This window comes from Lachnotalea sp. AF33-28 (assembly GCF_003477885.1).
Taxonomy (GTDB): Bacteria; Bacillota; Clostridia; order Lachnospirales; family Lachnospiraceae; genus AF33-28.
In genome coordinates, this window is record NZ_QUEE01000009.1 from 1 (window position 1) to 57,671 (window position 57,671).

Here is a 57,671-nt window from a genome sequence, read left to right on the forward strand (position 1 = left end):
TCAGTTCATTATAAAAAGCTTAGATTTTTGTCTTGACAACTGAACCACTATAAACCGCTTACCATTAGATGATGCAAATGTATAATTTCCAATGTATAACCTCTCGTTGTTATACTTTTCAAAAATATGTAAACTAGCGACCAGTTGCTGATACCAATTCAATTGGGTAATATCATAGCCCAACTCATCTTTTATACTTTCCACTTTTAATTTTTCAATAATGCAGTTTAAAAATTCAATATCAACGATCTCTTCTTTATTATCAGCAAAATGCGATTCTATCATTTCTCCAACATACTTTTCAAAAAAATAGCAAGTTTCTAAAAGAATAAATTGATAACATGCATAGATTATGTATCGCGTTTCCCTATAATTAATATTTCTCTCTAACTTAATAAGTTCTTTCAATTGTTCATCATCCCACATATTAAACGCGCTTGAAAAAACTTTTATTCCTACGTTAAATGACCCGTATATATCAGATAACTCATGCCTTAATTTAGATGGTATATATCGCATTGACATTACAAGTAAACGGATTTGATAAAGAGCCACTCTTTCAATAATATTTTCTTCCATCCTTTTTTCATATGATTTAATAAGAACTAACGTTTTGTTTTCATCTAATTCAGCTCCATATGATATTTCTGGATTTAAAGACAATTGTACTATTTTTTTTGCAAAATTATATTCAATTATATTGTCGCTTTTATTCTTATTAAATAATGCTAATCCATAAAAATCTCTCCATTCAAAATTATTAGCAATAAATATACAAGATAAATCGAACTCACTGTCATGAGATGAGTGATTGTTATAACGTGTATTAATAAGCTTAACAGCCAATTTCTTATCGCCAATAAACTTTAATTTCCTGTTTAGGTAATAATACACTGTTATAGATCCATCAGCTTCCTCAAATATCTTTATATACTCTTTCTCCCTACCAGCATAATGTATATGACTACTTTCTTCAGCTAGCATACTTAATACTGTTGATTTACCTGCTCCATTTTCTCCAACAATAGCAATAACATCATTAATGTTTTTTCCATAAAAACACTCTATTTCTGAATCCCTTTTTTGTATATATATCTGTCCTTTTTCAAATAGAAATTCTACTATATAACAAGATAATAATGTAAAACCATCATTAAATTCAAAATCATTTCGGCTTCTGCCATATATATTCGCTTTATGACAGTCTTTAGACCAGAAATAGATTAACTTCATTGTATTTTCTCCTCTCTTATTAGAAATGAGAGACCAATAAAAGAATAAATTATAAAAATAACAATCCGTGTTAATATAGATTATATCATCTTCAGCTAAATCTGTCATTCTGCTTAGCTGAATTATTTCCGCATTAATTAAAATAAAAAAAAGCTATTGCCACAGCACAATAGCCTTCTTTTTATCTATACCACATGAAATTAAGCAGGTTTAAAGACTTAAATACCTATAATTTTTATTCACCCTGATCACGCTGTCGCCTTTGATCAGTGTGAATCCACCGCCAGCTAGTTCTCGCATATATCCAGCTCCAGATACCCTCTGTGGCGTTGAAATATTCACCGGAGCTGGGACTTATAAACAGCAGGGCAAAGTCCGCTTCCGTCGGTGCTTAATAAAGAATCCCGCCTTCATTTTCCTTGGCAGCGGCATTAACACCCTGTCACCGATTTCTGCTGTTCGCGGAAACGCTTCCACGGACCTGCAGCCCTTACGCACAGCAGCGTTCCGACCAGCGCCGCACCGCACCAGAACAGTATGACGGCGGGCCATCCGGCAGTTTGAGCGATCAGCGCGCTCCCGCTTCCTGACAGAGCGCTTCCCACATAGGTACAGGAGTTAAACAGGCCGGAAATAAAGCTCACGCGCCCGTTTTTTCCGAAGTAACGCGGAAGCATGCTCGCCAGAATCACATTGACACCGTACATACATCCCGTGATGACCGCCGATAAAAATACCGACAGCACCGGGTTGGCTGAAAACATCAGCAAAAGCAGCAGAGCGCTCAGACAGGAAGGCAAAAACAGACTTCCTGCACATAGCAGCTCATTTTTTATGAGCCTGCGGTTGAGCTGCAGGGTCAACTGCAGACAGCAGATACCGAATATAGGCAGTATAATGCCGGATAATACCGATACGGCACTGCCCAGATGGAAGGTATCCGACAGATAAGAAGGCATCCAGGTGGTGACACCGTCCCGGAGGATCCCCTGCATGACGATGGCAACCATAATCATGCCTATGAGAAGGAAGGGCGTATGGCTTCGGGCCCCCTCTTTGTTTTGAAGGTTCCCCTCCCCAGCGGGCAGCCCGCTGGTATGATTCGCAACAAACTTGCGCAGACGTTTTTCCGCCGCTCCGACTCCCATAAACCAGATGACCGAAAACACCAAGGCTGTGGCAGCGCACAGGAAAAACAGGCTTCTCCAGCTTCCGCGTGATATACAAAGCGGCGCCAGAAGATAAACGGCAATGGTGCCGACAGAAGAACCGCAGGTCACCTGTACACAGCTCTTCTTATACTGATCTTCGTCCAGATAGGTGGACATCAGCCTGACTAACGGCGGCCAGATCAGGGCCTGTGCGAACCCGTTTACGCACCAGAAGCACAGGACAAACCCCGGATATGTAAAAAGCGGTACGGCCAGATTCATCGCTGCCGAAAGCAGCAGTCCCATAAGCACCATCAGCTTCGGACTGATCCGATCTCCCATCCAGCCGCTGATCAACTGCCCGCCCCCATAGGTGATACAGCTGCCGGTCAGTGCGAGGGCTGCGGATACCTTGTCAAACCCTGCCTCCTTTTCAATCTCCAGCAGGACCGAATTGTAATTGACACGGGTGATGTAGCTTACAAAGTAGCTGATTACACACAGCCAGACAAGCATCATGCGAAATTTTTCTTCATTCTTGCTCATTCTCTTTATCTCTCTTTTTATTTCCTTCTAAGAATTTAAAAAACACTCCATCCAATCCCGCCTGAATGGAGTGTCTTTATGTTACATGCCGCAGGTGATATGGCTGCTGCCGTGGTTATAACCGGTTCCCATAAAATGCTGCATCTTCCAGTGATAGCTGTGGGCGAATCTCTTCTTGCAGTATTCGCTCTCAACCGCGTTTACATCTCCCCAGATGCGGACTTTCCCCTCATCCTGGTAGTATACCATCAGCATCTCTCCCGGCCGATTCATAATCTTGCCGCTTCTTACCACTCCAGTGCCGCCGGCAAAACCGTGTATCCTGCCTTCCCGGTCCACAACATATCCTCTCTTATCTCCGCCGGTTACATAGAACTCATGGTAACCGTCCCCGTCAAAGTCGATGGGCATGGCCTCATGTCCCTTAAATGGGATGGGGGCTTTCAGAGGTTCGCCTGTCACGGCATCAAAATAAAAATCCTCCGGCTCCGTATCCACAATAGCATTATTGATCACGCGGCGGGTGATGCGCATCGCCATCGCCACCTTCCGGTAATCCGGTTCAATATTGGCCATCCAGCCGTTGTGCATGTGGCCCACGCTCTCCACCGCAGTCCATGCTCTTTCGCCCTTTTCGTCATAGGTAACGACTCTGGGTTCGCCCTCCTGCTCGTAATCCTCACGGCAGGTATAGATATATTTCTTTCCGGTCTTATCATCCACAAAAGGAACCACGATATCGGAATGGCCGATATACTTTCCCTTATCCCCGCAGAACACCTCGTGGCCGTCCTCGAGGCTGATCAGGCGCTCTCCCCAGAACAGCTCATCCACTCCGTCATCGTTGAAATCCAGCACCGGACACAGATGGCTGGAACGCGCTCCGCCGTCATCATAAGGGATCTTGATGTCCCAAAGCTTCTCCATACCGGCCCCATAGCCTTGCAGATACATGTCTCTGTAAGTTCCCTGGGCGGTCACCAAAACCGGCTTGCCGTGCACATATCCGCCCGTAATAAAGAAACGGTAAGAATGTGACATGGTATCGTCAATCGTATTGTCCGGCCATTTCCACTGCCCGGTGGTCTCTCCGGTCAGAGGATTGATGCGTTCCAATACGCGCGCGTTGAGGCTGAACGGAATATTGGGATTTAAGTTGTTCAAAAACCAGATCTCATCCACTCCGTCCTGATCCAGATCAAAGGATATGAACGGGGCATACCATACGCCCGGAATCACGCCATTTCCCAGATCGCGCTTCCACATAACAATCCCATCCATGGTATAGAGCGCCATTTTCAGGGTATCCTTCGGATAGTTAAAAAGTTCCGGCCACGGATCCAGATTTTCCTGTCTCGAATATACAAATAACACTGCCTCCGGCCGGTCCTTCCCCAAAGAAACCGGAACCGAACGCACCTGGCCCAGCGACATACCCAGATCAAATTCCTGCAAACATTTAATTTCCACCTTATTTTCCTCCATTTAACTCAAGTTTACCTGCCACGCTCTGCGGATAATCATGCACTTTCTTTCCGTTCACATACAGTACATTCTTTTCTGTCTCATAGCGGTCGCCGTTCCCCGTTACGACAACCGTTTTCCCGTCCCCCATGACGATTTCCATTTGCTCCATGTCCCTTAAGAGCTCATCCGCATCCCGGTATTCTCCGAAGGTCCCCACCTTCAGCACCCAGACATTGTTACGCCCGGGGCTTATGAATTCCCGTCTGCGGCAGGCCCCCTCCGTCTGCATCTTAAGGCCGTTTAAGGCTCTGATGCCGATAAAGCCTCCGTTCTTCTCAAACGCGGCCGCACTGCTGCCGATTTTATAGCTGTCAAATTCCGAAAGAGGCGCATATGCATGCGTATAATCCAGCAGATTCTCCGCACCGATACGGTATTCCAGGATGCTTATATTCCTGTACTGGGCCGCAAACGGAAGACATCCGTTGCCTGCCCAAAAGCCGGGACGCCCGTTTCCGTATATCTCCGCCTCGCCCGGATGATTTACAAATACCTGGGCGGTGCCGTCAAGCGTCGCCTGGACAATGCTCTCCTGATAGCCAGGTCCGAAAGGCCGGAAGCCAACGGCCGTGGACAAAAGCGCTCTGGAATTCTTATACAGATACAGGTTTACATACCGGTCAATGCCCTGAGTATTCTGGTGGATCAGCTCTTCGTCCCCCTTCAGGCCCACATACCGCGCATATTCCGCCGGCGGTTCGTAGTCTTCCACCACGATGGGAACCAATGCCCGGAAATGATCGTTCATATATCCCGCATTGTAAAACAGGTACAAAAGGGATGGCATTCCGGTGCTGTAGCTCCCCTTCAGCTCTCTTTCATATGTCCTTCCAAAGCTGGTCATGATATTGCCCCTATGCTCGTTGACCGCCAGAGAAAACGCCAGCATATCCAGCGCCTTCTTCGATTTCTCATGGAGAGGTGAACCCTTGGGCGTCAAATCATAGAGATAACCCAGCCCCATCACATCAATGGGCAGATAAGTGCTGGAATTCCACCCGGTGGCAAAATCCGTAAAAAAGCTTTCAAACCAGGCGTTAAGCAGTCTCTCCGCCTTTTTGCAGGCTTCCCGCCCTGTCAGGCCGCTGCAGGTAAAGATCCGCTCCGGCATCGACTGTCCCGCGAAATACTGGCTGATATGAAACATCAGGGCGTGGTTTTCGCTGAAAAACCACATCACATCGTCCCCCGGCTCATCACACCAGTAGCGGTATCCCGCCATCGCATCTTCCACATCCCGCTTCAGCTTATCTGAGAAAAGATGGGAAAAACGGACATACATATATACCATGATGATCAGCCGGAAATCCGAACAGTCCCGCCTCTCATTCACCCAGGCCATATGATTGGAGAGTATTTTCTCCAGATTGTCCGGCACCTCGCCGTCATGCAAGCGGATCACCGCCCGGTAATCGCTCCCCTCGTCCGTATCCCGTATGATGGCGCGGATTCTCTGCTTGCGTTCCTCATAGGTGTCCTCATGGTAGGCCATGAACTGCGTATTAAAGGAATAGGTCCCGATCACCTTCCCGATGACCAGCCCTGACACCGCAACCTCCACCCGGAAGAAATAAAAGCTGGAGGGCACATCATCCGCATGGAACAGATACATCTGCTTCTGCCCGGGCAGGATCTGATAATGCTTCGGCCCGGTAAACCGGTCCGGAGTGAGCACCATCTGCACCGGCTCCTCTGCAAAGGATTCCAGATTCAGGCAGACAGGCTCGCTTAGATATGCCTCTTTTTCAAAGTACATGGCGGACAGCGCATGCTCCGCAGCTTTTACGGCATCTGTGTCCACATCCTCCCTGACCGGAATCCGTATCCGCAGTTCCTGCTTTCCCAGATAACGGAGTCGGTAATGGTAATCCGTATCCCGTTCCGCCAGATCCTCCAGACAGACCGTCAGCTCATTGATCCCTTTCTTAAGGTGCATGGACACTCTGGTATGCTTCTCTTCATTTCTTGTAAACGGCGTAAAATCCGTCACAAGTTCACCGTTTAACCAGACGGTCACGGCGCCGCAGGTGGAAACCTCTGCTTCCGCCGTTTCTTCCTGCGGCACATCCAGAAGAGTATAGCCATAGCTTCTTAAATATTTGGGATTCTCATAAAAACCGGAATCGGCTATTCCCGCGTTTCCGAACGGGAAGTATACCTTCAGCTTCTTTTCCTGTCCGAAGGATTCCACCTCATCCCCGTCAAGCAGGCCGCCAAACTCCATAAAAGGCGGGATATTTCCCATGCGCCCCTGAATGACTTTTGCTCTGTATGGATTGTCATGAATGGAACTGCCCTTGATCAGCCACTCATTGACCCTCCCCTCAAACGCCGTTTTCTGAAACGGGCTGTCCTTCAAAAATACACCTGCCGTCAGGAAACGGTTGACAAACCCGCCTGAAAATAATCCGTATTCCAAGTAATTCATAAAATCCCCCGATCAGTCAAAAAAGATTGGATTGGAATATGCAGAACGGCCAGCCGCGTCCATACACTCCGCACGAATCAATTTCTCATCGCCTTTCAGCTTCGTCACAAACTCAGTGACATGTCTTCCCAGCTTGCGCTGATACTGTCTTCTCTCACCGTTGATATAGATGCGCACACAGGGAGAGCATACAACATGAACATAGTCATCCTCTACGTAAAATTCATAGATGGAAGGGCCTGTGGAGGTATAAAAACTTCCCGCCTTCATCGCTTCTATAATCGCCTGGGGCGAACGGTCAGCCGCCTTTACCACGGTAAAGCCTCCAAAGGAATCGCAGTAGAGCGAATCCACATCGCCGTCAGCGGGGCTGTGCCCGTTGTGGTTATCATCGCTGCCGCCGTTCCAGAGCTTGCAGCCCCTAAGCAGCATCTCAGTCCAGAAAACACTGCCGTCGCCCATGTTTTCCAGCCACTCTGTGGCATAGTTGATGATTTCCACCGCATGATACGGGTTCTCATCTTCCACCTCTGGGCTAGTGAGCAGAGACCAGTGCGGGTGGTTCAGCATGACATAGCAGCCTTTTTCACGCAGCCTGTAGCACAGGTCCAGTGATACCTTGCCGGTTCTTTCAGGCAGAGTCATCTTCTGTCCCGGCTCAATCCCGTCTATTTTGTCCGCCCACAGGAAATTCACATGAATATCCTTGTCATTGCCCGCATTTCCCCAAAGCTCAAAGCCCTGAATCATGGTAAATGTATCGTCCGTCAGCATACGGGTATCCGTATAGGTATCATGATCGGTAACCGCCAGGAAATCGTAGCCGTGCCTTTTGTACGCTTCTTTCATTTCCTCAGGCGTCCAGTGCCCATCTGAAAATACAGTATGGCTGTGAATATTTCCTTTTAACCAGACCGCATTTTCATCCTCCAAGAAAATTGACTTTTTCATAATTTGGCATCCTCCATGCTCTTCGCCTTAATGCATATCTAAACGTTTCCAGCCTACAGGAAAATAGGATTGGAATACGCAATGCGTCCATACTTATCCACACACTGGACGCGCACATACTCTTCGTTTCCCTTTAAGGGAATCTGGCCTTCCATCAGATCCACGCCCAGAGCGCGCATCACTTTTCCATGGTTTCCGCTAAGGCAGATGCGCTCACAGGGGGAACATTTCACCGAGGCCACGCCGTCTTCCACGTAAAAGTCATGGATTTCGGGACCCATGCTGGCATAGAAGCTTCCGGTCTCGATGGCTTCAATAATGGATTCCTGGGTGAAGGCCTTTGCCTTTACCACTATGAATCCGCCAAAGGAATCGTTTTCGATCAGGTGGAACGGCCATCCGTCGCGGTGGACATAACCGTTGTGGCTGTCATCCGTAGCCAATCCCCAGAATCTTTTGCCCTTTTTTAAAAGAGCGTCCCACTCTCTGGCATCGTCTCCCAGCAGATCCAGCCACTCGCTGGCATGATTGTATACCTCCATACAGGTAATGCCCGGAAGGTCAATGATCTCATCCCATTCCAGCGCAGACCAGTAAGGGTGGTTCAGCACCAGTATATTGTTGTCGGCGTGTCTGCGCAGAAACTCAAGACTCTCTTCCGCTGTTTTGATATCGAACATCTCATCCTGTTCAAAATCATACTGATCGTTTTTACAGAGCACGTTTACATGCATCACCTTTTCCGGCGATTTGGGATTGCGAAGGCTGGCCTCAAAACCGGGCATCATCAGAAACTTATCCTTCTCGTTCAGCTCCGGATAAGCGGTAAATATGTTGTGATCGGAAAAGCAGAGGAACTGGTATCCTCTCTCCTTATACGCCTGGGCTACCCGCTCCGGCGGCAGTTCGCCGTCGGAGTTGGTAGTATGCGTATGAAGGTTACCTTTCAGCCATATGCCATCCTCAATAAAATTGGTAAACTTCATAACAGTCTCCCCTATGAATTATTTCATATTTGCGTCGTACCATGCCGCACGCTCATCCAGCACATCCTGTAAATGATTCTCCACCAGGATCTGGTACTCTTTGTCATATACTTCATCAAACTTGCCTTCCGGCGCTGCCATTACCTTCAGCACGAATTCACAGATCAGAGACTGCAGATTCGGCACATACTGATCCGTTTCCAGCGCTGCCGGAATCAGGCACTTGTCATAATAGTTGCTGTACTGGATCCTGATCAGGTCTTCCGCCACATCTTCCGGCACATCCGGCTTGCCGGCTTTGTAATTACGAACCAATAAGTCTTTTTCAAATGCAAAGTTTGCCCTTAACAGGTTTGAATCATTGGAGCTGTATGTCATGCCCATATCAATCAGTTCCTGTTTCTGTTTCATTACAGGCGCACCGTCCACCATATCGCTGCCCACACCGATCACAGCATATTTTACGTTCATTGCATTTTCTTCATTGGACAGCCATGCCAGATACTTCACGACCGCATCGATTCTGTCCTCCGCTGTCTTCGGCACATATACATAGTGGGACAGGGGATCCTGTGAGGGCACTTCATAAGATCCGTCCGCATTCGGCAGCGTCTCCACCTCAACCATGCGGTAATCGGGATCCTCCACTGTGGAATATGCGTCCATACCGCCGGCGTTGCTGATCACAAAACCGATTTTGCCGTTAGCCAGATCCTGGTTTAATTTCGTATTGTCAGTATCCACCGCGTAATCCGGGGAAATAATTCCGTCCAGCACGAACTGGTTCAGCTGCTTTAATCCCTCTTTATGACCCGGTTTCAATACAGTCGTAAAGGTGGGCTCATAAATATAGTTATCTCTCTCATTCGCGCGGCTCACATAGGAAAGCAGGAAGTTGGTATACATACCGTCTGTGATCTTTCCTGAGAATCCCATAGGAGTGATATCCGGATAATTCTCTTTCATCGCATACAGCACTTCGATCAGCTCTTCCCTGGTCGTAGGCATTTTCATTCCCATCTTTTCAATCAGATCCTGACGTATATAGGCGTCATGACCTTTGCCGTGGTAAGCATATACGCCAGGCAGTGCATACTGTTTTCCGTCAAACTGCGTGAAACCGATGGCATCCTGGTTCTCAGACAAATATGCGGGGTCCAGCTGATCCATATAAGGCGTCAGATCCACAAGACCGCCCTGGCTTCCGTAGGTAGCAACCCTCTGCCTGTCATAGGTTCTGATGATATCAGGCGCGGTTCCGGCTGCCAGCATCAGGTTTACCTGGTTATCCGCCCCTGAACGGGGTACGGGAACAAAATTCACATGAACACCCTGGGGCTCCATCTGTTCGTTGATCCAGCGGGTCAGCTCATTATCCGTAAGGGAATTGCCTGCCGAATACTCATCACCGCGGTCATAAACCATAACATTGATATCCACAATCTTCTCCGGCTTTGCCGCCGCACTTGTATCTGCCTGTGCGGTTGTTGTTTCTGTTCCGGCCGCTGCGCTTGTTGTAGCCGCCGCAGTAGTAGTTTCCTTTTGATCCGTTTTGCTGCTGCAGCCTGTTAACAACAATACTGCCGCCATTGCCAGCGCACACATTCTGCTGAAATGTTTTTTCATATTCCTACCTCCAATTAGTCATTATCCAATTTCTATTTTATAGAACCATTCCGTTTAATAACGGTCTTGCGTACGCCCTTACGTTTTCTCATGGAAGCGTACCGCAGTTTATCATCTGTCCTCCTTTCCGCCATCCGTTTCCGCCGTGCATTACCCACAGCGGAAAGGACCTGATTTATTGTATAACCCGCCAAACTTTACTGTCTATCTTTCGTCCGCAGGTCATATATAAGATTATATGGCGGCTATTCTTTTACTCCGCCGATCGTAACGCCCTTGGTGAAATACTTCTGCACAAAAGGATATATGAGCAGCATGGGCACCATTGCGAAAACAATGGTGGATGACTTCACATTCTCCGGCGTGATCTGCATGGTCGCCATCTCCTCCGGCTTATACGGTATGGTCAGGCTGTCCAGCATAAGCTTGAGCTGGTACTGCAGTGTATACAGATCCGGTTTATTCACATAATACAGCACATCGGTAACGCCGTTCCATCTGGAAATGGCATAAAACAGCATAATGGTGAAAATCGACGGCAGGGACAACGGAATCGTAATCCGAAACAGGCATCCCCATTCCCCGCACCCGTCCATATAGGCCGCTTCATACAGCGCTTTATTGATTCCGGCAAAAAACGTGCGCAGGATAATCAGGTTGAACGGGCTGATCATGCCCGGGATCACCAGCGCCCATACCGTGTTCATCAGGCCAAGATTCTTGATGAGCAGATAGGCCGGCACGGTTCCGGCGCTCACATACATGGTGACTGTAATGATGGTCTGGAACACATGACGCCCTTTCAAATCGGTCTTTGACAGAGGATAAGCCGCCAGAATCGTCATAAAGGTAGCTAACAGCGCATAGCCGACCGTAAGGAATATTGAGTAAAACAGTGAACGCACAATACCGCTGTTCTTAAACACCATCTCATACGCTTCCGTGGTGAACTCCACGGGAAATATCCCCACGATACCCTTTGCAATGGCGTTCTTTCCGCTGAAGGAAGTTGCCACAATATTCAATATGGGTATCAGCGTAATAACAATCGCCAGACAGCAGACAATGATCATTACAACCTGGTATATGCTCCATTTTTTATCATAAACGGAATTCATTACATGATCCCCTCCTCTCCAAGCTTCCTGGCAGTCCAGTTAGCCGCCAGCACCATAATCAGCGCAACCACGGACTGGAACAACCCGATCGCTGTGGCAAAATCATATCTTCCCGCCTGCAGACCCACGGAATATACATAGGTACTGATAACAGAAGACACATCCTGGACAAGCACGTTGCCCATCAGATACGGGCGTTCAAATCCGATCGACAGGATCTTACCCACATTCATGATGGTCATGGTAACGATCGTCGGCCTGATCTGCGGAAGGGTGACATGCCAGATGCGTTTCCACCGTCCGGCTCCGTCTATGTAAGCCGCATCATAGAGTTCGACGTTGATTCCCGCCATGGCCGCCAGATACACGATCATACCGTATCCGGCCCCCATCCAGATGCCGGTCCCCCAGTAGATAGCGCGCCATTTTTTCGGATCTCCGACAAAATTGACCGGCCCTATATCAAATGCGCCCAGCACATTATTTACAATGCCGCTGCTGCCAAACACCTGATACACGATACCTGCAACGACTACCATGGACAGAAAGTGCGGAAGGTACAAGATTGTCTGCGTGGTCTTTTTCATCCGCTCATGGGTCATCTCATTCAGAAAGATAGCCAGCACAATCGGGAAGGGAAAGTTGATAAACAGCTCGCCCAGATTTAATATAATAGTGTTTTTAATCGCCGTCTGGAACTCCTTGGCGGCAAACGCTTCCTTAAAATGCTTCAGGCCAACCCAGGGACTGTCCCAGATTCCTCCGAATATATTGTAATCCTTAAAGGCTACAACAATGCCGCCCATGGGCAGATATGCAAAGACAATAAAATACAGCATGGGCAGTACCAGCATGAGGTAAAGACTCGCTCTTCTTTTCACATTTACGCCTCCTGTTCTCTATACCACTCCAGCCCTTCAATCAGGGCAAGCAGCGCAAGCGCCTGTCCGTAATGCATTTTGGACATGGGAATCTGTCGGTAATGTTCCAGCGTCCTACCCACATTGGTTCCGTAAGAGACTCCCATCAGTTCTCCCTCCGGACTGATCTTTGCCAGCACCGCTTCTATGGCTTTTTTACCGCACTCTTCATATCCCGGGTCCAGATAACCTTTGCGGATGCCTTTGAGTATACCGTAACAAAATCCGGCGGTGCACGATGATTCCAGATAAGAGCTTTCATCGTCAATCAGTGTATGCCACATTCCGGAAGGCGACTGATACCGCGCCAGAGCCTTCGCCTGTTCCTGCAGCGCGTACACCGCATATTTTCTGATATAGGACGGCAGTTCGAACATTTCCAAGAACTCCGGGATGAAAATGGTGACCCAGCAGTTCCCCCGCCCCCACAGGGCATTGGCGAAATTGTTTCTCTCTGCAAACGTCCAGCCATGATACCAAAGCCCGGTTTTTGTATCCGTCAGATACTTGACATGAATCATGAACTGATAAATCGCTTCGTCCGTATAATCCTGTCTGTCAAAGACTTTTCCGGCTTTAGCGAGAAACAGAACCGTCATTAACAGGGTATCATCCCAGAGTTCCTGGTCGTTTTCCAGTTCCGCGTGGCTGTGCTGGAGGCCTTCCTCTGCAGTTCTCTTCATGTCATGCATAATCCATTCCGCCCACTCCCGCATAACAGCCTCATACTCTTTGCTTGGACGGATCTCATGCACACAGGCCATAACCAGCAGCGGAGCAACTGTGTTCACATTTTTCTCAGGCAGGCCGATTTCCATCCTATTCTTCAGCCATGCCTCTATGTAATCCAGATACCGCTCGTCCTTTGTGAACTGATACAGCTTATAGATTCCATACAGTCCGACTCCGTGTGTCCAATCCCAGCATGCGAAGCGTTTTGCCTGCAAGGGGGTCCATCCCAGCGATTCCGTCAGATGACTGCGGTAACGTTCATCTGAGGAATACAGAAAATCATTCAGATTTTCTCCTACTTTTTCAATGATTTGAAAGTATTGTTTCTGTGTCATGTTGTCCTCCGCATTTACACGTGTTAAATGATGAAGCAAAAAAAAATTTAAATTTCATTGTCAACTTTGCTTACAATCAGAATAGCATACACGTGTTAAATTGTCAATATTTTATTTTATGTTTTTTCTATAATTTATTTCATTAACATATATGTGCAAAACAATTTTGAAGTTCTGTGCTTTAACATGTACAATCTACATATGACTGGGAAGCATGCCCGATCCGGAAAACAGGTACAAACCATCACAAAATAGCGCGCTTACAGGTTGACAACTGTTTACCTTGGTGCTATACTAGATCAAGGTAAACAGTTGCCAACCTTTTTTTGTTGTTCCTAATATGAAAAGGGCAGCACACTGACGTGTGCACAGGTCATCAGCCTGCGGCTGGTGACAGGAGATAAGAAAGGAGGAGGATCCATGAAAACACTTCTGACAGATGCTGAATGGAAAATCATCTCACTGCTGTGGGAGCAGTCACCCCAGACGATCACACAGCTCACCGCGTCCTTAAAGGCCGGTACGGGCTGGACCAAACACACCGTTATTTCGCTGCTTGGGCGCATGGAGGCCAAAGGCGCCGTGCATTATACGGAAGGCGGGCGCGCAAAACAGTACTATCCCGATTTAAACCGCGAGGAGGCGATGCTTCAGGAAACGGAAAGCTTTCTGGATAAAGTATTTCAGGGGCGCATGGGTGTCATGTTAAATACTATGGTAAATCAGAGGGCGCTGTCCAGAGAAGAGATCGATGAGATGTACGAAATATTAAAAAAAGCGGAGGAAACGGAGGGAGCGGGCCATGACTGAACGCATCATCGGATCGTCGATCCTCATACTCTGCATACTTGTGATCCGCCGGCTGTCAAGGGGCAGGATACGCCCCGCCGTGCTGTATTCCCTCTGGTCTCTGGTGATCCTTAGGCTGGTGCTTCCGTTTGAAAATATCCCCAGCGTATTCAGCGTTATGAATCCGGTGAGAAACGCAGCCGTCCAGGCTCCGGACAGCTTAAAACCCCTGATCCATAATCTCGCCACAGGCATTACCTACCGAACATCCGATCCGAACCCTTCCCTGGCGGTAAAGGCCGCTGCCTATGACTGGCAGCTGGTGATTCTGATACTGTGGGTCGCGGGCAGCCTGCTGACAGCCGCGTGGATGATCTACACCAACCGCAGATTTGCGCAGAGGCTCCTGGCCGAACGGCGCCGCTATGTGGGATGCCCTTGCAAGCTGCACATATACCTGGCCGATTCGCTGCCATCGCCCTGTCTTTTCTCCTGGAAAGGCGAGACCGCCATCTATCTGACGGAGGAAATGGCTGCCGATCCCCGCATGCTGCGGCATATCCTGGCCCATGAGCTGTGCCACTACCGCCATCTGGACCATGTCTGGGCCGTGGTGCGCAACGGGCTGCTGGCATTCTACTGGTTCCATCCTCTGCTCTGGGTTGCAGCCTCCGCCTCCAAACAGGACGCTGAGATGGCCTGCGACGAGGCCGCCATACGCATGCTGGGTGAGGAGAACCGCACGGACTACGGAAGGACGCTGATCAGCCTTGTCTCACCGCGCCCAACACCTCTGACCCTGACCAGCATCTCCACCACCATGGCTTCCGGCCGCCACACAATACGGGAGCGCATCCGTCTGATCGCCAAAAAGCCGAGGACCCTGCTGCCGGCAGCACTTCTTATGTTCCTCCTTGTCACTGCGGCGGTGGGGTGCACCTTCACTTCCGCATCCGATAATTCAAAGCCTTCCGCAGCGGACTCTGTGACGGAAGGCCAGACGGAACAGCTGCAGACCGAGACGTCTTCACAAGCCGGCAGGCCGCTTCTGCTTGAGGATGTCCTAGAGCTCTCCAAGCGCGGGGATTCTCTGACTTTTGCCGATTTTGAAGGCTATGACGGCGGGGAGGATATCGGCAGCGGCCTTTATATCCGGGTTTATCCTGTGGAATACGGAAGATACACCCTGGCGGTGGGCGGGGGTGATTTAAAAGAAAAACCCATGTATATACGGCTGCAGGCCGCTGATGCGGACAGCTATACGGATATCCGCGACGCAGATCTGTCCGAATATATTGTAAAATATCCTCCGGACGGTTCCGGAAACGATCGCGATTCAGAGCTGCGCCGCAAGGAGGAAGAGGACGCGTTAATTGCCAGCCAGCAGGTCACCTTCTCTGAGGAAGAGATCGAAGATGCCAGGAAGGCGGCTCTGCGCTATTTCGAAGAAGAGGCTCCCGAACGGGAATTAGAGGAGCTATGGTATGACAATGACTCCTGCATCCGTCAGCGCGTTTCCTATCTTCTGTACGGAAGAGGAGCGGTAAACGGCGTTTCTCCGGATGACGTGATCATCTTTCTGTGCGATTTTACTATACCTAAGGAAAATATCATGGAGGGAGAATATACGGATTTCAACCTGATCCTCATCCGGGACGGCAAGGACGGTGAATGGCGGCTGGACGACCAAGGATACTAAAAGGATGGTGTTTTTCCTGCTGACATGATATAATATCGGCAGATATTGAACACTTACGGAGGTATCCCATGGAGAAAATCACAAGCTTTACCATAAACCATCTGGACCTGCTGCCCGGCATCTACGTATCCCGCAAGGACCATGCAGGCAGCGAAGTCATCACAACCTTTGACATCCGCATGACAGCGCCCAACCGGGAGCCCGTCATGAATACAGCCGAGGTGCACACGCTGGAACATCTCACAGCCACCTTTTTAAGAAATCATCCGGTCTTCGGGGATAAAGTGATCTACATGGGGCCCATGGGCTGCCGCACCGGATTTTACCTGCTCTTAGCCGGCGATTACAGATCCGCGGATATCGTGGCGCTGGTCACGGAAATGTTTGAATTTATCCGGGATTTCGAAGGGGAAGTGCCCGGAGCATCCCCCAGGGACTGCGGCAACTATCTGGATATGAATCTTCCGATTGCAAAACTTATAGCCGGACGGTTCCTGGATCACTGCCTGTATGTGATTGAAGAAAAAAATCTGGTGTACCCGGAATAACGTGGCTGGATCGTATCAGCACTCCACGGTGTCTCCTTTCCGTAATACCTTTGTTTCCGGATACTCCGTCACTGTCTTGTACTTTCCGAGAGCTTTCAGTTTCAGGCAGCCGGAGAGCACCTCCAGGCTCATAACGTCATCCCAAAACGAGACGCATTCTTCCTCGGCCCATGGGTTCCGCTTTGACCGTCATACCTCGCCCTTACCGCTGAAACGATCTCCAGCGCCTCCTCTTCCATCCCGGTCTGAAGCATCAGGCAGGCGGCCGCGTATTCGAAGCCGGTCATCGTTTCTTCCGCGTAAGGGACCGGAATGACCGGCTTTTCCGCTTCTTTTTCCCAGCTGCAAATCATAAGGCCCTTTTCATCGTCCACGCTGAAGACACAGCAGGGGTTACAGATATCCCTCATACACCGGAAATTAAGAAGGTAAAATCCAGTTGATTGATGCTGCTGCTATGAAATCTCCACTGACCTTTATTACAGAGAAGGATTCCACGGCAAAAGCGGTTGAAGGCGAAACCGATGTTGACCTGCGTGATGCAGAGAATATTCCATTTACATATGATGGCGGCATTGATTCCTTTATTCAAAACGAGGTGCTGACTTATGCTCCGGATGCCTATGTAGATGAGAAGAAAACACAGGTTGGTTATGAAATCAGCTTTACAAAATATTTCTACAAGCCTATAGAACTTCGTGAAATGAAGGACATTATTGAAAGCTTGAATGCCTTGGAAAAAGAAGCTGATGGTATGATGGCGGAAATTATGGACACGCCGATATTGAGCATACAACTGGTAACAAGGCAAGAAATGCTGATGGATATAAAGTCGTAGCAGAAAATGACATTATCGTGAATATTTTATTGTGCTGGATGGGTGCAATCGGGCGTTCCGACTATAATGGTGTTACCAGCCCGGCCTACGACATATACACCCCTAAAGCCGGAGTAAATTCAAAATACTATCATTATTTGTTTAGAACTCCGCTGTTTTCACAGCAGTGCTATAAGGTTGGCAAAGGGATTATGTCTATGCGGTGGAGAACATACTCTCCGCAGTTCCGCAATATTGTAGTTCCTGTTCCTCCGCTTGAAGAGCGATTCCATCTGAAGAAGAGCAATACGAAATTGTGAATCACTTGGATAATCTTTGTGCGAAAATAGATATTTTAATTGAAAAAGAAAAATCATCAATTGACAAATTGCACGATATGAAAGAGACTCTCATATCCAATGTCGTTAAAGGCAAATTTGATGTGCGAGGTTTCGATATCCCCGACTACGAATACATCAAAGAAGAAACTGATATGGAGGATGATTCCGAAAGCGAAGACGAAATCACCGAGGAGGAATAACAGATGGCTAATAAAAACGAACCGGGAACACCGGAAAACCAGGGCGAAATCGTCATCTATCAGACTGACGATGGCGATACCAAAATCGATGTGCGATTTGTGGATGAATCCGTCTGGCTGACACAGCAGCAAATGGCAGAGCTTTTCCAATCCTCAAGAACCAATATCGTGGAGCATATTCAGCACATCTATGAAGAAGGCGAACTGGACGAGGCATCAACCTGTCGGAAATTCCGACAAGTTCGAACTGAGGGTAACAGGCAGGTTTCAAGAGAAATTCCTCACTACAACCTTGATATGATTATCTCCCTCGGATATCGTGTAAAATCCATCGTCGCCACCAACTTCCGCAGATGGGCTACTGAGCGATTGAAGGAATACATGATCAAAGGCTTCACGATGGATGACGAGCGGCTGAAGAACCTCGGCGGCGGCAACTACTGGAAAGAACTATTAGACCGCATCCGTGATATCCGTTCCTCCGAAAAGGTTATGTACAGGCAGGTTCTTGACCTCTATGCCACAAGCGTTGACTATAACCCGAACAGTGGTAACCTATGAAATGCCGGAGCCAGAAATGCTTATGGTTGCGGAAGAAGGAAACTACAACACCAAAAAATAAGGATTAACAGGAGGTCATCATGGCTGAAGATATTTCAGGAACACTCAAGAAAAATCGCTGGATGGGATATTCAACGAAGTGCCCCACACTGAGACACTTGGAATAAGCAACAATGAAGAATTGCGGCTATTCTATCTGAAAGTGCGAGAAAAAAATTCTATACTGCTGACCTCCAAACCGCCTTATACCGAAACATCGGAAAATATGTATTCTCACGAGCTGCATTAGAGGATTTCCACATCAATGACGATGATGACAGCGTTATCTCTCAGGCACTAAAGGTCATGCGTGAAAACGGAGCTGCCGACACGAAAGGAACTGGCAATGAACTGGGCGAAATGCTTGTCTATACTCTGTTGGAAGAAAAATTGGATGCACCTAAAATTCTGAGCCGAGGCCTGTCACGCGCTGCCAAGCCGTGGCTGAGCATGGCAGCCACGGATCACATGAACATGCGGATCAGTCCAAATAAAAGCAGATGCACCGGGTAAACCACATAAAACAGATACCGGTTCATCCCTGTACCTTTCTTCCCATTATACAAAAACGCGATCAGCAGAAAGGAGAACGCCCCCACATATTCCATGCTGCCCTCCGATATGCCCATGAGAATGAGCAGGACGGAGGCCGCCGTGAAACGCACGGCCTTATAATTCTGCAGCAGATACAAAAGCAGGATCAGCAGCACGCCGTCCACGCTGTAGTCGCACTGCAGGAAATACGCTCCCACAAGAGGCGCTAAAATCCCCATGACCGCCAGAAAAATGCGGTTATTCTTAGTCGCGTAATCATAAACCGTTATTCCCAGAAGGCCCAAAAGCAATGTAAAAAACACATTCTGATAATAAGGATAATAAACCGTGCCAAAAATAGCAAAATCAAAGGGCACCTCTGAAATCAGCGCGAATACGGCAAGCCTCGCCAGATACCTGTAAACGTTCTTCGTATATTTGAACCCTTCCACCAGAAGGAAACAGTAAATCGGAAAGGCCAGACGTCCTACGGTCCTGCATACCATATATTCCGGCGTGCCGTAGTCCAGAAATACAGCCCCGAAATGATCCACCACCATGGTGATCACCGCCAGCAGCTTGAGATGAAAACCTGTAAGAGGCGCATTATCCTCTGAAACCGCAGTTATTCCCATCTGTTCTTCATCCTTTCCGGTCATCATTCTTGCCGATCAGCACGGTAACGGATCTGGGATCCGCCATGTATGCCTTCTGATCTTTCAGCAGGGGCTCTTTGCCCGGCTCACAGTATCCGTTACTCTCCTGCAGCGCGGTGCAGAGGGCCAGATGCCACCGGGTCCCCTTATAGGGCTGCGGCAGAGAAAACTCATGGGGCTCCCAGTGCATGTTGTAGATCACATAGAAGCAGCTGTCCCCGGGTTCACCGGCCTCTCCCGCGTAGATTCCCTGATAGAGCATGCCGAGCTGCCTGCGGTAATTCTCCGTCTGAGGATACCAGGGTTTCACCCCATGATAGGACAGATCCGGATAGCCGCAGCCCCTGTAATCCATCACCTTCAGTTCCCCCGGCATATGGAATATGGGATGCGCCTTACGGAAAGCGATCAGAAATTTGACATACGAAAACAGATCGCTGTGGGTTTTAAGCCCATTCCAGTTGATCCAGGACATCTCATTGTCCTGGCAGTATGCGTTATTATTGCCATTCTGGGTGTTGCCCATCTCATCGCCAGCCATAAGCATCGGCACGCCCTGGCTTAGAAGCAGGACGGTCAGCGCATTGTAGAGCTGCTTTTTCCGCAGGGCCAGTATCTTTTTGCGCCTGGTTGGGCCTTCCACCCCGCAGTTCCAGGAATAATTATAGCAGTAGCCGTCCCGGTTCTCCTCGCCGTTGTCCTCATTGTGCTTGCGGTCATAGCTCACCATATCCATAAGTGTGAACCCATTGGTATGGGCCATATAATTCACCACGCCCATGTCCTCCGGATTCCTCCTCGTGCGGAACATGAGCTGGTTTAAACAGTCCTCATCCCCTTTGATCAGACAGCGCATATCCGTCAGAAAGCCGTCGTTGTACTCCAGCAGATGCTTGCGCCTTCCCCTGTCCGCGCCATTCCAGTTCCCGGCAAACAGCTTGGTGTCCGCCAGCATCGGATCCGAAGCGATCCGGTTTAGCGGGACATCCCCGATTATGTGAAACCCGTCCACATGATAGGCCAGGACCCAATAGCGCAGCACATCCGTGACCATATATTCCGGAACCTGCGGTGTAAAAAAGATCTCCACGATGACTTCAATTCCGTTTTTGTGCAGATCTTTTACCATACGGAAAAACTCAAGATACGGCAGGTTCCTGTCCGGATCGGAGGTATAAGCGGCCTTTGGCGCAAAATAATTGCAGTCGCCGTACCCCCAGTAATTGATCTTATCCGGCGCATCCGGCATCCGGTACGGACTTGCATCACGCGGTTTTTTTAGGGGTATCTCGTCAAAATCAGCCGGCGGCATGAGTTCCAGGGCGGTGATGCCCAGCTCCTTCAGATAAGGGATTTTTTCCGCGATCCCCTTAAAGGTACCCTTTGCTTTTACGCCGGAGGACCTGTGTTTCGTAAATCCTCTGGGATGTATGCGGTACAGGATCATATCCTGAATGGGTGTCTTTAAAGGCCTGTCTCCTTCCCAGTCAAACTCCTCCGTTACAAACCCGCACAGCGGCGGCCTGTCCTTACGTTTTTCATCCCCCCAGATCTCCCTGCCATAGAGCACCTGTGCGTACGGATCGGGGACGGGTACGCCGTCTATTTCATAGGCATACCGGCAGGTAACAGGATCCAGCCCTTCAACAAACAGATAGCCCACATCTCCGATACGGTTTTCTTCCGGAAAATCGTAAGCGGCGTACGGTGTCTCCTCTCCCGCCCTGTATATCAGCAGCCGAAAGGAGGTCTTACAGTTTATAACAGCACAAAATCCGATTCCTTTATCCGTAACCGTGGCTCCAAGTATCATAGTAAGCTCCTATCTTCGTTCATGCTCACTGCCCGCTCTGGGCAGCGATTCTCTCCGCCAGATCATTCAAATACATCCATCTTTCCATCTTCTCTTCCAGCTCGCCCTCGGCCTGTTCCTTATCGGCCATCAGAACGTTTAATTTCCCGTAATCATGGGCGCTCGCCTCTATCTCCTGCTGCAGCCCGCTAATGCGCTCTTCGATGGAGGCGATCACTTCCTCAATGGTATCGTAATCCCTCTGTTCCTGATAGGTGAATTTCAGTTTCTTCGGGCGCTCTGTCCTGTCCTGTTTGGGCTTTGGCCTTAATGCCGCGTCCTTATCCTCCTGCGGTTTTTCACTCTGACGGATCTGCGCCTCCTGCCGGTAATCCGTATAGCCGCCCTCATATCTTGTGATCTTTCCGCCGCCTTCGAAGGCAAAGATCCTTCTTGCCACCCGATCCAGGAAATAGCGGTCATGGCTCACGGCGATCACAATGCCGTCAAAGCCGTCCAGATAATCCTCCAGGATGGTAAGCGTCTCTATATCCAGATCGTTGGTGGGCTCGTCCAGTATCAGCACGTTAGGCGCCTCCATCAATACACGCAGCAGATACAGCCGGCGCTTCTCTCCGCCGGACAGCCTTCCGATCACCGTATAATGCATGTTGGACGGAAACAGAAAGCGTTCCAGCATCTGTGAGGCGGTCACTGTCCCGGAAGGCGTGCGGATAATCTCCGCTCCCTCACGCACATAGTCGATCACCTTAAGGCTTTCGTCCATATATTCGTTTTCCTGTGAAAAATAACCGGTCTTTATGGTCTGTCCGATCACGACCTCGCCGCTGTCGGGCTTGGCTGCCCCCACGATCATCTTCATCAGCGTGGACTTCCCGCAGCCGTTGGGGCCGATGATGCCGATCCTGTCGTTTTTCAGGAAGATATAGCTGAAATCCTCCACCAGCTTTTTCTCTCCGTAGGACTTGCACAATCCCTCAAGCTCCACTGTCGTCCTGCCCATCCTGGATGAGACGGATTCCATCTCCACGCGGCCGTCCTGCACGGGTGCCTGCCTTTCCTTAAGATCCTCCACACGCTGTATATGCGCCTTCTGTTTGGTGGATCTGGCCCTCGCCCCCCTCTGCATCCATGCGATCTCCGTGCGAAGCAGGCTCTGGCGCTTGCGCTCGCTGGCCTGCTCTATGGCCTCCCGCTCCGCCTTAAGCTCCAGAAATCCCAGATAATTGGTCTGATAACTGTATATCCTGCCTTTGTCAATCTCCACGATCCGGTTTGTCACGCTGTCCAGGAAATACCGGTCATGGGTCACCATCAGAAGCGCTCCTTTAAACCGGTTCAGATAGTCCTCCAGCCACTCCGCCATGCTGCTGTCCAGGTGGTTGGTGGGCTCATCCAGTATCAGTATATCCGCTTCGGACAGGAGCACAGAGGCCAGCGCCACCCTCTTTTTCTGGCCGCCGGACAGCTTCTCTATCTCCGTGCCGAACTCATAGATGCCAAGCCTGGTAAGCATGGCTTTGGCCTCGCTCTCCAGCGTCCATTTATTGTGAGGCGTGCTGTTTCCCTTCATCACACAGGAAAGGACCGTGCTCCCCTCCTCAAAATAAGGGTTCTGGGCCAGATACCTAACCGCCAGCCCGTTTCCCATGGTCACCGTCCCTTCATCCGGCTCCTCAAGACCGGCAGCGATCCGAAGCAGCGTGGTCTTTCCGGTACCGTTGATTCCGATCACCCCGATCTTCTCGCCCTCGTTGATGCTAAAACCTGCATCTTGAAACAGCATCCGTTCCGTATAAAATTTTGTCAGATGTTCCATTGTCAGTAAGTTCATAGATCGATACAAACCTCCACGGGGCAGTGATCGGATCCCATCACCTCAGTATGAATGTCCGCGCTTATAAGCTTCCCCTTCAGACCTTCGGAAACGCAGAAATAATCGATGCGCCATCCCGCATTTTTCTCCCTGGCTTTAAACATATAGGACCACCAGGAATAGACGCCTTCCTTATCCGGATTAAAATACCGGTATGTGTCCACAAAGCCGCTGTCTAACAGCCTCGTAAATTTTTCTCTCTCTTTATCGGTAAAGCCGGCATTGTTGCGGTTGGTTTTCGGATTCTTCAGGTCAATCTCCTTATGGGCCACATTCAGATCCCCGCAGAATATCACGGGCTTTTTCTCTTCAAGCTTTTTCAGATATGAGAAAAACGCGTCCTCCCATTCCATCCGGTAATCAAGCCTGGTAAGTTCCCTCTGGGAATTGGGCGTATAGCAGGTTACGACATAATACTCTGGATACTCCAGCGCAATCACGCGCCCTTCCTCATCATGCTCCTCAATCCCCATGCCATAGGACACGCTGACCGGCTCCTCCTTCACAAACACAGCGGTGCCCGAATATCCCTTTTTCTTCGCATAATTCCAGTACTGGTAATATCCCGGCAGATCGAGCGCAAGCTGTCCCTCCTGCATCTTGCTTTCCTGTATACAGAAAACATCTGCGTCCGCCAGAGTAAAAAAGTCCATAAACCCTTTACCCATACACGCACGCAGACCGTTTACATTCCATGATATCATTTTTTTCATATAATTAAAGTCTCCTTTGTCCATTCATCCCTGTCATACACTGCTTGATCGGCGGCCGTGAACAGCAGCCGGACCGGCACACCTTATTATACCAATATCTGAATGCCTTTGCAACCGCGGGCCGGTAAAATCGTTATTCCCCTTATAATTGAGGGCAAAAAGCCTTGCAAAATATAATATTTCCTGTAAAATATACAATTGGGACGGCGGCCGGCAGGGCCGCTGTAAAATAACGAACATTATGCAGTCATCCGTTGTATTCGGATCGCTGCCGATTAGAGAAAGGTTGTTTAAAATGATTGGTACCAGCAATGTCACATTGAGAATCGGTAAAAAAGCATTGTTTGAAGATGTAAACATTAAATTCACAGAGGGGAACTGCTATGGGCTGATCGGCGCGAACGGAGCAGGTAAATCCACCTTCTTAAAAATTCTGTCCGGCCAGTTAGAGCCTACCAGCGGGGACGTTATTATCACTCCCGGACAGCGCCTGTCTTTCCTGCAGCAGGATCATTTTAAATACGACGAGTATCCGGTGCTGGATACCGTCATTATGGGAAATGCACGGCTGTATGAAATCATGAAGGAGAAGGAAGCCATCTATATGAAGGAGGATTTCTCCGATGAAGACGGCATACGCGCCGCCGAACTGGAGGGCGAGTTCGCCGCAATGAACGGCTGGGAAGCGGAGTCCGATGCCGCCACGATGTTAAACGGCCTCGGAATCGACACCGGCCTGCATTATACGCTGATGAAGGATCTGGGCGGCAACGACAAGGTGAAGGTGCTGTTAGCACAGGCTCTGTTTGGCAATCCGGACATCCTGCTTTTGGATGAGCCCACCAACCATCTGGACCTTGACGCGATCGCCTGGCTGGAGGAATTCCTGATCAACTTTGACAATACTGTCATCGTGGTTTCTCATGACCGTTACTTTCTGAATAAAGTATGCACACAGATCGCGGATATCGATTATGCCAAGATCCAGCTCTATGCCGGCAACTATGATTTCTGGTATGAATCCAGCCAGCTGATGATCAAGCAGATGAAAGAAGCCAACAAGAAAAAGGAAGAAAAGATCAAGGAGCTGCAGGACTTCATCCAGCGCTTCAGCGCCAACGCTTCCAAATCGAAACAGGCGACCTCCAGAAAGCGCGCGCTGGAAAAAATCCAGCTGGATGAGATCCGCCCTTCCAGCAGGAAATACCCCTATATTGATTTCCGTCCGGAGCGCGAGATCGGCAATGAGATCCTGGTGGTGGAAAACCTCTCCAAAACAATTGACGGCGTAAAGGTGCTGGATAACATTTCCTTTATCCTCAATCATGGGGACAAGGTCGCTTTTGTGGGCGCGGGTGAGCTGGCTAAAACCACGCTGTTTCAGATTCTCGCAGGTGAGCTGGAACCCGACGAAGGAAGCTATAAATGGGGCATCACGACTTCCCAGGCCTATTTTGCCAAGGACAACACGGATATCTTTGATTCGGATCTGACCATTGTGGACTGGCTGACGCAGTATTCCCCGGTGAAGGATGCCACCTATGTGCGCGGATTCTTGGGCAGAATGCTGTTTCCGGCGGACGACGGTTTAAAGAAGCTGAAGGTTCTTTCCGGCGGTGAGAAGGTGCGCTGCCAGCTCTCCATGATGATGATCCAGGCCACCAATGTGCTGATCTTTGACGAGCCCACCAACCATCTGGATATGGAATCCATCACCGCGCTGAACAACGCGCTGATCAAGTTCCCCGGCGTCATCCTGTTTTCCTGCCATGACCACCAGTTTGTGCAGACCACGGCCAACCGTATCATGGAACTGACTGCCGACGGCCTGATCGACAAGATCACCACCTATGATGAGTATCTGGAAAGCGATATTTCCGTCAGAAAGAGACAGATCAATCAGGTGAGTGAAGACGATGAGGACTGATCTCTGGCAACGAACCGCATTTTGTAATCCAGGGGACAGCCCCCCGCGAGAGCCCCTGCCAAAAGGCTCCGCGGGGGCTGTCTTTTTTCATAACTAGGAGGTGTGTGTTTGAATAAGCTACATAATCGATCGATCCGGCTGCAGCTGATCCTTGTTCTTCTGCTCATCAGCCTGCTTCCGTTTGTGCTCCTCGGACTCTATACCATCCATAAAACCACCACAGTCATGCGCGATCAGGTGTTTGAGATGGAAATGGAATATCTGGACAAAAGCAGCATACAGCTGGAGTCCTATCTGCAGTATGCGGAATCTTACTTTTCTTCCACCGCCACGCAGGAAATCATGTCAAAATATTTCTACTCCGATTTGAATTACAGAGAATACTCTTCCCTGGTTTCCGTGCAGCGCTGGCTCGGTAATTTTCTCTCCCAGCAGAACATCACCCGGGCGGCCTATTTCATCAATTTCGAGAAAAACTATGTCATCGGAAATACTCTTACCGGCTTTTATGTGCAGGACGATGAGACGGAAAATATCTTGATGAGCCTGATTGAGGAATCCGAGCAGCAGAATAAAACCATATTCTGGACCAATATTCCCAACTGGGACGGTTTAAAGAGGACCGGCAAGAACGGCTATTTTGAAATTGAAGGGATCACCCTGTTCATCAAATGCCCTATGTACAGCAACAGCCGCCAGGGAGCGATTCTGGTCAGCATCGACAGCGGCCTGATGAAGGATCTGTTAAAGAGAACCGACAGCCAGAACAGCTCCATGACCATCATCGATGAGCACGGCACCGTCATTTACTGCGAGGATTCCTCCTGGATCGGTAAAAGCGCAGAGGATATACCGGTGCTGGATGAGGTTGATTTTGGCACTGACCGGAACACCTGTTATATCCAGAACAGTTCCGGCAGCTACTATGCCAGCTATTTAAAGGGCAGCAACGGGTGGGTCTATATGACTTTAAATGAAGCCGGCAGAGTGGAAAGCTCCTTAAACCATCTGCTGGGCACTTATCTGATGCTGGGCGGATGCATCGTCTGCCTGCTTCTGGCAGTGATTCTTCTGATCTGCCGCTGGCTGTATACGCCCATCCGCGGCCTTGTCATGAGAATCGGCAGCGCCGGGGAAGATAAAACCGGCAGAGTCACGGGCAATGAATTCCGCATTATTGAAGCCGGAGTGGATTCCATGATGACACAGAAGCAGCTGTTGGAAAAGCAGATCCTGCTGTTTCAGAACAGCTTAAAGGAACTGTTTCTTCTGAAACTGATTAAAAATCAGCTCAGTCCCGAACAGGCGGATAAAGAAATTGATGAGATCGGCATTGAACGCGGCAATCAGTCCATGGCCATTCTCGTCTTTCAGATGGTCAGTCAGGAAGACAGCGGCAGCGCCGGACTACTCCAATTAATGGAGCGCATATATGGCGTTCTGCCGCTGGATAAGACCATGGCCACCACCATCTTTAACGGGCTCTTTGTAGTCTGGATGGGCAGTTCACAGAATACCTCCGAATTCATGTCCGGCCTGTTTCAGATCAGTGAGACGGTTGCTGAAACATTTTCGGAAGAGGGAAATACCATATCCGTGGGGATCAGCGAAGTGTTCGGGGACTGCTCCCAGGTCCGCAGCGCTTACTATGAGGCAGCGGCTTCCCTGGCCTATCATCCGCAGACGGAAAACAATGTACTGCTAAGTGCCGCCGCAGAGCCCTCCGGCCCATATTTTCCGGACGGTCTGTGCAGCCAGCTGAATTTCTCCATCCGCAACGGAGTTATGGAAGATGTGGAAAAGGCTTTGAACCGCATCGCAAAATCCATCTACTGTATTAAGCGGGATCCGAGAATCTATGAAGTTTATGTCATCCGGCTGGCCGCTTCCGTCCTCACCATGACGGAAGAGCCGGATCTGGAACAGAAAAACCTGCAGGACGCGCTGCCGGAACATATAGCCGAAGGGCTCGCGCGCGTCTATGATGTCCGATCCATGTGTCATTTCTTTATGAAGCACTTAATCAGGCCCATGATGCAGGCCATAGGCGAAGGCAACAGCAGCGATCAGGAAGAATTAAGCCGCCGGGCGGTCACCATCATCCGCAGCGGCTTCACCTCCGACCTTACGTTAGAGAGCTGCGCAAAACAGCTGGGGTGCCATCCCATGTATCTGTGGCAGGTATTCAAAGAACAGAATCACGCCACCTTCTCACAGTATCTGGAGGATTACCGCTTCCATATGGCCCAGAAATGGCTCACGGAAACCGACCGTTCCATAGCGGTCATTGCGGAGGATCTGCGATACAGCAATTCGCAGAACTTCATACGCAGTTTCAAAAAGAAAACGGGGCTGACTCCCGGACAGTACCGTTCACAGTACAGGCCATAGGGTCTATCATACATTTATACAGCCGCAGATTTTTTGCCGGCGGCTTTCGCAGGGACTGTGAGACAGCAGCTATCTTCACAGTCCCTTCCTTTTTTGTTCCGGTCTTTCATCGCGGATTTATTTCTGCCGTAGCATTCAGCCATTTGTGCATTTCGTATGTTTTCAAGCATTTTTCTCTATTTTATGCGCAATGATCATCTGATTATATTCCCCACTGTTTAAATGATTATGCTTTTTGACCAAATGATTATTGATTATGCCGTTTTTTTAGTGCATTATGTTCGCATGAACAGGAAGCCGGTTAAAGCCAATCAGTCTTTGGCTGCCGGCTGGTAACAATAGAAAGGAGATTTGCACTTATGGCCAAACAAAAGGCACCGGGCATTCCCGCCATGAGCAATAAGCAGACATTAATGCACCGCATAAAAATGGATAAATGGCTGTATATCATCATGATACCCGGACTGATCCATTATGTACTATTCAAATACGCTCCCATGTGGGGCGTGCTGATCGCTTTTAAGGATTACAACCCTTACACCGGCTTCTTTGACAGCACATGGGTGGGTATGAAGCACTTTGTCCAGTTTTTCAGCAGCTCTAACTTCTCCAAGCTGTTCATCAACACGCTGTGGATCTCTCTGCTGAATATCGTGCTGGCTTTTCCCGCCCCGATCCTGCTCGCGCTCCTGATCAATGAGCTGCGGATGCAGCGGCTGAAAAAAGCGATCCAGACCTGTGTCTATATACCCCACTTTCTTTCCTGGGTCATCGTCGCAAGTCTGACCTATACGATCTTCTCCTCCACCGGGATCATCAACCGCATGCTGGAGTCCCTTGGATTGGAAAGCGTGAAATTTCTCACCTCCACCAACATGTTCCGCCCGATGATCATCGGGCAGTCCATATGGAAGGGAGCTGGATGGGGAACCATCGTATTCCTCGCCGCCATGTCGGGCGTGGACCTGCAGCTCTATGAAGCGGCCATTGTGGACGGGGCCGGGCGCTTCCGCCAGACCTGGCATATCACGCTGCCCGCTATCCGCAGCACCGTCATCATCATGCTGATCCTGCGGATGGGTGATGTACTGGATACGGGCTTTGAACAGATCTTCCTGATGAGCAACGCCCTGAACCGGTCCGTATCGGAGGTGTTTGATACATATGTTTACACGCTGGGCATCACACAGGGATCCTACAGCCAGGCGACGGCAGTCGGACTGTTTAAATCGCTGATCGGTATCATACTGATCTTCGGTTCCAACGCGCTGGCCAAACGGGCCGGCGAATCCGGTATATTCTGACAAGGAGGCGCGATATGAAATCAAAAGCTAAAGAGCCGGCACAGAAGCTGCACCGCAACGACACCATATATTCCCGGATATTTGACGTATTCAATGTCATTTTCCTGATTGCGGTGGCCTTTCTGACCATCTCACCGTTTTTATATGTAATCGCCTGTTCCTTCGCAACGGAGCAGGAAATACTCACAAGGGCCTTTTTTCTGATCCCGCACACCTTTCAGATAGAGTCCTATAAGTACATATTCTCCTCGGCCACGCTGCCGAGAGCCTTTTTAAACACGTTGTTTATCACGATCACAGGCACGCTGCTCGCCATGTTTTTGACGGTCACCCTGGCATACTCCCTCTCCAAGAAGAGGCTGGCCGGCCGCTCCCTGATCCTCTCGCTGATCTCCTTCACCCTGGTGTTCAGCGGCGGCATGATCCCCACTTTCCTGGTGATCAAGGGCCTGCATATGATTGATACCTTCGCCGCCCTGATCATCCCCGGCGCTTTAAGCACCTGGAACCTGATCGTGGTAAAGAATTTCTTCGAAGGGCTGCCGATGGAGCTGGAGGAGGCTGCCAAAATAGACGGGGCGTCCGATCTGACGATCCTGGGGCGCATCGCTCTGCCCCTGTCCAAACCGGTGCTGGCCACCTTTTCACTCTTCTATGCGGTGGGCTACTGGAACAGCTATACAAGCGCACTTTTGTATATCAACGATATGAAGAAATGGACGCTGCAGATCATGCTCCGTCAGATCATCATGCTGGCAAACGGCGTGATCGACGGCAGCGAATTTGACGAGCTGGCCACCCGGCCTCCGGCGGAAAGCATCCAGATGGCCGTGATCGTATTCGGCACGCTGCCCATCCTTCTGGTTTATCCGCTGCTGCAGAAGCATTTTACCAAGGGCGTGATCGTAGGCGCCGTAAAAGGCTGATCTGCCGGCATACTAACTCAAAAGTTCTAAAATTAAAACCATATAAGGAGGAACCAACATGAAAAAATCCATCAAAAGACTAACCGCCCTGGCCGCATCGGCCATGCTGCTGATCGGCAGCATGGCAGGCTGCCAGAGCAACACCGCCAATGAAGGCACCACCACATCTGCCGCCAATTCGGGACAGACGCAGACTTCTGCTGCGGACCAGACCACCAAGGGATCCGAGGAGCGCCAGAAAGTCAGCATTATGAGCCTGACCTTTAACGGAAACCCCGTTACCGAGGATAACATCCTGGTACAGAAGCTGGAGGAATACACCGGCTATGATATCGAATGGACCTGGATACTGGATGCGGACTACACCGATAAGATCAGCACCATGATCGCAGGCGGCACGCTTCCTGAAATCACCCTGCTAAAATCCATCGATTCCAACGCGGTACAGAACTGCCGTGCAGGCGCGTTCTGGGATCTGACCGATTATCTGTCCAAATACGAAAACCTGTCCCAGATCGATGACATCGTAATGCAGAATATTGCGATTGACGGCAAAGTCTTTGGCATCCCCCGTTCCCGTACGCTTATGCGCCACGGCATCGTTTACCGCCAGGACTGGCTGGATGCGCTCGGCCTCAAGCCCGCCACAACGCTGGATGAATTTGAGGAAATCTTAAGACAGTTCACCTTTAACGATCCTGACGGCAACGGCCAGAATGATACCTGGGGCCTTGTTTCCACCAAAGCGTCCACCGGTTTTGATACGGCCGGCCTCTGGTTCGGCGCTCCCAACGGATGGGGTGAAGACGCGTCCGGCAAACTGCAGCCCGCGTTTCTGTTCGATGAGTATTTCGAATCCATGAACTGGCTGAAAGGCTTATACGATGAGGGCATATTGAATGAAGATTTCGCCACTCTGGAGAACTCCGGCGTAAAAGATGCGTTCAAGGCTCAGCAGACCGGCGTATATATCAGTGACGCCGATGAAGCGAACTCTTTCTATACGCACTTTAACACGGAAAACATCGATGCCAGCCTTACGGTTACCGCATCGTTTGAGACTCCTGCCGGCAAAGTTGCTCCGTCTACCGACGGTTTCTCCGGCATCCTGGCTGTTTCAAAGGCATCTGTCAAAACAGAAGAGGATCTGGACCGCTGCCTGACCTTCCTCGATAAGCTCAACGATGAATACTGCCAGAACCTTTTCACCTACGGAATTGAAGGAACGGATTATGAAGTCAACGAAGACGGCACAGTTACCAAGCTCGGCACCGGCATCATTTCCCTGGGTGAGAGCGACGGTTTTAACCAGATCATGATGAATGTAACGGATAAGCTCTTTAAGCAGACTCCTGCCAACGAACTGGCTGCACAGGTGCTGGATGTACAGGCAGAAAACAAAAACTATATTGTCAGCAACCCCGGCAAGGCTCTGCTGCGCACCTCCGATACCTATAACTCCGTAGGCGCTCAGCTGGATCAGCTGATCTCCGACGCCAGAATCCAGTACATCGTCGGCGAACTGGATGAAGAAGGATGGAAATCCGTCATCGAAAGCTGGAGACAGCAGGGCGGCGACAAGGTCATCGAAGAAGTAAACGCAAGCTACAGCAAATAAACCAGAATTTTGCAGCTCATTGCCGGCCGCCCGCAGTTTGACCGTGGGCGGCCGGCCTTATATATGGCAGAAGCACACTGATGTGTGCGTAGGTCATCAACCTTCGGTTGGTGACAGGGAAAGAGGAAGCACACTGATGTGTGCGTAGGTCATCAACCTTCGGTTGGTGACAGGGAAAGGAGAATTGAATGTGATGTCACAGACAAAGATTGCTTTACACCGCCTTCACCGTATACCTGGAGCTTCTTATGTAACCTTCGGAGTTCCCTGGGCGAAGGGCGAGGTTAAAAGAACAGATACCTGGAATCTGGAGGATGAAACCGCCCGCACACTGCCCCTTCAATCCTCGGTACGGGCCTACTGGCCGGACGGAAGCGTCAAATGGACGCTCCATACGGCGGATCTGACCCACAGCGCTTCCGACCGGATGTTTCTGTCTCCGGATCACCGAAGCCCCTCCTTAGACAGGGATTCCGATGAAAATACTAAGATCGATGACGGGCCTGACCGCCTGTTCATCCGCCTCGGAAGCCTCCGGGTCCTGTTTACCAAAGACGGAAGCTGCGTGCCTTCCGTATCCTTTCAGGACAGGGAGTATATCCGCCGCGGCAGCCTGACAGTGCAGATCAGCCACCACAGACAGCAGGGAACACGCACGGTCAGCGATATCATGCCGTATTTCGGCACAGCGGATACCTATACTGTGGAAGAGGTAGGCCCACTGCGTGCGGTTGTCAAACTGTCCGGCATCCATGTCCCCGAAGAAACCGGCTGTCCCGATTTCCGCGGTCAGGCGCTGCCGTTTACACTACGCTATTATCTGTACCGGGACAGCGATAAACTGCGGATCATGCACACCTTCTGCTACGATATGGACCACAGAACCGATTTCATTCAGTCTGTCGGCATGCAGTTTGACGCTCCGGTGCAGGGCCCCATTTATAACAGAAAGGTCCGCATCGCCGGCGATGGCGGGCTGCAAAAGGAATCCTGCGTGCTGTTAAAGAGCTGGCATCCGGCGCTTCCGGAAGATCTGTACCGGGCACAGATAGACGGTGAAAACCTGTCCTTAGACCCTGCGCGCGACCCGGATCCCTTTAAGGCCATGGATAATATGAATTTCTGGGACGGCTATCAGCTCATCCAGGATTCCAGCGAGCATTTCCGCGTCCGCAAAACCACAGGAGCGCCTGACTGCGCGCCGGTGGATTCCCTGGAGGGGAACCGCTCCATGGGTTATCTCTACGCAGGGGATGAAAACCAGGGGCTGGGAATCGGCATGAAAGATTTCTGGCAGAAATATCCCTCCGGACTGGAGGTATCCGGCCTGCTCACCGATGAAGCGCGGTATAACGCCTGGTTCTGGACCCCCTACGGAGAAGCAATGGATCTTCGGTTCTACGACACAAAAGGCTGCAGCCAGGCCTATTACGGCGCAGGTGATATCACCCGCAGCACGCCTTACGGGATCGCCGTCACCAACGAACTCACCCTGGATTTCTATCATGGCAGCTGCCCCGCAGACCGGGAACTGCTGACGCGGGCCAAATTGGCGCAGACGCCGGAGCTATTAGTCTGCGAGCCGTCCTATTATCACGATGTGCGCGCCTTCGGCAGATGGTCCCTTCCCGATCGCTCCACGCCTTCTAAGCAGTGGCTGGAGCAGTGCCTGGATCAGGCTGTGGGTTTCTATCAGAATGAGATCGAGGCCAGGAAATGGTACGGGCTGTGGAATTACGGCGATGTCATGCATTCCTATGACAGCACCCGCCACTGCTGGCGGTACGATCTGGGCGGCTGGGCCTGGCAGAATACGGAGCTGGTTCCCACACTTTGGCTGTGGTATTCATTTCTGCGCACAGGCCGGCCGGACATCTTTCTCATGGCCGAGGCCATGTGCCGGCATACCAGGGATGTGGATGTGCTGCATATGGGAGAATTCAAGGGTCTTGGGAGCCGCCACAATGTAAAACACTGGGGAGGTTCCGCCAAAGAAGCCCGCATATCCATGTGCGGCCATCACCGCTTTTACTATTACCTGACAGGGGATGAGCGCACCGGAGATGTGCTGGACGAGGTTAAGGACGTGGATTTCACCACCATCCATGCCGATCCGCTGCGCAATCACTATGAGAAGGACCCCAACGCGCCCTATCCCACCCATGCGCGTTCCGGCCCGGACTGGTCATCCTACTGTTTTAACTGGTTCACGCGCTGGGAGCGTTTTGAGGATCAGAAATACGCGGATAAGCTGCGCACCGGGGTGCATTGCCTGTCACAGGCCCCCTACCGGCTGATCTCCGGCGTGGATTTTGGATACGATCCCGAAAGCGGCAGGCTCTATTACATCGGTGAACAGAGCACCGGCGGTTCCCATCTGGCAGCCTGCATGGGTGGGCCGCAGCTCTATGTGGAGCTGGCAGATGTTCTGGAAGACCCCGTATGGGAGGAAATGCTGGTGGAATACGGTTCCTTCTATTACCTGTCACCCGAGGAGAAAGCGGCCGCCACCAACGATGTGGTCGGTTATAAGGACTGGTCCTTCCCTTCCGCTGCCGCCACGCTGGTATCCTTCGCCGCAGAAAAGAAAAAGGATGAGGCGCTGGGCCGCAGGATCTGGGAGATCCTGACTAAGGACCGTAAGAAATATCCGTTTTCCTATGAAAATCTGGCGGATGCGCCTGCCGGCTCCGTAAAGAAAGAAATCCCCTGGATTTCCACCAATTCGGTGTCACAATGGTGTCTGAATGTCATTACCTCTCTGGATATGGCCGGGGAATATCTGCCGGAGGATCCGGACAGCATATGATCTCATAATGATTTGCCAATGAAAAGGCTGCGGCGGCTGCGTCACAGCCTTTTCACTTTAGAGCACCTGTTACAGGACGCCTGTTCCTGAAGGCACATAATATTTCTGATTCTTGCTTTTAGGAGTTTCCGGCAATGTCATCTTAAGCCTGCCCATTTCCAGCAGCGGGCGTATATATTTAGATACTACATAATAAGGGCTGTCAATGCCGATATAGTCCGCAATCTCCGTGCGGCTCCTGGGACGTTCGCAGTAAAACAGGATCTGCTGCATCGCATCCGGAAGAGCTTCCGAAACTGCGAATTCCCGTTTCCCGCCTGAAGGACGGTTATACAGGGTAACGCGGAAGATGCCTCTTTGGCTTTCAAAAACTGCCGGTGGCAGCCCTGCCCTCTCCATCTCATCCACAACGGTCGGAATGCCCGAAAATCGGTTTTCAGTTCCGAGCATTACCTCCAGACCGCCCGCAATAAAGGGGTTTCTGGTGTCCGCGGCCACTTTTCCCAACTCGTCCAACGTGATTCTGCCATACAGGCCTCCCGGATTTTCCACCTCCAGGCGGTCGCTGTACAAAATTACACGGATCGGAGAATTGTCCGTATGGATGCTGTAATCCCGGTGTATCAAAGCGTTCAATACGATCTCACGCACCGCCTTCATCGGATATTCCGTGCGGTCCGCTCTCTTGCCCTCATCATCTACAATCGTTGCGTTGCGTATATTTCGCCGTATAAAGGCAAGCGTATCTTCCAGTATCTGGGTCAGGGTTCCCTCAATGCGCTGATTATCAATAAATCTCTCGCCATTCACCCCCAAACCGCCGAATTTCGTCCCGTCCACCACCATCGCCGTGACGCTAAGCTGCGGAAAAAAAGCCTGAGGATATTCGCCCAGCATCATGATCCCCGCTACGGTCGGTATTCCCTGTTCCGTGATTCCCTGCAGCTTAAGTATCTTCTCATTGGGCTGTTTGGCCAGATTAGGTTTGGCTTTTTTTAACTTCAGAAAGTATTCCGCAAGCGCGTCCGGATCGAGTGAATCCGTCGATGCCCTCAAAACGGGCCTAAGCTCATCCTGTATTTTTCTTTTAAATGCTTCATAGCTGTATACTTCGTATTCTGTCATCGGCATATCCGCCTCCCCCACACGGATATAAGCTCCCCGCAGTCTGCCGCTGCCCTTATAGAAACACGGTTTTTCAAATATATCACATTCCGAAATTTCCGCGCTCACCACTATCTTACCTTCTATTTCAGCCACAGTAAAAACAGGGCGGACCACAGGCTGCATCTGAAGCGCCTGATTGGTCACCTGGACCTGCAGGTCCTGTGCATCATAAACTCCGACAATTTCGTAATCCGTTTTCTCATCTATGCCGAATAAAATAATACCTCCGCCTGTCTGATTGGAAAAAGCGGATAACGTGTCATACAGCCGCTCCGGCGTTCCATCATGGGCGCGTTTCAGTTCGATGTCCTGGCGTTCGCATTTCTGCCTTGTCACATTTTTGACTAAATTAATAAGTTCTATCGCTAACATGCGCCTGCCTCCCTTCTTCTTTATTTATTATAACCGCCGCGACGTATTTACACAAGTTTTTCGCAAATTTTTCACAAAAAACAAATTTTCATAAATTTATCGCAACTATAGTGTGGGGTTTTTCTGAATTCATCAGAATATAAACCATACCGTTCTCGGTATCGGGATTCATCTCCGGCACAGAAAAGGACTTCAGATCCAGGCATGAAAAAGGCGCCGCTCCATCACCCGGAAACGGCGCCTTCATTCACGGCCGGCAGTTCAAAAACTTACCGCCTTATACATTGATTATACATTGATCTCGGCTTTTAACCCGAGCAGTTCTTTATTCTCCTCAAGCAGCGGCGCGATCACATACGCAAGGAACTCTTCCACCTGCTGCGTGGCGCGGCCGGTATATCTGGAAGGGTCCATGGCCGCTTTCAGGTCATCCAGGCTTAGGCCGAAGGCCGGATCCGCCGCGATCAGCTCCAGCAGATTGTTATCCTGGCCGTTCACCTTGACATTTTTGCCCGCTTCCATGGAAAGGCTGCGGATTCTTTCATGAAGCTCCTGACGGTCGCCGCCGGCCTTCACCGCATCCATCATGATGTTCTCGGTGGCCATAAAGGGCAGCTCCGACATCAGCCGTTTCTCAATCACCTTCGGATATACAACCAGGCCGTCCACCACATTCAGATACAGATCCAGGATGCCGTCCACAGCAAGGAAACCCTCCGGGATGCTGATCCGCTTATTGGCGGAATCGTCCAGCGTTCTCTCAAACCACTGTGTGGAGGCGGTCAGCATGGGATTCATGGCATCCGCCATCACATAGTTCGCCAGGGACGCGATGCGCTCGCTCCTCATGGGATTGCGCTTATAGGCCATAGCCGAGGAACCGATCTGGCTCTTCTCAAAGGGCTCTTCGATCTCCTTTAAATGCTGCAGCAGACGGATATCATTGGAAAATTTATGGGCACTCTGGGCAATCCCCGCCAGGACATTTAACACACGGCTGTCCACCTTGCGGGAATAGGTCTGTCCGGATACGGGATAACATCCTTCAAATCCCATCTTTTCAGCGATTCTCTGATCCAACCGCCTGCACTTCTCATGATCTCCCTCAAACAGCTCCAGAAAACTCGCCTGGGTGCCCGTCGTTCCCTTGGAGCCCAGCAGCCTCATGCTGCCGATCAGATACTCCAGATCCTCCAGATCCAGTTTCAGCTCCATCATCCATAGCGTGGCGCGCTTGCCCACCGTGGTCGGCTGCGCGGGCTGAAAATGGGTGAACGCCAGCGTGGGCTGCGCCTTATACTTATCCGCAAATTTCGTCAGCTCTGCGATCACATTCACCAGTTTCTTCTTCACCAGCCGCAGAGCCTCGGTCATCACGATCAGATCCGTATTATCCCCCACATAGCAGGAGGTGGCTCCCAGATGGATAATGCCCTTGGCTTTCGGGCACTGCACGCCGTATGCGTACACGTGGGACATCACATCGTGACGAACCTCCTTCTCCCTCTGCCTGGCAACTTCGTAATTAATATCGTCCTGATGTTCCTTCAGCTCATCGATCTGCTCCTGGGTCACCGGCAGTCCCAATTCTCTCTCGGTCTCCGCCAGCGCGATCCACAGCCTCCTCCATGTGCGAAACTTCTTATCCGGTGAAAAAATATACTGCATCTCCTCGCTCGCATAACGCTCGGACAGCGGACTTAAGTATTTGTCATACATAAAAATTCTTCCTCCTTATCTTGTCACCAGCCGCAGGCTGATGACCTGCGCACACTTCAGTGTGCTTCATCTTACGGTATTTTTTTAAAGGCAGCGGGCCGGGTCTTCCCCTGTCTGCTGCCTCTTCATAATCTATGCCTTTACTCAATTATCTTTAATTCTATATTATTTATGGATGCCCAGACGCTTGAATACCTCTTCATATGCATCTTCCACATTGCCCAGATCTCTGCGGAAACGGTCCTTATCCAGCTTCTCATGGGTGTTGATGTCCCACAGTCTGCAGGTGTCCGGAGAGATTTCATCCGCCAGGATGATAGTTCCGTCCGAGGTCTTGCCGAACTCGATCTTAAAGTCCACCAGCTCAATGCCGATGCTCTTGAAATACTCAATCATCACTTCATTGACCTTCAGAGCGTATTTAGCAATGGTGTCGATCTCTTCCTGCGTTGCCAGGCCCAGTGCCAGCGCATAGTAATCATTGATGAACGGATCGCCCAGCGCGTCATCCTTATAGCTGAACTCCAGTGTGGGGCAAAGCAGCTTTCTGCCTTCTTCAATGCCCATTTTCTTGGAAAAACTTCCTGCCGCGATATTTCTTACGATTACTTCCAGCGGTACGATCTGAACTTTCTTTACTGCGGTCTCTCTGTCACTTAATTCTTCTACAAGATGGGTAGGTACGCCTTCCTTTTCCAGCAGTCTCATGATGTGATTGGACATCTTGTTGTTAATCACGCCTTTGCCTACGATGGTGCCCTTTTTCAGTCCGTTAAACGCGGTGGCATCGTCCTTATAATCTACAATCAGGACGTCCTCCACGTCAGTCTTGTAAACTTTTTTTGCTTTTCCTTCGTACAGTAAATCCAGTTTTTCCATCACTTTTCTCCTCTTTCTTTTTATCCTTGGGCCGCCTGGAGGGTAAAAACCTGAAGGGGCTGGCAAAGTCCGGCCCTTTACGGACCGCTGCCTACGCGCATATTATACTCCTACCCCTTTTGAAAAGCAAGAGAGCCTGTTTTTTTTTCACATTCTGTCAGTTTTGATATAAAAGGAGTTGATTTATTTGGCAATTAATATTATAATGATTTCAATTTGTGTTAAAAGTTCAGTTTTACTAAACTTTAGATAAAGTAATATGCGTTTTGGAGGGTTTAAAACAGTGGATGCCATTGAGAGGAAAATTCTGGACGCCATCGACGCCCGTTCCGGTGAATTGCTTGAGTTCGCCGAGGATATCTTCCGCCATCCTGAGACCGGTTTTCACGAAGTCCGCACATCAGGTAAAACCGCGGAACAGTTTCGCAGGCTGGGGCTTTCCGTGCGTGAAGGGCTGGCTGTAACCGGTGTGGAAGGAAGGCTTGCCTGCACTTTAGACAGTCCCGGGGCACATATCGCCGTGATCGGGGAGCTGGACGGCATAGTATGCCGTGACCACCCCTATGCCGATGCGGCTACCGGCTGCGCCCACGCCTGCGGCCACCACGCACAGCTTACCGCCATGCTGGGGGCTGCCATCGCGCTGTCCGATCCTGCGGTGCGCAGCGCGCTTTGCGGGGAGATCTCCTTTCTGGCTGTCCCGGCCGAGGAATACGTGCCGGACTCCACCAGGCGTGAAGTGGAATCCGCCTACGGCGTGAAATTCAGCGGTTCCGGCAAGAGCGAACTGATCCGCACTGGAGTTTTCGATACGGTGGATATTGCTATGACCTGTCATGTACATATGGCGCATTCCGATGCGGGCCTTTTATTAGGAAACGTTGCCGCCAACGGATTTCTGTCCAAAAAAATCATCATGCACGGAAAAGCCAGCCACGCCGCCATAGCCCCCTGGAACGGTATCAACGCCTTAAACGCCGCCACATCCGGCATGAATATGCTGGGGCTTTTGCGTGAAACCTTTCCCGATGACGAACACATCCGCGTGCACGGCATATTACTAAAGGGAGGGGACGCCGTCAATGTGGTTCCTGAAGAGGTTGTCCTGGAAGAGATGATCCGGGCCGGATCGCTTAACGCGATCAAAAGGGTCTGCGGTCAGGTGAACCGGGTGTTTGAAGGCGCGGCGCACGCATTCGGCGCGAAAGCCGAGATCCGAAACATGCCCGGATATCTGCCGGTCATCGCAAGGCCTGCGGATCCCGCACTGATTGATGCAGCGGAGCTTTTAAAGGAAGAGGTTTCCTATGAATGCGCCACCCCTTCCATGTTTAACGGCGCATGTACGGATGTGGGCGATCTGTCCCATATCATGCCGGTGGTCAATTTCACACACGGAGGTTTTTGCGGGTCGCTCCATGCCTCCGATTTTGCCATAACCGATCCGGTCAGGGCATATATCATCCCCGCTAAGATGATGGCGCTCACCGCGTACCGCCTGCTTAAGGATCACGCGGCGGAAGGCCGTAAAATTATTTCCGAATTCACCCCTGTATTTACCGCAGAGGAATACATACATTTCATTGAAGAAATGGCCGGTGCATAGCAATTGTTCCGGAAACTTTTGAAGGTTTCCGGTTTCTGGGAGGCAGATTATGATTCAGAAAATCGGTTTTTTAGGAAAAGGCGGGATCGGGAAATCCACGATCATCTGCCATTTAAGCGCAGCGCTCTCAAATATGGGATATCACGTGCTGCAGATCGGCAATGATATCAGCCTGAATTCCACCGCGATACTGCGCGGCGATCAGGATATCATCCCCGTGCTGGAAGAATACAGGGAAAAATACGTATTAAACCTGGAAGATTATATTGTAAAGAGCGGCTGCGGCGTATACTGTATGGAGCTTGGCAGCCTGGACCCCGGGGTGGGCTGTATGGCCAGGAGCATCGATATGATCGATGACATGCTGGTAAGCCAGGGCATCTACGATAAACTGGCCCTGGACTTTCTGTTTTATGATGTCTCCGTGGACAGTCCCTGCAGCGGGTATATGCTGCCCATAAGAAACCATGCCTGGAGCCGCAGCGTGATTTTTATCAATTCCGGATTTCCTTCCATCGCTACGGCCAACTGCATATTAAATACGATCAAAAGCCATTCGGCGCATCAGACCCTGCCGGTGCAGCTCATCATCAGCGAGGATGAGCGCGCACATAACTGCGGCCTGCCCGCCGCCTTTGCGGAAGCGGTAAATGTGCCGGTTTTAAGCTGTGTGCATCAGTGCCACAGGCTTGAGGAGTGCTCCGAGCTCGGCAGAACCATTTACCAGTCCTCTCCGGACTGTGCGGAATGCGTGACGTTAAACGGCCTGGCTCAAAAACTGCTGGAAGATGTCCGGTGTTCGGATATACAGCCGTTTCAGCGGAAGGATCTGCTGGAATGGAACCGGAAGATGTGTAAGAAATGCTAGACTTCGCCATCAACTACGGCACGGTGGTGGATACGCAGCACAGACAGCTGATAAAGAAACATGTGGGAATTTTGGGAGGCAGGATCACAGAACTCTCCGACACGCCTCTCAATGCGGCCCGCGAAATCAATGCGGACGGCCTGATCGTATCCCCCGGATTTATCGATGCCCATGGCCATGTGGACGGCCAGCCCTATTCCGGTGAGCTCTCCGCCTGTCAGGGCATCACCACCACGGTGGGCGGCAACTGCGGCCTAAGCCCCATGTGTTTAAAGACTTTTTTCGAGGAACAGGAGAAACATGGCTTTTTCATCAATCAGGCGGAAATGGTGGGGCACAGCTTCAGCCTGCGCCATGCAATCGGCCTGACGGATGAATATGCGCCTGCAGACTGTACACAAATCCGGCGAATGGCGGAGCTTGCGGATCAGGCCCTCTCCCAGGGTGCCTGCGGCGTGTCCTTCGGTCTGGATTATTCGCCCGGCGCTTCCCTTGATGAGGTGATCGCCCTGTCTAAAGTCGGGGCGAAGTACAACAGAGTCTGCTCCGTGCACTCCCGCCTGTTTACGGAACACGATCTCTACTCACTGTATGAACTTTTTACCGTGGCAAAGCTGTCCGGAGCGCGCATGCTGCTCTCCCATTTCGTTTACCAGTACTGTGCCAGTTCGGTAAATGACGCGCTGCAGATCGTGGAAGACGCCAAAAGCCGTGGGCTTGATATCATGATCGACAGCGGCATGTATACCAGCTGGTCCACCTACGTGGGCACTGCCACCTATGATCCGCAGCTGCTGCACGACAACAATCTGCATTACGGCAACATGGTTGTGGCCACCGGCCCCTATATCGGCCGGACGCTGGATGAAGAACTGCTGCTAAACCTGCGCAAAAACCATCCCGATGACTCCGTCATCTACTGCGAGGGCACGCCCGGGGATGTGTATGAATGTTTAAAAAGGCCCTATGCCATGCCGTCCACCGACACAGGCGAATATAAAAAAGGCGAGGGACACCCGCAGATCGCGGGATCGTTCCCCAAATATATTAAGGAAATGGTCCTGGAACAGAAGCTGCTCTCACTGGAAGAAGCCATATTTAAAGCCACGCTGCTGCCGGCATCCACCTTCGGATTTAAAGATAAGGGAATTGTAAAGCCCGGCATGGACGCAGATCTGGTGCTGTTTGACCCTGTAAGGATCTGCGATATGGCCCGATTCCCCCACGAGGGGCTTCCCGATGCCAAACCGAAAGGCATCCCCTACGTGTTTGTGCAGGGCCGCCCTGCAGTGGACGGGGCAGTCTTTACCGGAGAGCGGTCCGGCAGAGTGATCCGCCTGTGACCATAAAGACGAAAGCAATGAGGAGAAGAGGAGAATTATGAGCGAAGTACTATTGGATCTGGTAGATATAAAGAAAAGCTTCGGCGACGTGGAAGTGTTAAAGGGAATCAGCCTTGGAATCCATAAGGGAGAGTTCATCACCCTTCTGGGTTCCTCCGGCTGCGGCAAGACCACCACCCTGCGCATCATCGCTGGCCTGGAGACGCCTGACAGCGGCAAGGTGCTGCTGGACGGCAAAGATATCACGGATATGGAGCCGCATAAGCGGGATGTCAATACGGTGTTTCAGAACTACGCGCTGTTCCCGCACATGACGGTGGCCGCCAATGTGGGATATGGCCTGAAGATACGCAAAGTTCCCAAGGAAACGATCGCGTCCGAAGTGGAAAAAGCGCTGCAGCTCGTGCAGCTTCCAGGCTATGACAAGCGCATGCCGTCGGAACTTAGCGGAGGCCAGAGACAGCGCGTGGCCATCGCGCGCGCCATCGTCAACCATCCGCAGGTGCTGCTGCTTGACGAGCCGCTGGGCGCTCTGGATCTGCAGCTGCGCCGCCAGATGCAGCTGGAGCTCAAACGTCTGCAGAAAAAGCTGGGAATCACCTTTATCTACATCACCCATGACCAGGAAGAGGCCATCAACATGTCCGACCGCATCGTGGTCATGAATGAAGGAGTATTTGAACAGATCGGCACCCCCGATGAAGTCTATAATACGCCGAAGAGCAGCTTTGTGGCCCGTTTCATCGGCAATGCCAACATCATTACATGTCAGAGAGACGGCCGTGCAGTCACGCTGGCCGTGCGCAGTGAAAACATCCTGATCAATGATCCCGATAACTGCCCCTATACCGCCACCGTCCTGGAGAAATCCTTCGCCGGCGGCATGCTGCGGGTGGTGCTGCGTCTGCAGTCCGGTGAGGAGATCGTGGCCAGCCGCCATGGCATCAATATCAAGACAGAAGTCGGAGAAACCGTGCATACGGGCTGGAATCCGGAGCACGCGGTAGAGGTGGAAGAATAGACTATGAAAAAACACAGTAAAATCTGGGTCAGCGTCATTCCCCTTTATATTTTCACGCTGATCTTTGTGGCAGGACCCCTGATCTATATGATAGCCTTAAGCTTTATGACCAGGGCCGAAGTCTTCGGCGTGGTAGGGGAATTCACGCTGGACAATTACAAGAAAATATTTGAGCCCATCTATCTGAAAACCTTTGCGGAGTCCCTGAAGCTGGCCTTCACCTCCACCATCCTGATCATCCTGCTCGGCTATCCTTACGGCTACTTTATGGCCAAATTGAGCAGCGTCTGGAAAAAAAGGATGATGGCGCTTTTAATGATCCCTTTCTGGACCAGTGCGCTGATCCGCCTCTACGGCTGGATCATCATCTTTCGGAGCAACGGTGTTCTGGACTCGGTACTGATGGGGCTGGGTATCACAAAGGACCCGCTCAAACTGCTCTACACCTACCCGGCCGTAGTGGTGGGCATGGTATACGCCCTGCTGCCGTTTATGATCCTGTCCGTATACTCCAGCGCGGAAAAGATGGACTGGTCCCTTGTGGAAGCGGCCAGGGATCTGGGCGCTTCCCCGATGAAGGCGTTTCTTACCGTTACGCTGAAGCTCACCCTGCCCGGCCTGTTATCCGGCGTGGTGCTGACCTTTGTTCCGTCCATGGGGCTCTTCTTTATCGCGGATATCCTGGGAGGCAATAAGGTTGTTCTGGTGGGCTCTATCATACAGGAACAGCTCACCAAGGGCCGCAACTGGCCGTTCGCGGCGGCACTGTCCGTAGTTCTGATGATCATGACTTCCCTCATCATCGGCATATACAGGAAAGTCACCAATACCAAGGACCTGGAGGGATTATTTTGAAAAACAGAACCAAACTTCCGAATATCTATCTGGGCGTCATACTGGTTATCATGTATCTGCCCATTGTACTGACCGTATTTTATTCCTTCAACGAATCCAAGATCTCTTCTATCTGGGGCGGTTTTTCGCTGAAATGGTATGAAGAGCTGATGGGGGACCGGGATCTGAAAGAAGCGTTAAGAAACAGCCTCATACTGGCTGCTTTAAGCTGCAGCGCTTCCGCCGTCATCGGCACCCTGGGCGCTGTGGGCATGTCCCGCATCCAGTCTAAATCCAAAGGCATCGTGGAATACATCTCCACCATTCCGATCATGATACCGGAGATCATACTGGGAATGGTATTTCTGGCGTTCTTCTCCCTGTTAGGTCTGCCTTTTGGCATGACCACGCTGGTGCTGGCCCATACCACCTTCTGTATTCCGTACATCTTTATGATGGTGAAAGCCCGCCTGATCGGCATGGACAAATCCCTGGAAGAAGCGGCCAGGGATCTGGGAGCGTCCCCGGTAAGAGCATTTTTTGATATCGTGCTTCCGTTAATCATGCCGGCCATCGCTTCCGGCATGCTGCTGGCCTTTGCCATGTCCTTTGACGACGTGGTTATCAGCATCTTTGTGACAGGGCCTAAGACTAATACGCTGCCCATCAAGATCTACACCAAGATGAAGACGGGCGTCACCCCGGAAATCAACGCTCTGTCCACCGTGATCCTGGTTGTAACCGTATTTCTGCTCTTCTTATCCTCCCGGATTAAAAAGAAGCAGAAGTAGGTTCCAATAAAGTAACATTAAAAAGGGGAAGCACACTGAATGTGTGCGCAGGTCATCAGCCTGCGGCTGGTGACATAAAAAAAGGAGGTCAATTATGAAGTTCAAAAAAGTACTGGCACTGCTGCTCTGTATCGCTATGGTATGTTCCTTAAGCGCCTGCCAAAGCGGTGAAAAGAAAGAGCTGAATCTGTTCACCTGGGACGGAATGTTCCCCCAGGAGGTTCTGGACGCCTTTGAAAAGGATACCGGAATCCGCATCAACTACTCCAATTTTGACTACGACGAAGACATGCTGTCAAAACTCTCCGAGGCGGAAGGCGGCGATTATGACCTGGTCATTGCGGATGACTATATCATTGAGCTGGCGATTCAGCAGGGCCTGGTTCAGAAACTGGATAAGAGCAAGCTTTCCAATTTCTCCAATGTCAATTCTCTGTACCAGGGACAGTTTTATGACCCATCCGATGAATACACCGTTCCCTACGGCGCGGGCATCCCGCTCATTATCTACGATCCGGCGCTGGTAAACCTCGATATCAAAGGCTACAGCGATCTGTGGGATCCTTCTCTTAAGGACAGTGTCGCGATCATCGGCAACTACCGTGTAATCGACGGCATCGCGTTAAAGACCATGGGCGAGTCCTTTAATACACAGGATCTGGATCAGATCCAGGCTGCCGGCGACAAACTGATGGAGTTAGCGCCCAACATCCGCCTGATCAACGACAACAATACACAGGACTATATCATCAGCGGTGAGGCCAGCGTGGCATTTATGTACACCTCCCAGATCACCATGGCTTTAGCAGAGCGCCCCGACCTGAAGGTGGTTTATCCGGAAGAAGGGCTCGGATTCGGCATCATGGCCGGCTTCATCCCTTCCAAAGCTCCCAGCAGCGATGCGGCCCACCAGTTCCTGAACTACATACTGCAGCCGGAAGTATCCGCGCAGTGCTTCGAATATATCGGTTACTACTGCACCAACAAGGCGGCAGAGCCCTATATCTCCGAAGAGATGCATGATCTCATTGTGGTTCCGGATACCGTGACCGAGGGAGAAGCCATCCAGAATATCTCCCAGGAGGCAGAGGATCTGCACGGGAAGATCTGGACGGAGTTTAAAGACGCCTGCAACTAAATGATTTCATGCAAAATGGCTTTTCCCAAACTAATGGGAAAAGCCATTTTCATTAAACTAAACTAACGCTTTGTAGACTCCGCAGCGCCGCTTCCGCTTTCGTTTAAGCCTTCGCTGATATCATCTACACCTCTGCTGACATCATTGCCAAGATCATCCAGCAGACCTCCGACAACACCGTCATCGGTTCCGTTTGTGCCGTTGGTTCCATTGGTCCCGTTCATGCCGTCGGATCCGTTCATACCGGTTGTCATATCCTCAGAGCCTGTTGTAACGCCCTGTGTAGGCGCTGATGTAGACTGGTTCGTAGTCTGTGACGCGCTGGTGCTGCTCTGATTGTTTTTATCCTTATCGTTGCCGCACGCGGTCAACATGCAGATCATCAGAACGAGCAGTAATGCTAAGAAAGATTTTTTCATAGCCTTCATTGTGCACTCTCCTTTTCCTATATGGTTTCTGTAATACTTTTGGTGAGGCTTATATAAAGTCCTGCCTATCAATAATATGCTCATTATACATTGTGATTATTTATACAAAAATTACCATATTTTTTAAGCATTTAAATTGAAACTTTTTATCGGAAGCGGTCGTCTAATTAATGTAGCTGCAGATACAGAAGATACTTTGTGGAGGTGCCTCCTTGCTTAAGCAGATCAATACCCGGATAGAGGAACTTTTCACGAACAATTACCAAAAGTATTACCGCCTGGCTTACAGCTATGTACAGTCACCGGAGGATGCCATGGATGTTGTGCAGGAAAGTGCCTATAAAGCCCTGAAAAACAGTAAAGGATTAAAAAATGCCCAGTATGCCGAAACCTGGGTTTATCGGATTGTGATTAATACCGCTCTGGATAGTCTGAAAATCAGAAAAAGAGAAGTGCCGGGAGTGGAAGATTACCAGCAGGAGTATATCCAGGAATATACGAACTTTGATGTCATGGATTCCCTTAAAAAGCTGGAACCAAACGAACGCGCTGTTATCATTCTGCGCTTTTTTGAGGATCTTAAGCTCTCCGATATCGCCAGGATTCTGGAAGAAAATGAGTCCACTGTAAAGTCCAGATTGTACCGTGCGCTGAAGATACTGAAGGTCGAACTGGATGAGTTCAGGGAAGCATAATCATGCTGTATGCGTTACTGGAGGAAAATGTATGAACAGGATCGAAGATCTAAAGAAAGAATATGAAGCCTATCAGGCCCCGGCCAGTCTTAAGCGGAAAGTTAAAAATGCCATGGCCAGGGCTAAAAAGGAACGGCGGAATAAGGCCATTATCCGCATCACAGGCCGCGGCATTCTGGGCGTTGCTGCCGCCATTCTCACCATTGTCATATTGGTAAACAGCAGCCCGCAGATCGCCAGGGCCATGGGATCCGTTCCCATTCTGGGAGCGCTCTCCGAGCTGCTCACCTTCCGCGGTTACACGGAGCGCGGGGACGGCCATGAGGCGAATATTGCGACACCGCAGATCATCCCTTCTAAGGACGGCCAGACGCTGACGCCCGGTGAGGAACAGCTGAATCGGACCATTGAGGAATATACTCAGCAGATCATCGATGATTATGAAGCGGCGGTGCTGAATGCCGGAGGGCAGGTTCCGCACGTAGGTGTGGATACCGTCTGTACCGTTCTTCCGGAAGATGAGCGGCTTTTCTCACTGCGGCTGGATACTGTGGAAAACACAGGCGGTTCCGCCACCTACAGCAAAATCTATCATTTTGACAAGGCCACCGACCAGGAAGTCATCCTGGCGGACGCATTTGCTGCCGGAACGGATTATATCACGGCGATATCGGAGAACATCAGGGAGCAGATGGCAAAGCGGATGGCGGAGGATCCGGAGGCATACTATTTTCTGGAAGAGGAGGACGGGGACGCGAATTTCCGTCAGATTAAGCCTAATCAGGAATTTTATCTGGATACGGACCGCAATCTCGTCATCGTATTTGACGAATATGATGTTGCTCCGGGATACATGGGAGAGGTGGAATTCACGGTTCCTCTCACGGTCTATCAAGATATGCTGTACGAGAACAGTTTTTTGAAATGATGGGATGTAATGCGGTGCGCCCAGAGGCGCACCAAAGCAAAAGGGGATGCAGGCACTAAAACCTGCATCCCCTTTTATCAGCCTATCACATCTTTCATCTCATACCAACCGGCCGGTTTGCCCGCCAGATATTTAGCCGCCTGCAGAGCGCCTTTGGCAAAGATCGCTTTGGAATAAGCGGTATGCTTAATCTCTATCACCTCGTCCGTACCTGCAAATATCACCTCATGCTCGCCTACGATGCTGCCGCCGCGCACAGCCTGTATGCCGATCTGGCCGCTGGATCTCTTTTCGCGGACACCGGAACGGTCATAGACATACTCATACCTGCCGCCCATTTCCTCATTGATCGCATCCGCAAGCGCCAGAGCGGTGCCGCTGGGAGCATCCACCTTCTGATTGTGATGTTTCTCCACTATTTCAATGTCAAATCCCGCATCCGCAAGCGTCCTTGCAGCTTCCTTCAAAAGTTTCGAGATCACGTTGATGCCGAGAGACATGTTGGCCGACTTAAGCACCGCCACTGAAGCGCTCGCGCGCTTTACATGTGCAAGCTGCTCCTCGCTTAAGCCCGTAGTGCAGAGCACCACCGGAATCTGTCTCCTGACGCTGTAATCAAGCAGCGCATCCACCGCTTTCGCCGAGGCGAAATCTATGATCACATCCGCATCTACATCACACAGGTCTATGGACGGGAATACAGGATAGGTATTCATTCCGCTGTCCATCGGGTCCACTCCCGCAACGATCTCAACGTCGCCGTCCCGGTCCGCCAGCCCTGTGATCACCTGTCCCATTTTTCCGTTACATCCGTGCATTATGATTCGAACCATTTTCTCTTCCTCTTTTCTTCGGCGCACGTTCTCCGCCACCCGGGCAGAGATTCCGTGCGGTTTACTTTAACGCGATTCCGTACTCCTCCATAGCCTTGCGAAGCTTCTCCACATTCTGGGGTTCCATGGGAGAAAGAGGCCTTCTGGTGGGTCCTGCTTCCCATCCCATCAGATTCATCGCTTCTTTCACAGGAATCGGATTCACCTCACAGAACAAAGCCGAGATTAACGGAATCGCATCCAGCTGCATCTGCGCGGCTCCGGCCACATCCCCATCAAAAAACTTCTGACAGATTTCATGGGTCTGCCTCGGGGCCACATTGGAAAGCACAGAGATCACACCTTTACCGCCCAGGGATAACAGCGGTATGATCTGGTCGTCATTTCCTGAATATACATCCAGGCATCCCGCGGCCAGATGCTGCAGCATAGCCACCTGGCTGATATCCCCGCTGGCTTCTTTGATGCCCACGATGTTCTCCACATTTTTGCCCAGATAGGCCGCCGTAGCCGGCTGGATGTTGCATCCCGTGCGGCTGGGGACATTATACATGATGATGGGCAGCTTCACAGAATCTGCGATCAGGGTGAAATGTTCGATCAGCCCCTTCTGTGTGGCCTTATTATAATAAGGAGTGACCACAAGGAGTCCGTCCGCTCCGGCCTTCTCCGCTTCCTGCGACAGATAAACCGCCGTGTCCGTACAGTTGGAGCCGGTACCGGCTATCACAGGGATTCTCTTATTGACCACCTTCACCGCGTAGCGGATCACGTCCAGGTGCTCCTCATGGGTCAGAGTGGAAGCCTCTCCTGTCGTCCCGCAGATGATGATGCTGTCCGTCTTATTGGCAATCTGATCTTCCAGAATCTGAGCCAGTTTATCATAGTTTACTTCTTTGTTATCTTTAAAAGGTGTAATAAGCGCAACTCCGGCGCCGGTGAAAATAGCCATCTCATATCCTCCTAGAATTGGTTTACTGTACATATCTATTGAATAAAAAAAGAAAGAGCCGGCGGAGCCGCCAACTCTTAGTGTCTGTCGTTTGTGCCTCGGCACAACCTTTCGATACCAGTAGCTCTCCACCTTATGGTGACAGTCATATGGCTGTTCGCCATATGCCCAGGAAATATATGTGCAGGCATATCTCTCCTTCGGCGCTCCTCCCTTTCTCATACCCTCTTCTGTGCCTGACACATACGATATGATACTCTTGATTTACGCAACCTCTACCTCAATCTATTCTGATTTTCATAATAGCATTGTTGGACTGCATTGTCAACGCAAAATTTCGGCCCGAAAAGCAGTTTTGTTACGATTCACAGTTGCCGTTAACTTCCCGCGCATGTCGGGGCAGTATATGGTCCTCATTGGGACACGCTCTCGCTCCGTGAAGCGCGCAGCGGTTCCAACGCTGCAAACTACGCAGCGAAAGAACCGGCGGGCTTCAAGGGATCCCTATGAGGACCATATACTGCCCCGACATGCGCTGCTTTATCGGCAGCCATGAATAGTAAAACAGTTTTTTGTATTTATGCTTCGATCTTGGATATGAAATTCACATACGGTTTAAGCTCATCCGGCAGCACTCTGCCAGTAAGCACCAGCTCCATATCATCGGCCTTGGACTGTACCAGCTTTAAGAGCTCCTCTACCGTATACAGGCCTTCATCCATAAGCCTTAATATCTCATCCAAAATCAGCACATCGCATTCTCCGGTCAGCATGACCTTTCTTGCGAAGTTCACGCCGTTTTGGATATTTCTCGCCTCTTCCTTCTGCTCCTCCTCGGACAGTTCCTCATAGTGCTTCTCGAACTTCTCAAAACGGAACAGCCGGATTTCCGGTTCCAGCCTCGCAAGAACCTCCACACCTTCCGGAGACCTGCCTTTTAAAAACTGTATCATGATCACGGTTTTTCCCGAATTTGCCGACCTGACCGCCTTGCCGATGGCCATCATCGTCTTGCCGATTCCTCCGCCGCAGTAAACAGATATTTCACCATTCCCCATAACAGTACCTCCTAACCGTCGTCTCCGGTTATTGACTATTGGGTACATTTTACCATTAGATGGCGGGTTTTGCAATATTATCTATCCATAAGTTTACTCCACATACTCCAATTTGCTGACGGACACCTCATACGCCACGCGCTTTTCGCTGTCCACCTCATCTATTTTTTTCACATATTCGCGGCTCTGCACTCTGCCCCAGATCTTCACTCTGCCTCCCACATCGAAAGAGGATGCATACCTGGCATTTCTACCCCAGGCGATACAGGGTATGTAATCGGATTTTCCATAGGGACGGTTCACCGCCACCAAAAGATCCGCTATTTCTCTTCCAAGAGGTGTTTTCCTGTAAATGGGTTCCTTGCAGATGTATCCGTCCAAAAAGATCTGGTTGGTTTTTGTGTAATCCGTAAATTCCTCTACAAATTCCACCTCACGGACGAACACGGACAGCACCAGGCGGTTTCTCATGCCTTCATGGCGGTTATACGAGCGGAACTGCCCGTTCACCTTCACCGTCAGCCCTTTGTAATCCGCATTGATATCCATCAGTCTCTCCGACACCATCAGCGGAATCACATCCACCTGGTCGCTTAGGCGGTTCACGAGTATCTCCGTAAGGTAAAACCCTTCCCCGAATACCTCATGGCTGAAGGTGAAATCCGATATCACCTCTCCGATCACCACCACTTTGTTGTTTTCAATCACTTTCTCTGACATTTGTATTTTCCTCCTCTTACGATGTGTTTGTGACAGGGATTTTTGTTGATACTATAACTATGCTCTCTTTGCATAGATAGAGCCACATATCCCATATATATAATGTTTATGCAGAAATTAAGAATTTATGAATAATAATTTCATTTACTTTTCAAACACACTATAATACAATAGTAAAAGATTGCCGCAGCTTTAGAGGAAGACACAGACAAAAAGAGGAGGAACTGCCATGCCCTCTGTAGATATCGTTGTACCCTGTTATAACGAAGAAGAAGGACTTGATACTTTTTATACAGAAACAACCAAGGTTACAAACCGCATAGACGGCTACAGCTTCCGTTTTATCATGGTGGATGACGGAAGCAGGGATAAAACCCTGGACAAACTCATACATCTTGCCGGTCAGCATAAGGATATCCTTTACCTGTCCTTTTCCCGCAACTTCGGCAAGGAAGCCGCTATGTACGCGGGCTTAAAGGCCACCACAGCGGATTATGTGATCGTCATGGACGCGGATCTGCAGCATCCGCCGGCCATGATCCCCGATTTTATCGAAGGGCTGAAAGAAGGATACGACTGCTGCGCGGCCATGCGCTCCAACCGAAACGGCGAATCAAAGGTCCGCAGCCTGTTTTCCAGAACTTTTTACCGGCTAAGCCATGCCATGTCGGATATTAAGATCCCCTATGGCGCGGTGGATTTCCGCATCATGAGCCGCAAGATGGTGGATGCGATCCTGCAGCTGTCGGAGATTGAGCGTTTTTCCAAGGGCATCTTCACCTGGGTGGGATTCTCCACCAAATGGTACCCTTATGAAAATGTGGAACGGCAGATCGGAACCACGAAGTGGAGCTTCTGGGGGTTGTTTAAATACGCCCTGGACGGAATCACTTCCTTTTCTGTCGCACCTCTTCGCCTCGTATCCGGCATGGGTTTTGTGATCTGCGTATTCGCTTTTATCTACATCGTCGCCACGCTGATCCAGACCATGGTATCCGGCATCGCCGTGCCGGGATATGTCACCACGCTGTCCGCTGTGCTGTTTTTAGGAGGCATCATCGAGCTGTCGGTGGGAATACTGGGAGAATACATCGCTCACATTTATATGGAGACAAAAAAACGGCCGATCTATATCGTCCGCCAAACAAACTTAGGAGATGAAGCATCAAATGAAGGAACTGATCAAGAAAGTCATTAATAAGGAAACCATCAGCTATGTGGTGTTCGGTGTGCTGACCACCGTCATCAACATCGTAGTATTTAATCTCTGTGAATACATTATGGATTATAAGGTGGCCAATGTCATCGCCTGGATTGCCGCAGTGGCCTTCGCCTTTGTCACCAACAAGCTTTATGTATTTGAGAGCAAAAGCTGGGAAATAAAGCTGGTAGGCAAAGAGGCCGCCGGCTTTATCGGAGCCCGTCTGGTTTCTCTGGCGGCAGATATGCTGTTTATGATCTTTGCCGTGGAATACCTGCATATGATGAAGCTTCTGGCGAAAATCATATCCAACGTATTCGTAATGATTATCAATTATGTGTTCAGCAAACTGGTCATTTTCAAAAAGAAATGATCAAAAATGCAAGATGAGGTAAATGAATGGAACAAACGAAACGCATCAAAACTAAAACCCCATTGAACGAAAAGCTGCCCTTCATCCTGGCCTTTTTTATACCCGTCATCATCATGGTGGGTATTTTTGCAGGGAAGGAAATCTACCCTTTTGGAGATAACAGCTTTTTGAGGACCGATATGTATCACCAGTATGCGCCGTTTTTTGCGGAGCTGCAGCGCAAGCTGACCGGAGGCGGCAGCCTTGCCTACAGCTGGAATATCGGTCTTGGCACCAATTTTATCTCCCTTTTGGGATATTATCTCTCCTGCCCGCTAAATTTCCTGTTAATCCTTTGTCCCAAGGGATTTATCATCGAGTTCATGACCTACCTGATCGTGATCAAGATCGGCCTGTCGGGCTTAACCTTCGCGTACTATTTAAGCTGCCACAATAAAACCAAGGATCTCGGCATCACATTTTTTGCGGTATTCTATGCCCTGTCCGGCTATATGGCCGCCTACAGCTGGAACATCATGTGGCTGGACTGCATTCTCTTAGCTCCGTTAGTCATCCTGGGCCTGGAGAGGCTGGTATATGAAAATAAGTTCATGCTCTACACCGTTACGCTCGGCATGGCGATCCTTTCTAATTATTACATCGCGATCATGCTGTGCCTGTTCATGGTGCTTTATTTTATCGTCTGCATGATCAATCTGCCGGCCTGCACTTACAAAAGACAGCGCGACGATGACGGCAATGAAATCCGCGTGCAGGTGCGCACCAACTATCTGCGCCCGATCGTAAACTTCGGCATTTTTTCGCTGATTGCCGGAGCGCTGGCCGCCTGTATCCTGCTGCCGGAGATTTTTGCTTTAAAGATGACGGCCTCCGCGGATTCCACATTTCCCACGGACTGGAAGAGCTACTTCTCCGTATTTGACATGCTCTCCCGCCATCTGGTCAATGTGGAGGTGGAAATCGGACTGGAGCACTGGCCCAATATCTACTGCGGCGTATTTGTATTTATAGCGCTGCCGTTCTATATTATGAATAAAAACGTGCCCTATAAAGAAAAGATCACAAAGCTGGCGCTGCTGTTTTTCCTGCTCTTCTGCTTCGCCACCAATGTGCCCAACTTCATCTGGCACGGCTTTCATTATCCCAACAGCCTTCCCTGCCGCCAGTCCTTCTTATATATTGCGGTGCTGCTGGCCATCTGCTATGAGGGCTGCAGGGACATACGGACCTACAGCACCAAATCGCTGGTGGGCTGCTTCTGGGGAGCGGCCATCCTGATCCTCTTGATGGAAAAGATCATCGACGCGCCGGAACTCTCTTTTCACGTATACTATGTCAGCCTGATCTTCCTGGGGCTCTATGCACTGTGCCTGTACCTCTACAGACGCATGAAAATCACCAGAATCACTCTGCTTAGCATCCTGTTTGTCATAGTGATCATTGAATCGGCGCTCAACACCGCCGTTACCAGCGTGACCACCACCAGCCGCAGCGGTTACCTGCGCTATACGGAGGAATATCAGGAACTGACATCATCCGCCCGCGAAAAGGACGACAGCTTTTACCGGATCGAAAAGCTCAGTCTGAAGACCAAAAACGACGGCGCCTGGGTGGGTTATCAATCAGCCTCCACCTTCTCTTCTACCGCCAATGCGAACTTAAGTGACTTCTATAAAAAGATGGGCATGGAATCTTCCACAAATGCCTACAGCTATACCGGCGGCACACCGCTTATGGGCGCGCTGCTGGGCATAAAATATACGCTGACCACGGAAGCTCTGCCGGACAGCAGCCTGTATACTCTAAGCGCCACTGCCGGAGAGGCCTATCTCTACGAAAATCTCTGCGCGCTCCCGCTGGGCTTTATGGTGCCGCTGGAACTTGACAACACCTGGAACACCGGTCTGGGCAATCCTGCGGTCATCCAGAATGATTTTGTATCCAGGGCGGCAGGATCCGGAGAAGTGCTGGAAACAGTCAGTTCCAGTGCAAACGGCGATACCCTGGAGGCTACGCTGGAAGAAGGCGGCCACATTTTCGCCTATATTACCAACCGGAGCGTCAAGGATGTGGATGCCGCCATGGGCGGCCGCAGCAAGAGCTTCAGCCATGTGGACAGAGGTTTTCTGCTGGATCTGGGCGTATGCGAAGCAGGCGACCTTATTTCCCTGACTGCAGGCGATGATGTCTCCATCAGCGGAAGCCTCTACCGGGTGGTCAATGACAATCTGATCGAAGCCACTGATAAATTAAAGGAACAGCCGCTTCAGGTTCTTTCCTATTCCGACACAGCGGTGGATGCCACCATATCGGTGAAGGAAAGCGGTCTTTTATTCACCTCCATCCCTTATGACAAGGGCTGGACACTGTATGTGGACGGCGCTAAAACCCCAATCAGCATATTTGCCGATACTTTTATCAGCGTTCCTCTTTCCGCCGGTGAACACACCGTGAAACTGACCTATCAGCCGGAGGGCTTAGGCCTGGGGCTCTTGATTACGGTAAATGCGGCAATCCTGTTGATCCTGATCTATATTGTCTCCCGTTATCTGGCCAAAAAACGCGGTAACGGAGGGGCCCCGGAGGATAGCGCTGCTATGGAGCCCGGAGCGGACGGCTGGCTCTCCACAGATGCAGCGGACTTGGGCTTAAACGGCACACCGGCTGATACAGGCTTCCCGTCTGCAATGGATACAGGCGAACTCATGGAAGCCATGGACGCGCTGCAGCATGCGGACGGATATGCAGCTCATCCCGAATCCGGCACATCCGAATCCGGCACATTAAAATTCGATACACCGGCGTACGACGGACCGGGATTGGACGTACCGAAAACTGCCGTACCGGAACCCGAAGTAACCGCCGCGCAGCCGGAATCTGACGGCGCAGGGACCGTCACTCCGGGCACTGCCGCCCATAATCAGGATAACCGTAAAAAGGCGGACGCCTCCCTGCAGACGGACGGCATCAGTGCCACCGCTACCGTCAGCACGGCCGACGTTATAAACACGACTGCTTCTGTCAACGCCCCGGACACCTTAAATATCACGGCGTCCGTTAACATCACCGCTGCGGTTAACACTTCCGGGAAGACTGCCGCAGGCAGCGCTTCGGGCAAGACCGCGGTTAATACTGCCGGCAGCACCGCCGCAGACAGCACGGTCAAAGCCGAAGGGCCTTCACGGCCGTCCCTCGCGCAGACGGACCCGCTGTTAGCCAACCGTACGTTAAGAAAGCACGGAAAAGCCACCAAACAGAAAAACGCCAGAAAAGGAGAGTAAGTCATGAAATTATGGGGAGGAAGATTTACCAAAGAAACCGACGAGCTGGTGAATGCCTTTAATGCTTCCATATCCTTTGATAAAAGGTTTTATAAACAGGACATACGGGGCAGTATTGCCCACGTCACCATGCTTGCCAAACAGCAGATCCTGACAGAGGAAGAGAGGGACGAGATCATTGAAGGCTTAAAGGGCATACAAAATGATATCGAATCCGGCATTCTGACCATTGATGAATCCTGTGAGGATATCCACAGTTTTGTGGAGGCAACGCTGATCGAACGCACCGGCGATGTGGGGAAAAAGCTTCATACCGGCCGCAGCCGCAACGATCAGGTGGCCCTGGACAT

48 protein-coding genes, 1 pseudogene and 1 riboswitch (1 of these 50 running past the window's edge) are annotated in these 57,671 nt (G+C 50.5%); of the genes and pseudogenes, 26 read left to right on the forward strand and 23 right to left on the reverse strand.

Features of this window, described 5'->3' with window-relative positions; genetic code table 11:
• The 10 genes from DWZ56_RS13315 to bglB form a co-directional block, all read right to left on the reverse strand.
• Complete coding sequence (locus tag DWZ56_RS13315) at window positions 1-1,233, reverse strand: ATP-binding cassette domain-containing protein (protein WP_158584580.1); 1,233 nt, start codon at window positions 1,231-1,233, stop codon at window positions 1-3.
• Window positions 1,234-1,664: 431 nt separating this feature from the next.
• The gene (locus tag DWZ56_RS13320; RefSeq protein WP_118557131.1) at window positions 1,665-2,930 is read right to left on the reverse strand and encodes an MFS transporter; all 1,266 of its coding nucleotides are present in this window, start codon (window positions 2,928-2,930) and stop codon (window positions 1,665-1,667) included.
• Between the two features lie 81 nt (window positions 2,931-3,011).
• The gene (locus tag DWZ56_RS13325; protein ID WP_147369424.1) at window positions 3,012-4,400 is read right to left on the reverse strand and encodes a hypothetical protein; all 1,389 of its coding nucleotides are present in this window, start codon (window positions 4,398-4,400) and stop codon (window positions 3,012-3,014) included.
• A gap of 1 nt (window position 4,401) precedes the next feature.
• Window positions 4,402-6,885: a hypothetical protein gene (locus DWZ56_RS13330; protein ID WP_118557133.1), complete on the reverse strand. Its 2,484-nt coding sequence runs from the start codon at window positions 6,883-6,885 to the stop codon at window positions 4,402-4,404.
• A gap of 12 nt (window positions 6,886-6,897) precedes the next feature.
• Window positions 6,898-7,836 (reverse strand): CehA/McbA family metallohydrolase, encoded by a 939-nt coding sequence (locus DWZ56_RS13335; RefSeq protein WP_118557134.1) that lies wholly within the window; start codon window positions 7,834-7,836, stop codon window positions 6,898-6,900.
• A gap of 53 nt (window positions 7,837-7,889) precedes the next feature.
• A complete protein-coding gene (locus DWZ56_RS13340) occupies window positions 7,890-8,822 on the reverse strand; it encodes a CehA/McbA family metallohydrolase (protein WP_118557135.1) in 933 nt (310 codons plus the stop codon).
• A gap of 18 nt (window positions 8,823-8,840) precedes the next feature.
• Window positions 8,841-10,448 (reverse strand): extracellular solute-binding protein, encoded by a 1,608-nt coding sequence (locus DWZ56_RS13345; RefSeq protein WP_118557136.1) that lies wholly within the window; start codon window positions 10,446-10,448, stop codon window positions 8,841-8,843.
• A gap of 245 nt (window positions 10,449-10,693) precedes the next feature.
• Complete coding sequence (locus tag DWZ56_RS13350) at window positions 10,694-11,566, reverse strand: carbohydrate ABC transporter permease (RefSeq protein ID WP_118557137.1); 873 nt, start codon at window positions 11,564-11,566, stop codon at window positions 10,694-10,696.
• A complete protein-coding gene (locus DWZ56_RS13355; protein ID WP_118557138.1) occupies window positions 11,566-12,447 on the reverse strand; it encodes an ABC transporter permease in 882 nt (293 codons plus the stop codon). Before DWZ56_RS13355 ends, DWZ56_RS13350 begins: the two co-directional genes overlap by 1 nt.
• 2 nt (window positions 12,448-12,449) lie before the next feature.
• Window positions 12,450-13,553, reverse strand: a complete 1,104-nt coding sequence (gene bglB / locus DWZ56_RS13360) for a beta-galactosidase BglB (RefSeq protein WP_118557139.1) — start codon at window positions 13,551-13,553, stop codon at window positions 12,450-12,452.
• 420 nt (window positions 13,554-13,973) lie between these two features.
• On the opposite strand from bglB, the gene DWZ56_RS13365 reads away from it, so the two are divergent.
• The 3 genes from DWZ56_RS13365 to DWZ56_RS13375 all read left to right on the forward strand — a co-directional run bounded on the left by DWZ56_RS13365 (window position 13,974) and on the right by DWZ56_RS13375 (window position 16,589).
• Window positions 13,974-14,363: a BlaI/MecI/CopY family transcriptional regulator gene (locus DWZ56_RS13365; RefSeq protein ID WP_118557140.1), complete on the forward strand. Its 390-nt coding sequence runs from the start codon at window positions 13,974-13,976 to the stop codon at window positions 14,361-14,363.
• Window positions 14,356-16,041 (forward strand): M56 family metallopeptidase, encoded by a 1,686-nt coding sequence (locus DWZ56_RS13370; protein WP_118557141.1) that lies wholly within the window; start codon window positions 14,356-14,358, stop codon window positions 16,039-16,041. The genes DWZ56_RS13365 and DWZ56_RS13370 overlap by 8 nt, the downstream gene beginning before the upstream one ends.
• 68 nt (window positions 16,042-16,109) lie before the next feature.
• Window positions 16,110-16,589: an S-ribosylhomocysteine lyase gene (locus tag DWZ56_RS13375; protein WP_118557142.1), complete on the forward strand. Its 480-nt coding sequence runs from the start codon at window positions 16,110-16,112 to the stop codon at window positions 16,587-16,589.
• Window positions 16,590-16,717: 128 nt separating this feature from the next.
• On the opposite strand, the gene DWZ56_RS13380 is transcribed toward DWZ56_RS13375, so the two are convergent.
• Window positions 16,718-16,942, reverse strand: a complete 225-nt coding sequence (locus DWZ56_RS13380) for a hypothetical protein (protein ID WP_147369425.1) — start codon at window positions 16,940-16,942, stop codon at window positions 16,718-16,720.
• Between the two features lie 86 nt (window positions 16,943-17,028).
• Between DWZ56_RS13380 and DWZ56_RS13385 the strand changes: the two genes are divergently transcribed.
• From DWZ56_RS13385 to DWZ56_RS23815, 4 genes and pseudogenes are all read left to right on the forward strand, one after another.
• Window positions 17,029-17,427, forward strand: a complete 399-nt coding sequence (locus DWZ56_RS13385) for a hypothetical protein (RefSeq protein WP_199679603.1) — start codon at window positions 17,029-17,031, stop codon at window positions 17,425-17,427.
• Window positions 17,428-17,722: 295 nt separating this feature from the next.
• On the forward strand, window positions 17,723-17,947 hold the full coding sequence (locus DWZ56_RS13390; protein ID WP_118557144.1) for a hypothetical protein: 225 nt from the start codon (window positions 17,723-17,725) through the stop codon (window positions 17,945-17,947).
• A gap of 3 nt (window positions 17,948-17,950) precedes the next feature.
• A pseudogene (locus tag DWZ56_RS13395) lies at window positions 17,951-18,496 on the forward strand (virulence RhuM family protein); the annotation flags it as partial.
• 201 nt (window positions 18,497-18,697) lie between these two features.
• A complete protein-coding gene (locus DWZ56_RS23815) occupies window positions 18,698-19,060 on the forward strand; it encodes a Hachiman antiphage defense system protein HamA (protein ID WP_442911447.1) in 363 nt (120 codons plus the stop codon).
• Here DWZ56_RS23815 and DWZ56_RS13405 read toward each other — a convergent pair.
• The 4 genes from DWZ56_RS13405 to DWZ56_RS13420 are packed head-to-tail and all read right to left on the reverse strand — an operon-like array spanning window position 19,012 to window position 24,139.
• Window positions 19,012-19,716, reverse strand: a complete 705-nt coding sequence (locus DWZ56_RS13405) for a TraX family protein (protein ID WP_158584581.1) — start codon at window positions 19,714-19,716, stop codon at window positions 19,012-19,014. The genes DWZ56_RS23815 and DWZ56_RS13405 overlap by 49 nt on opposite strands.
• Window positions 19,717-19,723: 7 nt before the next feature.
• Complete coding sequence (locus DWZ56_RS13410) at window positions 19,724-21,550, reverse strand: alpha-amylase family glycosyl hydrolase (RefSeq protein WP_118557147.1); 1,827 nt, start codon at window positions 21,548-21,550, stop codon at window positions 19,724-19,726.
• 25 nt (window positions 21,551-21,575) lie between these two features.
• Window positions 21,576-23,384, reverse strand: coding sequence for an ABC-F family ATP-binding cassette domain-containing protein (locus DWZ56_RS13415; RefSeq protein ID WP_118557148.1), 1,809 nt, complete (start codon window positions 23,382-23,384; stop codon window positions 21,576-21,578).
• The gene (locus DWZ56_RS13420; protein WP_118557149.1) at window positions 23,381-24,139 is read right to left on the reverse strand and encodes an exodeoxyribonuclease III; all 759 of its coding nucleotides are present in this window, start codon (window positions 24,137-24,139) and stop codon (window positions 23,381-23,383) included. The genes DWZ56_RS13415 and DWZ56_RS13420 overlap by 4 nt, the downstream gene beginning before the upstream one ends.
• Window positions 24,140-24,434: 295 nt before the next feature.
• On the opposite strand from DWZ56_RS13420, the gene DWZ56_RS13425 reads away from it, so the two are divergent.
• The 6 genes from DWZ56_RS13425 to DWZ56_RS13450 all read left to right on the forward strand — a co-directional run bounded on the left by DWZ56_RS13425 (window position 24,435) and on the right by DWZ56_RS13450 (window position 35,114).
• Window positions 24,435-26,066 (forward strand): ABC-F family ATP-binding cassette domain-containing protein, encoded by a 1,632-nt coding sequence (locus DWZ56_RS13425; RefSeq protein ID WP_118557312.1) that lies wholly within the window; start codon window positions 24,435-24,437, stop codon window positions 26,064-26,066.
• Window positions 26,067-26,174: 108 nt separating this feature from the next.
• A complete protein-coding gene (locus tag DWZ56_RS13430) occupies window positions 26,175-28,457 on the forward strand; it encodes a helix-turn-helix transcriptional regulator (RefSeq protein WP_118557150.1) in 2,283 nt (760 codons plus the stop codon).
• A 359-nt stretch (window positions 28,458-28,816) separates the two neighbouring features.
• Entirely contained in the window at window positions 28,817-29,761 is a 945-nt protein-coding gene (locus tag DWZ56_RS13435) for an ABC transporter permease (protein ID WP_118557151.1), read from the forward strand.
• 14 nt (window positions 29,762-29,775) lie between these two features.
• Window positions 29,776-30,687 carry a carbohydrate ABC transporter permease gene (locus DWZ56_RS13440; RefSeq protein WP_118557152.1) on the forward strand — a complete coding sequence of 304 codons (912 nt, stop codon included), beginning with the start codon at window positions 29,776-29,778 and terminating at the stop codon, window positions 30,685-30,687.
• A gap of 58 nt (window positions 30,688-30,745) precedes the next feature.
• Window positions 30,746-32,305, forward strand: coding sequence for an extracellular solute-binding protein (locus DWZ56_RS13445; RefSeq protein ID WP_118557153.1), 1,560 nt, complete (start codon window positions 30,746-30,748; stop codon window positions 32,303-32,305).
• Window positions 32,306-32,498: 193 nt separating this feature from the next.
• On the forward strand, window positions 32,499-35,114 hold the full coding sequence (locus DWZ56_RS13450) for an exo-rhamnogalacturonan lyase family protein (protein ID WP_118557154.1): 2,616 nt from the start codon (window positions 32,499-32,501) through the stop codon (window positions 35,112-35,114).
• Between the two features lie 69 nt (window positions 35,115-35,183).
• Here DWZ56_RS13450 and DWZ56_RS13455 read toward each other — a convergent pair whose 3' ends face one another.
• From DWZ56_RS13455 to purC, 3 genes are all read right to left on the reverse strand, one after another.
• Window positions 35,184-36,653: an ATP-binding protein gene (locus DWZ56_RS13455; RefSeq protein ID WP_118557155.1), complete on the reverse strand. Its 1,470-nt coding sequence runs from the start codon at window positions 36,651-36,653 to the stop codon at window positions 35,184-35,186.
• 288 nt (window positions 36,654-36,941) lie between these two features.
• Window positions 36,942-38,372, reverse strand: a complete 1,431-nt coding sequence (gene purB / locus DWZ56_RS13460; protein ID WP_118557156.1) for an adenylosuccinate lyase — start codon at window positions 38,370-38,372, stop codon at window positions 36,942-36,944.
• Between the two features lie 165 nt (window positions 38,373-38,537).
• On the reverse strand, window positions 38,538-39,251 hold the full coding sequence (gene purC, locus DWZ56_RS13465; protein WP_118557157.1) for a phosphoribosylaminoimidazolesuccinocarboxamide synthase: 714 nt from the start codon (window positions 39,249-39,251) through the stop codon (window positions 38,538-38,540).
• Between the two features lie 283 nt (window positions 39,252-39,534).
• On the opposite strand from purC, the gene DWZ56_RS13470 reads away from it, so the two are divergent.
• From DWZ56_RS13470 to DWZ56_RS13500, 7 genes are all read left to right on the forward strand, one after another.
• Window positions 39,535-40,857 (forward strand): amidohydrolase, encoded by a 1,323-nt coding sequence (locus tag DWZ56_RS13470; RefSeq protein WP_243095263.1) that lies wholly within the window; start codon window positions 39,535-39,537, stop codon window positions 40,855-40,857.
• A gap of 49 nt (window positions 40,858-40,906) precedes the next feature.
• A complete protein-coding gene (locus tag DWZ56_RS13475; protein WP_118557159.1) occupies window positions 40,907-41,725 on the forward strand; it encodes a nucleotide-binding protein in 819 nt (272 codons plus the stop codon).
• A complete protein-coding gene (locus tag DWZ56_RS13480) occupies window positions 41,719-43,068 on the forward strand; it encodes an N-acyl-D-amino-acid deacylase family protein (protein ID WP_118557160.1) in 1,350 nt (449 codons plus the stop codon). Before DWZ56_RS13475 ends, DWZ56_RS13480 begins: the two co-directional genes overlap by 7 nt.
• A 37-nt stretch (window positions 43,069-43,105) precedes the next feature.
• On the forward strand, window positions 43,106-44,089 hold the full coding sequence (locus tag DWZ56_RS13485; protein ID WP_118557161.1) for an ABC transporter ATP-binding protein: 984 nt from the start codon (window positions 43,106-43,108) through the stop codon (window positions 44,087-44,089).
• A gap of 3 nt (window positions 44,090-44,092) precedes the next feature.
• Window positions 44,093-44,944 carry an ABC transporter permease gene (locus DWZ56_RS13490; protein WP_118557162.1) on the forward strand — a complete coding sequence of 284 codons (852 nt, stop codon included), beginning with the start codon at window positions 44,093-44,095 and terminating at the stop codon, window positions 44,942-44,944.
• A complete protein-coding gene (locus DWZ56_RS13495) occupies window positions 44,941-45,714 on the forward strand; it encodes an ABC transporter permease (RefSeq protein WP_118557163.1) in 774 nt (257 codons plus the stop codon). Before DWZ56_RS13490 ends, DWZ56_RS13495 begins: the two co-directional genes overlap by 4 nt.
• Before the next feature lie 94 nt (window positions 45,715-45,808).
• Window positions 45,809-46,852 carry a polyamine ABC transporter substrate-binding protein gene (locus tag DWZ56_RS13500; protein ID WP_118557164.1) on the forward strand — a complete coding sequence of 348 codons (1,044 nt, stop codon included), beginning with the start codon at window positions 45,809-45,811 and terminating at the stop codon, window positions 46,850-46,852.
• Between the two features lie 62 nt (window positions 46,853-46,914).
• Here DWZ56_RS13500 and DWZ56_RS13505 read toward each other — a convergent pair whose 3' ends face one another.
• Window positions 46,915-47,280 (reverse strand): hypothetical protein, encoded by a 366-nt coding sequence (locus DWZ56_RS13505; protein ID WP_118557165.1) that lies wholly within the window; start codon window positions 47,278-47,280, stop codon window positions 46,915-46,917.
• A gap of 212 nt (window positions 47,281-47,492) precedes the next feature.
• On the opposite strand from DWZ56_RS13505, the gene DWZ56_RS13510 reads away from it, so the two are divergent.
• The gene (locus DWZ56_RS13510; protein WP_118557166.1) at window positions 47,493-47,975 is read left to right on the forward strand and encodes a sigma-70 family RNA polymerase sigma factor; all 483 of its coding nucleotides are present in this window, start codon (window positions 47,493-47,495) and stop codon (window positions 47,973-47,975) included.
• Window positions 47,976-48,006: 31 nt separating this feature from the next.
• Window positions 48,007-48,903 (forward strand): RsiV family protein, encoded by an 897-nt coding sequence (locus tag DWZ56_RS13515; protein ID WP_158584582.1) that lies wholly within the window; start codon window positions 48,007-48,009, stop codon window positions 48,901-48,903.
• Between the two features lie 77 nt (window positions 48,904-48,980).
• Here the strand turns inward: DWZ56_RS13515 and dapB are convergent, their stop codons facing one another.
• The 4 genes from dapB to DWZ56_RS13535 form a co-directional block, all read right to left on the reverse strand.
• Complete coding sequence (gene dapB, locus DWZ56_RS13520) at window positions 48,981-49,736, reverse strand: 4-hydroxy-tetrahydrodipicolinate reductase (RefSeq protein ID WP_118557168.1); 756 nt, start codon at window positions 49,734-49,736, stop codon at window positions 48,981-48,983.
• Between the two features lie 61 nt (window positions 49,737-49,797).
• Entirely contained in the window at window positions 49,798-50,688 is an 891-nt protein-coding gene (gene dapA / locus DWZ56_RS13525; RefSeq protein WP_118557169.1) for a 4-hydroxy-tetrahydrodipicolinate synthase, read from the reverse strand.
• A gap of 113 nt (window positions 50,689-50,801) precedes the next feature.
• Window positions 50,802-50,974: riboswitch (Lysine riboswitch) on the reverse strand.
• A 292-nt stretch (window positions 50,975-51,266) separates the two neighbouring features.
• A complete protein-coding gene (locus tag DWZ56_RS13530; protein WP_118557170.1) occupies window positions 51,267-51,746 on the reverse strand; it encodes a cob(I)yrinic acid a,c-diamide adenosyltransferase in 480 nt (159 codons plus the stop codon).
• Between the two features lie 93 nt (window positions 51,747-51,839).
• Window positions 51,840-52,466 carry a single-stranded DNA-binding protein gene (locus tag DWZ56_RS13535; RefSeq protein ID WP_118557171.1) on the reverse strand — a complete coding sequence of 209 codons (627 nt, stop codon included), beginning with the start codon at window positions 52,464-52,466 and terminating at the stop codon, window positions 51,840-51,842.
• Between the two features lie 229 nt (window positions 52,467-52,695).
• Here DWZ56_RS13535 and DWZ56_RS13540 point away from each other — a divergent pair, with 229 nt between their 5' ends.
• The 4 genes in view from DWZ56_RS13540 to argH are tightly spaced (at most 26 nt apart) and all read left to right on the forward strand, a layout consistent with a single transcriptional unit that may run on beyond the window.
• A complete protein-coding gene (locus tag DWZ56_RS13540; RefSeq protein ID WP_118557172.1) occupies window positions 52,696-53,664 on the forward strand; it encodes a glycosyltransferase family 2 protein in 969 nt (322 codons plus the stop codon).
• Window positions 53,636-54,040 carry a GtrA family protein gene (locus tag DWZ56_RS13545; RefSeq protein WP_118557173.1) on the forward strand — a complete coding sequence of 135 codons (405 nt, stop codon included), beginning with the start codon at window positions 53,636-53,638 and terminating at the stop codon, window positions 54,038-54,040. The genes DWZ56_RS13540 and DWZ56_RS13545 overlap by 29 nt, the downstream gene beginning before the upstream one ends.
• Before the next feature lie 26 nt (window positions 54,041-54,066).
• The gene (locus DWZ56_RS13550) at window positions 54,067-57,321 is read left to right on the forward strand and encodes a YfhO family protein (RefSeq protein ID WP_118557174.1); all 3,255 of its coding nucleotides are present in this window, start codon (window positions 54,067-54,069) and stop codon (window positions 57,319-57,321) included.
• A gap of 3 nt (window positions 57,322-57,324) precedes the next feature.
• A protein-coding gene (gene argH / locus DWZ56_RS13555; RefSeq protein WP_118557175.1) for an argininosuccinate lyase crosses the window boundary here: on the forward strand, window positions 57,325-57,671 show its 5' portion. It continues 1,030 nt past the right edge of the window; only the first 347 of its 1,377 coding nucleotides appear in the window; the start codon lies at window positions 57,325-57,327; the stop codon falls past the right edge of the window.

Coding starts and splice junctions, on each gene's coding strand:
- DWZ56_RS13315 (WP_158584580.1), bottom strand. CDS start 1,233: ATGAAGTTAATCTATTTCTGGTCTAAAGACTGTCATAAAGCGAATATA.
- DWZ56_RS13320 (WP_118557131.1), bottom strand. CDS start 2,930: ATGAGCAAGAATGAAGAAAAATTTCGCATGATGCTTGTCTGGCTGTGT.
- DWZ56_RS13330 (WP_118557133.1), bottom strand. CDS start 6,885: ATGAATTACTTGGAATACGGATTATTTTCAGGCGGGTTTGTCAACCGT.
- DWZ56_RS13335 (WP_118557134.1), bottom strand. CDS start 7,836: ATGAAAAAGTCAATTTTCTTGGAGGATGAAAATGCGGTCTGGTTAAAA.
- DWZ56_RS13340 (WP_118557135.1), bottom strand. CDS start 8,822: ATGAAGTTTACCAATTTTATTGAGGATGGCATATGGCTGAAAGGTAAC.
- DWZ56_RS13345 (WP_118557136.1), bottom strand. CDS start 10,448: ATGAAAAAACATTTCAGCAGAATGTGTGCGCTGGCAATGGCGGCAGTA.
- DWZ56_RS13350 (WP_118557137.1), bottom strand. CDS start 11,566: ATGAATTCCGTTTATGATAAAAAATGGAGCATATACCAGGTTGTAATG.
- bglB (WP_118557139.1), bottom strand. CDS start 13,553: ATGACACAGAAACAATACTTTCAAATCATTGAAAAAGTAGGAGAAAAT.
- DWZ56_RS13365 (WP_118557140.1), top strand. CDS start 13,974: ATGAAAACACTTCTGACAGATGCTGAATGGAAAATCATCTCACTGCTG.
- DWZ56_RS13370 (WP_118557141.1), top strand. CDS start 14,356: ATGACTGAACGCATCATCGGATCGTCGATCCTCATACTCTGCATACTT.
- DWZ56_RS13375 (WP_118557142.1), top strand. CDS start 16,110: ATGGAGAAAATCACAAGCTTTACCATAAACCATCTGGACCTGCTGCCC.
- DWZ56_RS13380 (WP_147369425.1), bottom strand. CDS start 16,942: ATGATTTGCAGCTGGGAAAAAGAAGCGGAAAAGCCGGTCATTCCGGTC.
- DWZ56_RS13405 (WP_158584581.1), bottom strand. CDS start 19,716: ATGGGAATAACTGCGGTTTCAGAGGATAATGCGCCTCTTACAGGTTTT.
- DWZ56_RS13410 (WP_118557147.1), bottom strand. CDS start 21,550: ATGATACTTGGAGCCACGGTTACGGATAAAGGAATCGGATTTTGTGCT.
- DWZ56_RS13415 (WP_118557148.1), bottom strand. CDS start 23,384: ATGAACTTACTGACAATGGAACATCTGACAAAATTTTATACGGAACGG.
- DWZ56_RS13420 (WP_118557149.1), bottom strand. CDS start 24,139: ATGAAAAAAATGATATCATGGAATGTAAACGGTCTGCGTGCGTGTATG.
- DWZ56_RS13425 (WP_118557312.1), top strand. CDS start 24,435: ATGATTGGTACCAGCAATGTCACATTGAGAATCGGTAAAAAAGCATTG.
- DWZ56_RS13435 (WP_118557151.1), top strand. CDS start 28,817: ATGGCCAAACAAAAGGCACCGGGCATTCCCGCCATGAGCAATAAGCAG.
- DWZ56_RS13440 (WP_118557152.1), top strand. CDS start 29,776: ATGAAATCAAAAGCTAAAGAGCCGGCACAGAAGCTGCACCGCAACGAC.
- DWZ56_RS13445 (WP_118557153.1), top strand. CDS start 30,746: ATGAAAAAATCCATCAAAAGACTAACCGCCCTGGCCGCATCGGCCATG.
- DWZ56_RS13450 (WP_118557154.1), top strand. CDS start 32,499: ATGTCACAGACAAAGATTGCTTTACACCGCCTTCACCGTATACCTGGA.
- DWZ56_RS13455 (WP_118557155.1), bottom strand. CDS start 36,653: ATGTTAGCGATAGAACTTATTAATTTAGTCAAAAATGTGACAAGGCAG.
- purB (WP_118557156.1), bottom strand. CDS start 38,372: ATGTATGACAAATACTTAAGTCCGCTGTCCGAGCGTTATGCGAGCGAG.
- purC (WP_118557157.1), bottom strand. CDS start 39,251: ATGGAAAAACTGGATTTACTGTACGAAGGAAAAGCAAAAAAAGTTTAC.
- DWZ56_RS13475 (WP_118557159.1), top strand. CDS start 40,907: ATGATTCAGAAAATCGGTTTTTTAGGAAAAGGCGGGATCGGGAAATCC.
- DWZ56_RS13480 (WP_118557160.1), top strand. CDS start 41,719: ATGCTAGACTTCGCCATCAACTACGGCACGGTGGTGGATACGCAGCAC.
- DWZ56_RS13485 (WP_118557161.1), top strand. CDS start 43,106: ATGAGCGAAGTACTATTGGATCTGGTAGATATAAAGAAAAGCTTCGGC.
- DWZ56_RS13490 (WP_118557162.1), top strand. CDS start 44,093: ATGAAAAAACACAGTAAAATCTGGGTCAGCGTCATTCCCCTTTATATT.
- DWZ56_RS13500 (WP_118557164.1), top strand. CDS start 45,809: ATGAAGTTCAAAAAAGTACTGGCACTGCTGCTCTGTATCGCTATGGTA.
- DWZ56_RS13505 (WP_118557165.1), bottom strand. CDS start 47,280: ATGAAGGCTATGAAAAAATCTTTCTTAGCATTACTGCTCGTTCTGATG.
- DWZ56_RS13515 (WP_158584582.1), top strand. CDS start 48,007: ATGAACAGGATCGAAGATCTAAAGAAAGAATATGAAGCCTATCAGGCC.
- dapB (WP_118557168.1), bottom strand. CDS start 49,736: ATGGTTCGAATCATAATGCACGGATGTAACGGAAAAATGGGACAGGTG.
- dapA (WP_118557169.1), bottom strand. CDS start 50,688: ATGGCTATTTTCACCGGCGCCGGAGTTGCGCTTATTACACCTTTTAAA.
- DWZ56_RS13530 (WP_118557170.1), bottom strand. CDS start 51,746: ATGGGGAATGGTGAAATATCTGTTTACTGCGGCGGAGGAATCGGCAAG.
- DWZ56_RS13535 (WP_118557171.1), bottom strand. CDS start 52,466: ATGTCAGAGAAAGTGATTGAAAACAACAAAGTGGTGGTGATCGGAGAG.
- DWZ56_RS13540 (WP_118557172.1), top strand. CDS start 52,696: ATGCCCTCTGTAGATATCGTTGTACCCTGTTATAACGAAGAAGAAGGA.
- DWZ56_RS13545 (WP_118557173.1), top strand. CDS start 53,636: ATGAAGGAACTGATCAAGAAAGTCATTAATAAGGAAACCATCAGCTAT.
- DWZ56_RS13550 (WP_118557174.1), top strand. CDS start 54,067: ATGGAACAAACGAAACGCATCAAAACTAAAACCCCATTGAACGAAAAG.